Origin of the sequence: Dactylosporangium sp. NPDC005572, from assembly GCF_040605515.1 — a bacterium.
Lineage (GTDB): Bacteria > Actinomycetota > Actinomycetes > Mycobacteriales > Micromonosporaceae > Dactylosporangium.
In genome coordinates this window covers 113,508-155,525 of sequence record NZ_JBEXCY010000006.1, presented here as the reverse complement: position 1 = coordinate 155,525, position 42,018 = coordinate 113,508, and the positions used below count along the sequence as shown (strand labels likewise).

General features: G+C 70.8%; 34 protein-coding genes. 20 read left to right on the top strand and 14 right to left on the bottom strand.

What is annotated here, in order from left to right; translation table 11 throughout:
- From ABZS66_RS05420 to ABZS66_RS05385, 8 genes are all read right to left on the bottom strand, one after another.
- A partial coding sequence (locus ABZS66_RS05420) for a hypothetical protein (RefSeq protein ID WP_354755397.1) occupies positions 1-360 on the bottom strand: 360 nt, incomplete at its 3' end.
- Positions 361-387: 27 nt separating this feature from the next.
- On the bottom strand, positions 388-717 hold the full coding sequence (locus ABZS66_RS05415) for a PadR family transcriptional regulator (protein ID WP_354755395.1): 330 nt from the start codon (positions 715-717) through the stop codon (positions 388-390).
- Positions 718-789: 72 nt separating this feature from the next.
- Positions 790-2,844, bottom strand: a complete 2,055-nt coding sequence (gene tkt / locus ABZS66_RS05410) for a transketolase (RefSeq protein ID WP_354755393.1) — start codon at positions 2,842-2,844, stop codon at positions 790-792.
- Between the two features lie 151 nt (positions 2,845-2,995).
- Entirely contained in the window at positions 2,996-3,604 is a 609-nt protein-coding gene (locus ABZS66_RS05405; protein ID WP_354755391.1) for a hypothetical protein, read from the bottom strand.
- A gap of 114 nt (positions 3,605-3,718) precedes the next feature.
- A complete protein-coding gene (locus tag ABZS66_RS05400) occupies positions 3,719-4,906 on the bottom strand; it encodes an ABC transporter permease (RefSeq protein WP_354755390.1) in 1,188 nt (395 codons plus the stop codon).
- Positions 4,903-5,601, bottom strand: a complete 699-nt coding sequence (locus ABZS66_RS05395) for an ABC transporter ATP-binding protein (RefSeq protein ID WP_354755389.1) — start codon at positions 5,599-5,601, stop codon at positions 4,903-4,905. The genes ABZS66_RS05400 and ABZS66_RS05395 overlap by 4 nt, the downstream gene beginning before the upstream one ends.
- On the bottom strand, positions 5,598-6,680 hold the full coding sequence (locus ABZS66_RS05390; protein WP_354755387.1) for a peptidoglycan-binding domain-containing protein: 1,083 nt from the start codon (positions 6,678-6,680) through the stop codon (positions 5,598-5,600). The genes ABZS66_RS05395 and ABZS66_RS05390 overlap by 4 nt, the downstream gene beginning before the upstream one ends.
- Entirely contained in the window at positions 6,677-7,222 is a 546-nt protein-coding gene (locus tag ABZS66_RS05385; protein ID WP_354755386.1) for a hypothetical protein, read from the bottom strand. The genes ABZS66_RS05390 and ABZS66_RS05385 overlap by 4 nt, the downstream gene beginning before the upstream one ends.
- A gap of 109 nt (positions 7,223-7,331) precedes the next feature.
- On the opposite strand from ABZS66_RS05385, the gene ABZS66_RS05380 reads away from it, so the two are divergent.
- Both ABZS66_RS05380 and ABZS66_RS05375 read left to right on the top strand, forming a co-directional pair.
- On the top strand, positions 7,332-8,639 hold the full coding sequence (locus ABZS66_RS05380; protein WP_354755384.1) for a histidine kinase: 1,308 nt from the start codon (positions 7,332-7,334) through the stop codon (positions 8,637-8,639).
- Positions 8,636-9,286, top strand: coding sequence for a response regulator transcription factor (locus ABZS66_RS05375; protein WP_354755382.1), 651 nt, complete (start codon positions 8,636-8,638; stop codon positions 9,284-9,286). The genes ABZS66_RS05380 and ABZS66_RS05375 overlap by 4 nt, the downstream gene beginning before the upstream one ends.
- Here the strand turns inward: ABZS66_RS05375 and ABZS66_RS05370 are convergent, their stop codons facing one another.
- Entirely contained in the window at positions 9,287-9,868 is a 582-nt protein-coding gene (locus tag ABZS66_RS05370; protein WP_354755380.1) for a cadmium resistance transporter, read from the bottom strand.
- Positions 9,869-9,977: 109 nt separating this feature from the next.
- On the opposite strand from ABZS66_RS05370, the gene ABZS66_RS05365 reads away from it, so the two are divergent.
- The 17 genes from ABZS66_RS05365 (at position 9,978) to ABZS66_RS05285 (ending at position 33,221) form a co-directional block, all read left to right on the top strand.
- Complete coding sequence (locus tag ABZS66_RS05365) at positions 9,978-10,757, top strand: DUF899 domain-containing protein (protein WP_354755379.1); 780 nt, start codon at positions 9,978-9,980, stop codon at positions 10,755-10,757.
- A gap of 58 nt (positions 10,758-10,815) precedes the next feature.
- A complete protein-coding gene (locus tag ABZS66_RS05360; RefSeq protein ID WP_354755377.1) occupies positions 10,816-11,526 on the top strand; it encodes a VOC family protein in 711 nt (236 codons plus the stop codon).
- Positions 11,527-11,634: 108 nt separating this feature from the next.
- The gene (locus ABZS66_RS05355) at positions 11,635-12,030 is read left to right on the top strand and encodes a hypothetical protein (protein ID WP_354755376.1); all 396 of its coding nucleotides are present in this window, start codon (positions 11,635-11,637) and stop codon (positions 12,028-12,030) included.
- Positions 12,031-12,214: 184 nt separating this feature from the next.
- Positions 12,215-13,324 carry a glycosyl hydrolase 53 family protein gene (locus ABZS66_RS05350; RefSeq protein WP_354755375.1) on the top strand — a complete coding sequence of 370 codons (1,110 nt, stop codon included), beginning with the start codon at positions 12,215-12,217 and terminating at the stop codon, positions 13,322-13,324.
- Positions 13,325-13,500: 176 nt separating this feature from the next.
- Positions 13,501-14,517: an alcohol dehydrogenase catalytic domain-containing protein gene (locus ABZS66_RS05345; RefSeq protein ID WP_354755373.1), complete on the top strand. Its 1,017-nt coding sequence runs from the start codon at positions 13,501-13,503 to the stop codon at positions 14,515-14,517.
- A gap of 192 nt (positions 14,518-14,709) precedes the next feature.
- Positions 14,710-15,630: a helix-turn-helix transcriptional regulator gene (locus tag ABZS66_RS05340; protein ID WP_354755371.1), complete on the top strand. Its 921-nt coding sequence runs from the start codon at positions 14,710-14,712 to the stop codon at positions 15,628-15,630.
- A gap of 135 nt (positions 15,631-15,765) precedes the next feature.
- Positions 15,766-16,590 carry a class I SAM-dependent methyltransferase gene (locus ABZS66_RS05335; protein ID WP_354755369.1) on the top strand — a complete coding sequence of 275 codons (825 nt, stop codon included), beginning with the start codon at positions 15,766-15,768 and terminating at the stop codon, positions 16,588-16,590.
- Positions 16,591-17,158: 568 nt separating this feature from the next.
- On the top strand, positions 17,159-18,184 hold the full coding sequence (locus tag ABZS66_RS05330; RefSeq protein ID WP_354755367.1) for a LacI family DNA-binding transcriptional regulator: 1,026 nt from the start codon (positions 17,159-17,161) through the stop codon (positions 18,182-18,184).
- Positions 18,185-18,452: 268 nt separating this feature from the next.
- Positions 18,453-20,018, top strand: a complete 1,566-nt coding sequence (locus tag ABZS66_RS05325) for a sigma-70 family RNA polymerase sigma factor (protein ID WP_354755365.1) — start codon at positions 18,453-18,455, stop codon at positions 20,016-20,018.
- 424 nt (positions 20,019-20,442) lie between these two features.
- Positions 20,443-22,521 carry a family 43 glycosylhydrolase gene (locus ABZS66_RS05320; protein WP_354755363.1) on the top strand — a complete coding sequence of 693 codons (2,079 nt, stop codon included), beginning with the start codon at positions 20,443-20,445 and terminating at the stop codon, positions 22,519-22,521.
- Positions 22,522-22,537: 16 nt separating this feature from the next.
- Complete coding sequence (locus tag ABZS66_RS05315) at positions 22,538-23,992, top strand: endo-1,4-beta-xylanase (protein WP_354755361.1); 1,455 nt, start codon at positions 22,538-22,540, stop codon at positions 23,990-23,992.
- 17 nt (positions 23,993-24,009) lie between these two features.
- The gene (locus ABZS66_RS05310; RefSeq protein ID WP_354755359.1) at positions 24,010-25,485 is read left to right on the top strand and encodes a non-reducing end alpha-L-arabinofuranosidase family hydrolase; all 1,476 of its coding nucleotides are present in this window, start codon (positions 24,010-24,012) and stop codon (positions 25,483-25,485) included.
- A gap of 70 nt (positions 25,486-25,555) precedes the next feature.
- Positions 25,556-26,644, top strand: coding sequence for an RICIN domain-containing protein (locus ABZS66_RS05305; RefSeq protein WP_354755357.1), 1,089 nt, complete (start codon positions 25,556-25,558; stop codon positions 26,642-26,644).
- Positions 26,641-28,272 carry a ricin-type beta-trefoil lectin domain protein gene (locus ABZS66_RS05300; RefSeq protein ID WP_354755355.1) on the top strand — a complete coding sequence of 544 codons (1,632 nt, stop codon included), beginning with the start codon at positions 26,641-26,643 and terminating at the stop codon, positions 28,270-28,272. The genes ABZS66_RS05305 and ABZS66_RS05300 overlap by 4 nt, the downstream gene beginning before the upstream one ends.
- A gap of 11 nt (positions 28,273-28,283) precedes the next feature.
- Complete coding sequence (locus ABZS66_RS05295; RefSeq protein ID WP_354755403.1) at positions 28,284-30,074, top strand: family 43 glycosylhydrolase; 1,791 nt, start codon at positions 28,284-28,286, stop codon at positions 30,072-30,074.
- 12 nt (positions 30,075-30,086) lie between these two features.
- Complete coding sequence (locus ABZS66_RS05290; RefSeq protein WP_354755353.1) at positions 30,087-32,936, top strand: glycoside hydrolase N-terminal domain-containing protein; 2,850 nt, start codon at positions 30,087-30,089, stop codon at positions 32,934-32,936.
- 30 nt (positions 32,937-32,966) lie between these two features.
- The gene (locus ABZS66_RS05285) at positions 32,967-33,221 is read left to right on the top strand and encodes a hypothetical protein (RefSeq protein WP_354755351.1); all 255 of its coding nucleotides are present in this window, start codon (positions 32,967-32,969) and stop codon (positions 33,219-33,221) included.
- A 292-nt stretch (positions 33,222-33,513) separates the two neighbouring features.
- Here the strand turns inward: ABZS66_RS05285 and ABZS66_RS05280 are convergent, their stop codons facing one another.
- The 4 genes from ABZS66_RS05280 to ABZS66_RS05265 all read right to left on the bottom strand — a co-directional run bounded on the left by ABZS66_RS05280 (position 33,514) and on the right by ABZS66_RS05265 (position 38,398).
- Entirely contained in the window at positions 33,514-35,262 is a 1,749-nt protein-coding gene (locus tag ABZS66_RS05280; protein WP_354755349.1) for a trehalase family glycosidase, read from the bottom strand.
- Positions 35,263-35,330: 68 nt separating this feature from the next.
- The gene (locus ABZS66_RS05275) at positions 35,331-36,149 is read right to left on the bottom strand and encodes a carbohydrate ABC transporter permease (protein WP_354755347.1); all 819 of its coding nucleotides are present in this window, start codon (positions 36,147-36,149) and stop codon (positions 35,331-35,333) included.
- Positions 36,146-37,009 carry a sugar ABC transporter permease gene (locus ABZS66_RS05270; protein ID WP_354755402.1) on the bottom strand — a complete coding sequence of 288 codons (864 nt, stop codon included), beginning with the start codon at positions 37,007-37,009 and terminating at the stop codon, positions 36,146-36,148. Before ABZS66_RS05270 ends, ABZS66_RS05275 begins: the two co-directional genes overlap by 4 nt.
- Before the next feature lie 138 nt (positions 37,010-37,147).
- Positions 37,148-38,398: an extracellular solute-binding protein gene (locus ABZS66_RS05265; protein ID WP_354755346.1), complete on the bottom strand. Its 1,251-nt coding sequence runs from the start codon at positions 38,396-38,398 to the stop codon at positions 37,148-37,150.
- 427 nt (positions 38,399-38,825) lie between these two features.
- On the opposite strand from ABZS66_RS05265, the gene ABZS66_RS05260 reads away from it, so the two are divergent.
- Positions 38,826-39,839: a LacI family DNA-binding transcriptional regulator gene (locus ABZS66_RS05260; RefSeq protein ID WP_354755345.1), complete on the top strand. Its 1,014-nt coding sequence runs from the start codon at positions 38,826-38,828 to the stop codon at positions 39,837-39,839.
- A 78-nt stretch (positions 39,840-39,917) separates the two neighbouring features.
- Here the strand turns inward: ABZS66_RS05260 and ABZS66_RS05255 are convergent, their stop codons facing one another.
- On the bottom strand, positions 39,918-41,738 hold the full coding sequence (locus ABZS66_RS05255) for an RICIN domain-containing protein (protein ID WP_354755343.1): 1,821 nt from the start codon (positions 41,736-41,738) through the stop codon (positions 39,918-39,920).
- Positions 41,739-42,018: the final 280 nt, after the last annotated feature.

The window sequence follows — 42,018 nt, the reverse complement described above, 5'->3', positions numbered from 1 at the left end:
CACGGTGCCGGCGCCGAACCCGCGCACGCGGGCCACCGCGGCCGCGGCCAGCCCGGCGAGCACGGCGCACCCGACCGACACGAGCAGCCCGAGGGTGAGGGCCAGCAGTACCACGTCGAACTCCCACCGCGGCCCGCTCGTGACCATGGCGAGGTACAGGCGCTCCAGCGCGAACGTGACCGCCGCCGTGCCGACGGCGACGGCGACCAGCCCCTGCCGGATCGGGCGTCGGCTGCCGTCCCGCAGCGAGGCCCGCAGCCGGGTCGCGAACCGGCCGGCGCGCAGCCGGACCGCCAGCACCGCGATCGCGATGATGGGCGCGGGTGCGAGCACCATCGGGATGATGAGCGTGTAGAGCATCGGGGCCTCCGGTTGCGGCAGCGGCGGTCAGACGATCCGAGGCGCAAGCCGGGTCACGCCCGGCGTGGGTGCGGGTTGGTCGGCGTGGGTCGATGCTTCCGCGGTACTGGCGAGCGCCGCCCCCGAGCTGGTGAGCCGGTACAGGTGGCGCGCCGGCCGCCCGCGCGGCGGGTCGCTCTCCCAGGCGGTCTCCACCTGCCCGCGCTCGGTGAGGCGGATGAGGATCGGGTACACCGTGCCGGCCTTCAGCCCCAGCGTGCGGCACAGGTCGTACCCGTGACTCCACTGCGCACCGGCCCGCGCGAGGGCGACGAGCACAGCCGCGGTCTGCGCCGACGGACGTCGTTCACGTGCCATGCCGCTAATATCTACCTAGATAGAGTTAGTGCGCAAGCCCCGGGCACGTGCCGATTTTTTCGCGGACGGCGGTCAGGTGTTCGCGGCCACCTGCTCCCGGGCGACCTGCGACACCCGCTCCGGCGTGAACCCGAACTTCGTCAACAGGTGCTTGAGCGGCGCCGACGCCCCGAACGTGTGCATGCCGACGACGGCGCCGGCGTCCCCGACGTACCGTTCCCAGCCGAGCGTCGACGCCTGCTCGACGGCGACCCGGGCCCGTACCGCCGGGGGCAGCACCTGCTCGCGGTACTGGCGCGGCTGCCGGTCGAACAGCTCCCAGCACGGCATGCTCACCACCCGCGCCGCGACACCGCCGGCGGCGAGCTCGTCGCGGGCCGCGAGCGCCAGCGCCACCTCCGAACCGGTGGCCAGCAGGATCACGTCCGGATCGCCGGACGGCGCGTCGGCCAGCACGTACCCGCCCATCGCGAGCCCGGACGCCGCGGCCAGCCGGCTGCGGTCGAGGGTGGGCAGCGGCTGCCGGGACAGCACCAGTGCCGCCGGCTCGCGCCGCAGCCCGGCGACCACCCGCCAGGTCTCGACCACCTCGTTCGCGTCGGCCGGCCGGAACACCAGCAACCCCGGCATCGCCCGCAGCGAGGCAAGCTGCTCGACCGGCTGGTGGGTCGGTCCGTCCTCGCCCACACCGATCGAGTCGTGACTGAAGATGTGCAGGGTCGGGATCTCCATCAGGGCCGACAGCCGGATCGCGGCGCGGGCATAGTCGGAGAAGATCAGGAAACCCGACCAGTACGGGCGGAGCTTGGACAGCGCCATTCCGTTGGCGATCGCTGCCGCCGCGTGCTCGCGGACACCGAGGTGGAAGTTGCGCCCGGACCGGTCGTCGGCCTGGAAGTCACCGGCGCCGGGGAACGTGAGCCGGGTCTTGGTGGACGGTGCGAGGTCGGCCGAGCCGCCCAGCAGCCACGGCACCGCCTGCGCGAGCGCGTTGAGCACCCGGCCCGAGGAGTCGCGGGTGGCGATGCCCTTCGCGTCGGCGGGGAAGGTGGGCAGCGCGTCCTGCCAGCCGGCCGGAAGGTCCCGTCGCTGCATCCGCTCGATCTCGTCGGCCAGCTGCGGATGCCGCGCGCGGTACGACTCGAAGGTCGACCGCCATGCGTCACGCGCCGCGCTGCCGTGCGCGCCGATGCCCCGGGCGAACCAGTCGTGGACCTGGTCGGGAACGTAGAAGTCGGTGTCCTCGGGCATGCCGAGGAACCGTTTGGTCTCCCGGACGGCCTCCGGGCCGAGGGGCTCGCCGTGGGCCTTCGCGGTGCCTTCCACCGGGGAGCCGTATCCGATGTGGCTGTGCACCAGGACCAGCGTGGGCCGCTCGTGTTCGGCGCGGAAGGTGTGCAGTGCGCGCGCCACCGCGTCGAGGTCGTTGGCGTCCGCGACGGTCGTCACGTTCCAGCCGTACGCCAGGAAGCGCTCGGCCAGGTCCTCGGTGAAGGTGATGTCGGTGTGGCCCTCGATGGTCGTGCGGTTCGAGTCGTAGATCCAGCACAGGTTGGACAGTCTCTGGTGGCCGGCGAACGAGGCCGCCTCCGCGGAGACGCCTTCCATCATGTCGCCGTCGCCGGCGAGCGCGTACACGTCGAAGTCGAAGAGCGTGAAGCCGTCCCGGTTGTACCGGGCCGCCAGCCACTGGCTGGCCACGGCCATCCCGACCGACGTCGCGACGCCCTGACCGAGCGGTCCGGTGGTGGTCTCGACGCCGCTGGTCCACCGGTACTCGGGGTGGCCCGGACAGCGGGAGTCGAGCTGGCGGAAACTCTTGAGGTCGTCGAGGGTGACCGAGGGACGCCCCAGTACCTCGTAGTCCGGGTCGACCGCGCGTACCCCGGTCAGGTGCAGCAGTGACCAGAGGAGGACCGAGGCGTGGCCCTCGGACAGGACGAACCGGTCCCGGTTGGGCCAGATCGGATCGGCCGGGTCGAACCGCAGGAACCGCTGCCAGAGCGTGTACGCGACCGGAGCGATGCCCATCGGGGTACCCGGGTGCCCGGACTCGGCTCGCTGGACCGCGTCCATGCACAGGCCGCGAATGGTGTTGACGGACAACGTGTCGAGATCGGTCGTCATGGTGGTCAACGTGGCCTCCGTGGATGCGCGTCGGGGTTGGTCGCACCAGATCGAACCTGTCGTGGGCGCGAGCCTCACAGGTCTTTCGTACCAAGCAAGCTCCGCCGGGTCCCGGCACACTCACCCGGATCGGGCGATGTTCGGCCGTCCGTCAGAGGATGCGACTGATCGTGGTCGCGAGGTCGACCAGGGCCCAGCCGGCGAACAGGGTCAAGGCGACCCTGGCGGTCCAGGCGACCGCCGCCGGCATCCGCTGCCAGACGGTCCGGTCGCTGCCGATCCAGCGGTCGCCGAGCCAGGCGACGACCACGGTCGCGAGCAGCGGGACGCCGAGCGTGAGGGCAACGGCGACGAGTGGCGGGTCGAGCAGCGTGAAGTCGACACCGTCGCTGTGCACCATCATCGCCCCGATGACGAGGGTGGCCCCGAGCGGCACGCTGACCCGCCGCCACCACCGCGGACCGAAGCGCAGCCCCCGCACGGCGACCCACACCAGCCCGCCGATCACGCCGAAGACGGTGCTGACCAGCAGGAGGTTGATCGTGCCGGCGAGGGTGAACCGGCCGATGACGAAGCCGTCGTCGCTGAGCACCCCGGTTGCCCGGGGGTCGTTGAGGCGGGCCAGGACGAGCATGAACAGCCGCCCGCCGACGCCGCCGGCGACCAGCCCGGCAATGCCGCCGGCCAGGGCGGCGACTCCCAGCCGCCGGGCCCACTCGACGCCACTCGACAGTGTCGATGCTTGCACTTGCCCGGTCATGTCAACGCCCTCCGGCTGTCAGGGCCAGTGATCGTAGCTTCCGGATCTCGGCCCACGGAGTCGGCTTTTACGCGGCAGGATCGTCCGCTGCCTGACATCTGCGTCGGTGGGCGCTCAGGACGTCCGCAGCGCGTCGGTGGGGTTGAGGCGGGCGGCTCGGGTGGCCGGGTACAGCCCCGCCGCCACGCCGATGACGAGCGCCGCCGCGAGGCCCGCCCAGACGCCGGTGGCCGGGATCAGCGGCTGCCAGCCGCGGTACGCGGCGACGGCGTACGTGATCGCCGTGGCCAGCAGGGTGCCGGCCGCGCCGCCGAGCGCGGACAGCAGCAGCGACTCGGTGAGGAACTGCGCCGCGATGTGGCGGCGGGCGGCGCCCAGGGCGCGGCGCAAGCCGATCTCGGTGCGGCGTTCGAGGACCGCGATGACCATCATGTTGGCGATGCCGACGCCGCCGACGAGCAGCGCCACGGCGCCGAGGCCGAGCAGCAGTGACGTGGTCGAGCCGGCGACGATCAGCCGGGAGGCGAGGGCGTCGGACGGGCGGCTGACGGTGACGCTGCTCGGCTCGACCGGGTTCGTCGCCCGGCCCAGCAGGCCGGCGACCGCCGCGGTCCGGGCGGTGTCGGTGCGGACGTAGAGGCGGGTCGGGTGGCCGTCGTAGGCGAAGTACTCCGCCGCGACCGGCAGGCCGATCAGGACGGCCCGGTCGACCTCCGGTGCGAGTTCGAGGGGGCGCAGGACGCCGGCGACGGTGAACCAGTGCTCGCCCACCCGGATCCGGGTGCCGGGGTCGACGCGGATGATGCCGAGCGCCGACGCCGCGTCGTGGCCGAGCACCGCCACCGGGTACCGGCCGGTGGCCTCGTTGAGGAAGACGCCGGTGGCGAGCTGCCCGTCGAGGGTGTCCAGCAGTGCCGGTTCGGTGGCGCGGACCTCGATGCCGCCGCCGCGGTACGCCGGTATCCGGTCGGTCCGGAAGACCTGGACGTGTGGCACGCCCGCGGTCGCGGTGACCTTCCGCACCCCCGGGGTCCGGGCGACGCCGACGGCCGCGTGTTCGGGCAGCCTGGCCTCGTCGCCGCCGACGCGGGTGCCGTTGGCCACGGTGAGCAGATCCGTGCCCAGCCGATCGATCCGGGACAGCAGGTCGGCCTGGCTCGATCGGGTGATGCCGAGGACGGCGACGATGGCGGCGATGCCGATCGCGATGCCGAGCGTGGACAGGGCGGCCCGCAGCGGGCGGCTGCGGATGCCGACGGTGGCCAGGGGGAGCAGGTCGGCGGCGCGTACCTGAGATCTCATGGGGTCCGTTCCGAGTCGGCGAAGTCGGCGACGACGCGGCCGTCGCGCAGTTCGACCCGTCGCGGGCAAGCGGCGGCGACGGTGGGGTCGTGGGTGATGACGAGCAGGGTCACGCCGTCGGCGTTGAGCTCGCGCAGCAGGGCGAGGATCTGCGCGCCACCGGCACTGTCGAGGTTGCCGGTCGGCTCGTCGGCGAGGACGAGTGCCGGTCGGCCGACGATCGCGCGGGCGATCGCGACGCGCTGGCGTTCGCCGCCGGAAAGCCTGCCGGCCGGGTGGCCGGCGCGGTGCGCGAGGCCGACGCGGTCGAGGGCCTCGGCGGCCGCGCGGCGGCGCCGGGCGGCGGGGACGCCGCGGTACAGCAGGCCATTGGCCACGTTGTCCAGCGAGGACAGGTGCTCCATCAGGAAGAACTGCTGGAACACCACACCGAGCGAGTGTGCCCGCAGGCCGGACAGCTGCCGGTCGGTCAGCTCCTCGACGGCCCGGCCGGCCAGCCGCACCGAGCCGGACGTCGGCCGGTCCAGGCCGGCGGCCAGGTTGAGCAACGTGGTCTTGCCCGATCCGGACGGGCCGACCACGGCCACCAGCTCGCCGGCGCGGACGGTCAGGTCGACCCCGCGCAGCGACTCGACGGGTGGCGTGCCGGGGTACGTCCGGCCGGCGTCGTGCAGGCGCAGGACGGCATCGCTCACGTGACCGGCACCTCGACCTGGACGCCTTCGACCAGCCGGTCGCCGGTGACCTCGACCGTGCCGGCCTGCTCGTCGAACAGGCCGGTCGTCACGGTGACCAGGCGCCGACCGGCACCGTCGACGACGGCGACCCGGTAGCCGCCGCCCTCGCCGGCGAGCAGGGCGGTCACCGGTACGAGCAGGACGTTCTCATGCCGCGCACCGGTGATCGCGACCTGGACGGGCGCCTGGTCGAGGGCCGGGGCGCCGGCCGGCAGCGTCACGGTGATGACCATCGGCACGGTGGCCGGTCCGGGCGGGCCGTCGCCTTGGGCGACCACGGTCGCCACGGTGCCGACCTCGCGGACGGTCCCGTCGACCGGCGTGTTCAGCCCGGGAACGGTGACCTTCACCGGGTCGCCGGCGTGGACGGTGGCCTGCCGGGCGGCGGTGAGCGCGACGCGCACCACGCGGGCGGTCGACGTCGCCGACAGGACCTGCACCCCCGGCCCCGCGGTCTGGCCGGGCTGCACGGACGCCGAGCTGACGCGCAGCGCGCCGGGCAGGAACACGACCTGCCCGAGCGGCAGGTCCCCGGTCCGCTGGGCCGTCGACAGGCCGCGAGCCTTCTGCCAGCGGCGGATCGCGGCCGCCGTGGCGTCGGTGAAGTGCCGGTCGACCGTGCCGGGAGGCACGCCGAGCGCGGCCAGGTTCTGCTCCAGCTGCAGCACGTCGGCGCCGTCGGTCATCCCGGGCGCGAAGTCCCGGTAGGCGGGCGCGGCGCCGTACAGCAGCACCGCGGGTACACCGGCGACCGCGAAGAGGTCCGCGCCGCGCACGACCGCCGTGCCGGGCGCCGCGACGGCGGTGACCACGCCGCCGGGCAGCTGGTTGACGACGGTGTACGCCCCGTCGAACCCGAGCGTCCCGGCCACCTGCACCCGCGCGGCCACGTCGCCCCGCGTCACCGGCGCCGTCGTCGTGCGCAGCTGCGGCCCGGCCACCGGCTCGGCGTCCGGCGCCCGGGTCACCGCCCACCCGACCACCCCCGCCACCGCGGCGAGCACCGCGCTGACCGCCGTCCACGAGCGGCCCCTCACGAGATCGCGATCTTCTTGTCGTACAGGTGCTTGCACGCGTCGATCGCCGTCAGCACCCGCTCCGACGCGCCCTCATGCTCCAGCGGCGTGCCGACCAGCGGGAACGTGCCGTCCGGCTTCGGGTCGGGGAAGCCGTCGATGCCCTGCTCCCGCATGCACTTCGCGAACGCCCGCAGCTTCTCCAGGTCCTCGGCGCTGGGCGTCGGGTCGCGGCGGTCGTCGGGCAGCGACATGGACTCGTCCATGATCGCCTTGCACTCGGGATGCTGCTCCATGATCGTGCGGATCTGCTCCTTGAGATCGGGTCCCGCAGCCGGATAGACGAGCTGGCCGTCCTGTATGTCGGGGTCCGGGAAGCTCGGGTACCCGTGGTCGCGGGCGCACTGCGCGAAGCGGCGCCCGATGCTCAGCGCCCGCTCCTCGTCGAGGCCACCGCTCGCGGACGCACCCGGCCCGCTCGGGCCGCTCGGCCCGGACGAGCAGCCGGCCAGCACGAACACCGTGGTCAGGGCGGCGATCACCGCGACAGGTCTGCGTGTCATGCCGTCCACGATTACCGTCGTGCCGGGGTGCCGCGTCTGGCGACCGGCCGATGCCGGCATCTGTCGTCCGACGGATGTCAGGCCCCGGCAACCCCCGTACGCTGGGCCGATGCAGCCCACGACGCGCCGCTGGCTGGACGCGGCGCTGATCCTCGTGCTCGCCGCCGCCACCGCGCTGTGGAGCAACGCCCCGCTCTGGTTCGTCCACCCGGACGAGAAGCTTCTTGACGTATTCGGATCGGTCGAGGCATGGCGTGCCCATGTGATCTGGTGGTGCCTGATCGGCGTGCCCGCGGCGGTCGCGATCCCGCTGCGGCACCGCCGGCCGCTGACCGCGATGGTCCTGGCGGCCGGCTCGGTGGCCGGTCACCTCCTCGACCCGATCATGAAGGCGCCGCCGATGGACGTCGCCGTGCTTCTGACGATGTACACCCTGGCCGGCTCGGCCCACGCCCGCCGGACCGTCGTCGGGGTGCTGATCGCCGCCGAGGCGCTGCTGTTCGCCGGCGGACTGGCCAACGGGGTCGGCCTGCTCCCCGGCACGGGTGGCAGGTCACCGGCCGCCGGCTATGACCGGGTGGCCAGGACCGCGACCGCGATCCTGCGCGGCGACGCCCTGCCGATCGGGCTGGACGTCATCCGGAGCGTCAGCGTGCCCGCGCTGCTGCTCGCCGCCACCTGGGCGGTCGCCGACAGCGCCCGGACCCGCCGCGCGCACCTGGCCACCCTGCAGGCCCGCGCCGACGACCTCGAACGCGAACATGAGCAGCGCACCGCCCTCGCCGTCGCCGCCGAGCGCGGGCGCATCACCCGCGAGCTGCACGACGTGGTCGCGCACGGCCTGTCGGTCATGGTCGTGCAGGCCCAGGGCGCCAAGGCCATGCTCACCCGCGAACCGGACCGCACCGGGGCCGCCCTGGCCAACATCGTCGTGACCGGCCGCGCGTCGCTCGCCGAGATGCGCCGGCTGCTCGGCCTGGTCCGGACCGGCCCCGGCACCGACCTGACGCCGCAGCCGAGCCTCGCCATGCTGCCGAGCCTGGTCGACGGAGTCCGGGACAGCGGCACCCCGATCGACTTCCGGATGACCGGCGAACCACCGACGCTGCCCGCCGTCGTCGAGCTGGCCGCGTACCGGATCGTGCAGGAAGCGCTCACGAACGCGCTCAAACACGCCACACCCGGCGCCGGCTGCACGGTCGGCCTCGACTTCGACCCGGCGGGCCTGACCATCCGCGTGGCCGACACCGGTGATCCGGTGCCACCACCCGCGCCGGGCAACGGCCTGCGCGGCATCACCGAGCGGGTCCACGCCCTCGGCGGCGAGCTGCGGGCCGGCCCGGCCCCGGGCGGCGGCTTCGAGGTGTGGGCCCGCCTGCCGGTCGCCGCCACCCAGCCGCGGGAGCTGGTCGCGTGATCCGCGTCGTGATCGCCGACGACCAGGTCCTGGTCCGTGCCGGCTTCCACATGATCCTCGACGGTACCGAGGACATGACCGTCGTCGGTGAGGCCGCCGACGGCCTGCAGGCCCTGACGGTGGTCGCCGGCACCGGCCCCGACGTGGTCCTGATGGACGTGCGGATGCCCGGCATCGACGGCATCGAGGCGACCCGCCGCATCCGCGCCGCGCACGCACCGGACGAGCCGCCACATGTGATCATCCTGACCACGTTCGACCTCGACGAGTACGTCTACGCCGGCCTGCACGCCGGCGCCGCCGGGTTCCTGCTCAAGGACACCCTCGACGGCGACCTGCTGCAGGCCGTGCGCGCGGTCGCCGGCGGCCACAACGTCGCCGCACCGGCCGTCACCCGCCGTCTGGTCCAGCACTTCGTGGCGACCGGCCCGCGGATCGTCGACACCGCACCGCTCGGCACGCTCACCGCCCGGGAGCGCGACGTCCTCGAACGCATCGCCGAGGGCCTGTCCAACCAGGAGATCGCCGACCGCCTGGCGATCTCCGAGGGTACCGTGAAAACCCACGTCAGCCGCGTGCTGGCCAAGCTGGGCCTGCGGGACCGCATCCACGCGGTCATCTACGCCCACCGCAGCGGCGTCGCGTAGCTACAAGCCCTCGACGAGGATGAGCACGCCGATCCCGATCAGCACGAGGGGGAGCAGGACGTGTCCCCAGCGGCTGAGCGCCCGGGCGATCACCGGGCGGGTGGCGAAGTACCGGCCCGCCGCGACCCACCCGGCGACCAGCACCAGGAAGACGACCGCGTAGACGGTCATGCCGCCGAGGCCGGCGGTGGCGAAGACGGGGACGTAGACGCCGATGTTGTCGCCGCCGTTGGCGAACGTGACGGTGGCGACCTCGAGGATCCGCACCGGCCGGGACGGCGGCGCCTCCCCGTTGTCCCGGCCGCGGTCGCGCCAGGCCTGGACCGCGGCCTTGACGCCGAGGGCGAGCGGGAGCAGGCCGAGGTAGGGAACGGCCGCCTCGGGCAGGAAGGTGGCGCCGAACGCGGCCGCCGCCGCCGCGGCGAGGATGCCGGCGAAGCCGAGGTACTGCCCGAGTGTGATGTTGCGGGTCGTGCCGCGGTGGCCGGCGCCCTGCGCGAAGAACAGCGCGAGGATGACGATGTCGTCGACGTTGGTGACGGCGAACAGTCCCACCGCCTGCCAGAGGATGCCCAGGCTCACGGGCCGCCACGGTACTACACGTGATCATCCGGCGCCCGCAGCGACGAGTTTCGGCCCTCCCGCGAGTCTGACCTGGTGAGCGAACGGCACGAGACATGACGGAGGACCCATGACCACGCCGAGCAACACGACCAGCGCACTGACCGGACGGCCGCCCGTGGCCGACCTCGCCACCTGGCAGGCCGCCCGGGACGAGCTGCTGGTCCGCGAGAAGGCCCACACCCGCGAGGGTGACGCCATCGCCGCGGCCCGGCGGCGGCTGCCGATGGTGGAGTTCGACGGTACCGTCGAGGTCGTCGGGCCCGACGGGCCGGTCCCGTTCCTGGACCTGTTCCAGGGCCGCGACGAGCTCGTGGTCTACAAGCACATGTGGTGGGACGGCGCGCCGCACCAGGGGCAGTGCGAGGGCTGCACCACCGCGGCCTGGCACATGCGGGACGCTTCCTACCTCAACGCCCGTGGCGTCTCGTTCGCCGTCGTGACCACCGGCCGCTGGGCCGAGGTCGCCGCCTTCGTCGAGTTCATGGGCTACACCCAGCCCTGGTACTCGGTACGCGGCCTGGACGGGCCCGCCGGCGGCGACATGGGGTACATCACCTGCTACCTGCGCGACGGCGACCGGGTGTTCCTCACCTACTCCACGACGGGCCGCGGCAACGAGCGGATCAACGACTCCATCGGCCTGCTCGACATGACGCCGTACGGCCGCGGCGAGGCGTGGGAGGACAAGCCCGAGGGCTGGCCCGAGGGGCACGAAGCGTGCTGGTCCTGGCGCTCGGACGCGGACGGGAACCCCGGCTGGGGCGAGACGAGCCGCCCCGTGCCGCAGTGGACCCGCCCCGGCGCGACCCCTGTGGAGACCCTCGGCCGCGGAACGATGGCAATGTGATCCTGTGCAAGGAAGTACGACGGGCTGAGCGGGGCCGTACGTCAGGAGGGAGTGTCCGATGATCGGCACGTTGCGGGCGGTGGCGCTCGACGCACCCGACACCCGGCGGCTCGCGGCGTTCTACGCCGCCCTCGGCGGGTGGGCGGTGCGGGACGCCGACGAGGACTGGGTCACGATGGAGGCCGGGGACGGGTGGCGCATCGCCTTCCAGCGCAGCCCCGACCATGTGCCGCCGCGCTGGCCCGATCCGGCGTACCCGCAGCAGGCCCACCTCGACCTGCGCGTGCCGGACCTCGCCGCCGGCGCCGCGAAGGCGGTCGGGCTGGGCGCCGAGCTGCTGCGCGAGAACGAGCACTGGTATACCCTGGCCGACCCGGCCGGGCACCCGTTCGACCTGTGCCGGTACCCGGAGCGGCAGGAGACCACGCTCATGGGCGTGATGCTCGACTGCCCGGACGCCAGGGAGCTCAGCGCGTTCTACGCGGAGCTGCTCGGCAAGCCCGTCACGTACGAGGGCGACGGCATGGCGATGATCGGCGAGGACGGGGCGCAGCCGGTGCTGTTCCAGCAGGTCGCCGACTACCGCGCGCCGCGGTGGCCCGACCCCGGGTCTCCGCAGCAGTTCCACCTCGACGTCACGGTCGACGACGTCGACACGGCCGAGTCGGCGGTCCTGAAACTCGGCGCCACGACGCTGTCCTCGGGCGGCGTGAACTGGCGGGTCTACGCCGACCCGGCCGGCAAGCCGTTCTGCCTCTGCTGGGACTGAGGGCCACGGCCGGGCGGCCACGCGCTTGGGTTGCCCCGCGCGGACTGGAACCGGCCGCCTATCGTTCAGCGGGAACACCCACCGCGACATTTCCGAGGGACGGACAGCATGAGCGACTACGACGACGGCGGCCAGCTCGACCCCGGCTACACCGGCGACGAGCAGCCGGAGACGCTCGACCCGGGGTACACCGGCAGCGACCAGCCCGACGTCTTCGGCCACTTCGAGGCGGCGCAGGAGCACGGCGAACTGGAGGAGCTGCAGTCGGGCCACGGCTCGGAGTCGGACACCGACCAGCAGTTCGGCGTCTTCGAGCAGCACTACGAGCAGGGGGAGACGACCTCGCTCGTGCAGGGGCAGCACATCGAGTACAGCTCCGGCTACGACGAGGGCGAGCAGCCGTCGTTCACCGGTGGTGACGTCGACGACCTGCGCGACCGCCTGAGCGGCCTCGGCGGCGATGAGCACGGCGGCGAGGCCCAGCTGGGCGTCGCCTCCAACTGACGCACACCTTCAACCCCGGCCGGGGCACCGAACCCGGCCGGGGTTTTCCGTGGCCAGGTGTGACTCGTCCAACTGTGAGCGCTCCCGGATCCACTGCCCAGATCCTGCGGGTTGACTTGTGTCTATGTGGGGTTCGAGACTGGGAGCGCTCACGGGGGATCCGCCAACACCCCAGGGAGACCTCATGTCACGAACGACCCTGGCCGCCCTCGCCGGCGCGGTCCTGCTCGGCACGTTCGCCGCCGTCGTCCCCGGCGCGCCGGCCGCCGCCGCGACCTTGACGATGCGCGGTGCCGACGTGTCGTCGCTGCGGCGCAGCCTCGACCTGGGCGCCACCTACTACAACGCGGCCGGCGCCGCCGCCGACCCGCTCGACGTGCTCAAGTCCGCCGGCGTCAACTACGCCCGGCTGCGGCTCTGGAACAACCCGGCCAGCGGCTACAACAACCTGTCGAAGGTCCTGCTCGACGCGAAGGCGGTCAAGGCCAAGGGTCTCGCGCTGATGATCGACTTCCACTACTCCGACACGTGGGCCGACCCGGGCAAGCAGTACAAGCCGGCCGCGTGGGCCGGTCACACCATCGGCGCGCTGCAGAGCGACGTCTACAACCACACCTACCAGGTCTGCACCGCGCTCAAGGCGCAGGGCACCACCCCGGACAGTGTGCAGATCGGCAACGAGATCAACGTCGGCATGCTGTGGAACGAGGGCAAGGTCGTCAACAACGACTTCACCAACCTGAGCCTGCTGCTCAAGGCCGGGTACAACGCCACCAAGGCCTGCAACAGCGGCACGAAGGTCATCATCCACACCGCCAACGCCGACAGCGACGCCCACGCACGCTGGTTCTACGACGGCATCACCGCCAAGGGCGTCACGTGGGACATCACCGGCCTGTCCTACTACTGCATGTGGCACGGCGACCTGGCCAACCTGTACTCCGTGATCAGCGACGTGAAGTCCCGCTACGGCAAGCCCGTCGTCCTGGCCGAGACCGCCTACCCGTTCACCGCGGCGAACGCCGACCGGGAGGCCAACTCGGTCAACGGCTCCGCACCGTGCTCCGGCTACCCCGCGACGTGGGCCGGCCAGGCGACCAACTTCACCCACGTGCAGAACACGGCCCGCAACGCCGGCGCGGCGGGGGTCTTCTACTGGGAGCCCACCTGGTACGCGGTCCCGGGCAACGGCTGGGACCCGGCGAACATCAACGGCACCGGCAACCAGTGGGACAACATGGCCGTCTTCGACTGGACCGGCCACGTCAACCCGAACGTGGTCTGGACACCCTGACGGTCCGCCCAGAACCTGCGTTCCGTCGTTGCTGCCTGGCCCTGCCGTACCCAGGAAGAGCTGGGCCAGTTCCACGGCCTCACACACCCCTGCTCGGTGATGTCGTTGTCCGGGACGGACGCGCTCCAGCGGAGCGAGGTCCAGCAGCGGTCAACGACTCACCAGGAGGATCGACCATGTCACAGATGAAGGCGGCCGTCATCGCCGCGGCGAACGCGCCGTGGGCGCTGGAGGATCGGGCCGTTCCCGAGATCGGTCCGAACGAGGTACTGGTGCGAATCCACGCGTGTGGGATCTGCGGCACCGACGTCTGGATGGCCGACGGAACCCTGTCCTTCCACGACTTCCCGCTCGTCCTCGGGCACGAGGGCGTGGGCGAGGTTGTCGCCGTGGGGGCGGGAGTGACCAGGCGCAAGGTCGGTGACCGGGTCGGCATCCCGATGGCCCAGAAGGTCTGCGGCGTCTGCGACTTCTGCCACGAGGAGCACCCGGTCAGCTTCGTCAGCGGCGTCAACTGCGCCAACCCCACGCTGACCGGTGTCACCGTCGACGGCGCCTTCGCCGAGTACATCGCCGCCGACGCCGCCGGCACCGTGCTGCTACCCGACGGGATCCCGTACGAGGACGCGGCCCCGACCCTGTGCGCGGGCTACACCGTCTGGGCCGCGCTGCGCAAGGTCGACCCGAAGCCCGGCGCGAGGATCGCCGTCGTCGGCATCGGTGGCCTCGGCCACCTGGCCATCCAGTACGCCAAGGCCGCCGGCTACCACGTCACCGCGGTGACCCGTACCCCGGACAAGCAGGACCTCGCCCGGGAGCTCGGTGCCGACACCGTCGTCGCCGACGGCGCCGCGCTGCGGGCGGCCGGCGGCGCCGACGTCCTCATGCACACCAGCAGCTCGCATGCCGCGATCGTGGACGCCATGAACGGCCTGAAGCCCTGGGGCAAGGTCGTGCTGATGGGCGTCGCCACCGACGAGCTCCCGCTGCCGGCCGGGCCGGTGGCCTTCCAGGGCTACGAGGTCATCGGTTCCGCGCACAACGGCATGGAGTACCTCGTCGAGGCGCTCGACCTCGTCGCTCGGGGAGCGGTCAAGCCGATGGTGAACGTCTTCCCCAAGGAGCGGGTCGGCGAGGCGTTCGAGGTGGCCAGGAGCGGCAAGGCCCGTTTCAAGGCCGTGGTCACGTTCTGACCTGACGCCCGAGCGGCATCGCCGAACGCACGCAACCGTGGGTGTCCGGCCCCTGTGGGGCCGGGCTCCCGCGAGCGTTCGAGTCATCCCGCGACAACGCGCAAACGACCGGCCGGCGGCCCTGCCCTGACTGGGTACGGCATGCCCACCCAGCTCCTGGGCGTAGCACCGGGGGACGGCAATCATGGAGTGATGACCGCACGCACAGATCTCGGCGAGTTCCTGCGCAGATGCCGGGCGGACACCAGCCCGGAGGCGGCGGGCCTCTCCAGCTACGCCGCCGACCCCGGCCGGCGGGTGCGTGGCCTTCGCCGGGAAGAGGTGGCCCGGCTCGCCGGGGTGAGTGTCGACTACTACACCCGGCTGGAGCAGGGCCGGCACACCAGCCCCTCGGAAGCCGTCCTCGACGCCCTGGCACGGGTCTTCCAACTCGACGCCGCGGCCCGCGCGCACCTCGCCGACCTGACGCGCCCGGCGCGTCACCGTCCCGAAGTCCTGCCGGCCCAGCGGGTGCGCCCGGCTGTACAGCAGCTGATCGCCTCGATGACCGAACATCCGGCGTTCATCGTCGGCCGCCGCACCGACGTCCTGGCCTCGAACGCCCTGGCCCGCGCCCTGCTCACCGACTGGACCCGGCTGCCGCCCCGGCACCGCAACTACACCCGCTGGGTCTTCCTCGACCCGGCCGCGCGCGAGGCCTTCCTCAACTGGCAGACCGTCGCCTCCGAGGTGGTCGGCACGCTGCGCCTGTACGCCGGACGGTACCCAGACGACCCTCAGCTGAGCGAGCTGGTCGGCGAACTGACCATCAAGAGCCCGGAGTTCTCCGCCTGGTGGAACGGTCACCTGGTACACGAGCGCACACACGGCACCAAACACATGACGCACCCCGCGGTCGGGCCCATCACCATCCGATACGAGGCGCTGGCCCTGCCCGGTGATCCCGACCAGACGCTGTTCATCTACACCACCGACCCGGGCAGCCAGTCGCACGACAATCTGCGCCTGCTCGCCCTGCTGGCAACCCAGGAACGCTCCGACGCCACGCTGCCGGGCGGCTCCCGGGCGTCCGAGGACGCCGGCCGGGGGGATCGTGCCGACATGAAGACATGATAACTTGAAGAAGTCTTCAAGTACCCCGCCGTCAGCGCGTCGAACTGAACCGGCGTCGAGGCCGGGCGACGTGCGCGCTAGCATCTCGCAGCTGCCCGAACCGGCACGAACCCCACCCGACGAAGGAACACCCACGTGGCCCACGATCATGATCTCGCCGCGGCCTACGAGCTCATCTACACCGTCGCCGCGGGCAAGGACTATCGACGTGAGGCCCACGACATCACCGCCCTGATCCGGCAACGGAATCCCACGGCGGACAGCCTCCTCGACGTCGCCTGCGGCACGGGACTTCACCTGTCCCACTTCCGCCACAGCTTCAGACACGTCGAGGGACTGGAGCTCGCCGAGCCGATGCGGAAGGCGGCCGTCAACCGCCTCGCCGGGATCGCGGTGCACGCCGGTGACATGCGTGACTTCCGGCTCGGCCGCCGGTTCAGCGCCGTCACCTGTCTCTTCTCCTCGATCGGCTATGCACGGTCGGTTGACGAGCTGAACGACGTCCTGGACTGCCTGGCCGCACACCTGGAACCAGGTGGTGTGCTGCTGCTCGAGCCCTGGTTCACCCCGAAGCAATGGATCTCCGGACCCGTTGACACCGGGACGGCCGCCGACGGCCGGCGGCACCTCACCAGAATGTGCGTCTCCCATCACGCCGGCACGACCTCGACGCTGACCATGCACTACCTGCTCGGCGAAGCCGACACCGGAATCCGGCACTGGAGCGAGGAACACAACCTGACCCTGTTCACCGACGAGCAGTACCACCACGCGATCCGGCAAGCAGGACTGCGTGACGTCGAATGGCATCCCGGCTGGCGTGACCAGCGACCACGGATCACCGCCATCAAGCCTCCACTCGCGGGTTCCCCGGATCCGGTGCCCACATCGCGTCGGAACGGCACAGCTCGGCGGCTCGGCCCGGGGTTCGGGCTGAGTGGCCGATGGCGGCGGACGTGAGTGTCACGACCCGGACCCCCGCCGCTGCCTGCCGGTGCGAGTCACGGCGGTGTTGTGGACAGGGCGGCGAGGGCCGGCAGGGACGCTGGGCCGGCTCGGCCGGCGGCGAGCGCGGCCAGGGTCAGGATGCCCTGGCCCGACGATCGCCGCCACGCAGGCCGTCACGCCGTGCGGCGTGCTCACGGGCTGACCGGGGCGCCGCTGATGCCGAGCCCTGGTGCGGGTGACCGACGACGTGGTGAGCGCGGTAAGGGAGTGTCATGGCGGTGTCTCTTTTCGTGAACGGCGGGTTTGTTAGCTCGGTGATGTGAGCGTTAACAGATTCACACTGGCGAGCGCGCGGGCGGCATGGGTGGTGGCTGCCGACAATGTCACGTCGGCGGGATATATTCAAGGCCGTCTGTTCGACTCGCTCGTTCCGTGATGTGCGAGCGCGACCTGCGGGGTGGTCCGCGCATAACGGTTTCTTCGCCGTGACTTATGTTCCGTCGCTGATTGACATATTGGCGTGGAGTGCCAACGCTCAGGTGTTCATGTCGGCGGAAATCGGTGCTCGGAGATGCTTTGCATGGTGATGAGGGGTCGGGCCGCGGTCATCGGTGACGTCGCGCGGCTGGCTGGCGTGTCGCATCAGACCGTGTCGCGGGTGCTCAACGACCACCGGGCGGTCAGCGGTCCCACTCGCGAGAGGGTCCTCGCGGCCATCCGTGAGCTCGGCTACCGGCCCAACGCGATGGCCCGCGGTCTGGTGCGCGGGTCGCGGGTGATCGGGGTCGTCGCGTCCGACACGATCCTGTATGGGCCGGCCTCCACGCTGCTCGGCATCGAGCGGGCGGCGCGCGCGGAGGGGTACGGGGTCAGCATCGTGACAGTCGCCCGGGCCGACGACGTCGGCGTCCTGGCCGCGCTGGAGACCCTCGCGGGCCAGTCGGTCGCCGGGGCCGTGGTGGTCGCACCCCACGCCGCCGCGGCGACCGCTCTGTTCGACGAGCGGCGCGGGATGGCGACCGTGACGGTCGAGGGCGACGTCGACGGCACGGGGCCTTCGGTCGGCGTGGACCATGTCGCGGGTGCCCGGCTCGCGGTCGAACACCTCCTCGGCCTCGGTCACCGCAGTGTGTGGCACGTGTCCGGGCCGCTCGGCTGGCCCGAGAGCCGCGACCGGATCGCCGGATGGCGGGCGGCCCTCGAGCGTGCCGGCATCGCCGCGCCTCGGCCGTTCACCGGGGACTGGAGCGCCAGGTCGGGCTACGCGGCCGGGTTGGCGTTGGCGGAGCGGCCCGGGATCACCGCCGTGTTCGCCGGCAACGACCAGATGGCCCTCGGCGTGATCAGGGCCCTGCGGGAGCGCGGGTTTCGCATCCCCACTGACGTCAGCGTGGTCGGCTTCGACGACATCCCCGAGGCGGAGTACCTCTGGCCGCCGTTGACCACCGTCCGGCAGGACTTCGACGAGGTGGGCCGGCGGTGCATCGCGGCGTTGCTCCGGCAGGTCGAGGCCGTCCGGCAGGGAGGTCGGGCCGAGGCGCGTCCCGAGCCGAAGGTCACCCCGACGCTCGTGGTGCGCGCCAGCGCGGCGTCCGTCCGGCGATGACGTCGCGGAATTCGCGCCGGCAGTGATGCCTGCTCAATTTGTGTTATGCGGAGCGGGGTCGCCGGGTCGCACGTTCGCGGACGCAGGCGCGTATTGACAGCCGCGGCGGCCGGACTGTTTCATGTGGATTGCGCGACGATGTGATCGTTAACAAGTGAGCGTCGGCTCGGCACCGGCCGTGCCGGTCCGGCGAGGCGTGGTGCTGCCGGGCGGGTCCTGGCATGCTGATCGCCTGGTGGGACGGCAAGTCCCTGGATCGGTGATGCACATGGGCAGCACGGGCACGAGGAAGACGACACTGGTCGCCGCGGCGAAGGCCGGCGACGGACGGGCGATCGACGAACTCATGGCGGCCTACCTGCCGCTGGTGTATACGATCGTGCGTCGCGCGCTCGCTGGGCACCCGGCCGCGGTCGACGACGTCGTCCAGGACACCATGGTGCGCGCGCTGCGTCAGCTGCCGTCGCTGCGCGAGCCGGACAGCTTCCGGGCCTGGATCGCCGCGATCGCCGTCCGCCAGGCCGCGACCCACCTGCAGAGCGAGCGCCTCACCGCGGGGCGCACCGCCGCGCTGGACAACGTAGCCGGCGCATCGCACGCCGTCGACTTCGAGGATCTCACCCTGCTGCGCCTGGAACTGGCTGGGCAGCGCCGACAGGTCGGGCAGGCGGTCGCCTGGCTCGATCCGGACGACCGGGTGCTGTGGTCGCTGTGGTGGCTGGAGGTCGGCGAGGAGCTCAGCCGCATCGAACTCGCCGCCGCGCTCGGGGTGAGCGTCCCGCACGCGGGTGTGCGGGTCCAGCGCATGCGTAACCGGCTGGACCAGGCTCGTGCCCTGGTCGCGGCGCTTGAGGCCCGGCCGCGCTGCCCATGGCTGGACACTGTCGTCGCGGACTGGGACGGCATCCCGAGCCCGCTGTGGCGCAAGCGGATCGCCCGGCACACCCGCTCCTGCGCCACCTGCGCCGCAGCCGCCGAGGAGATGGTCGACACCGAGCGGCTGCTGACCGGGTTCGCGCTGCTGCCGGTGCCCGCGGTGCTCACCGCCGCCCTGGTCGGCCACGGCCCGTCCGCAGCGTCCTCCAGCACCGCCGGCGGCCTCGCCGCGGCCACCGGCTACGCCCCGCTCGCCGGGTCCGCCAGCGCCGCGGTCTCCGGTCACGGTCCACTCGCCGCGTCCGCTGTCACCGCAGCGGGCGGCGCGGCCGCGACGACCGGCTGGCTGGCCGGCATCCCCGTCGCGAAGGCGGCCATCGCCGCGACGATCGTCGCCGGGATCGCCGTCGCAGCCCTGACCTGGCCGAGCGGCGAGGGTGCGCCTCCCACGGCGGCCACGCCGTCGGGCCGGACTTCGCCGGCCGCGTCGTTCGGCCCGCCGTCGTCAGCCGCGTCGTCCGGCCTGCCGTCGGCGTTGCACCTGGGGCCGGTGTCGTTCGAGTCGGGCGCTGTCCCCGGGCTGTACCTGGGCACCGACGGGCAGTTCGGCATTCTGGTCGCCGCAAGCAGTTCCACGCAGCGTGGCCGGGCGACGTTCCAGGTCGTGCCCGGCCTGTCGAATGCCGGTTGTTACTCGTTTCGGGCGGCCAACGGGCAGTATCTGCGGCACTCGATGTGGCGACTCAGGCTGAGCGCCGACGAGGGAAGCTTCGTGTTCCGCGGTGACGCCACCTTCTGCGCGACGGTGACGGACGGCGGCGAGGTGTTCCTGGAGTCGGCGAACTATCGAGGTCACTTCATCCACCGGCAGAAGGACCAGCTGTGGGTGGACAAGGCTGACGGCTCAGCCGCGTTCCGCGCCGACAGCGCCTTCCGGCTCCGTCCACCGCTGGCCTGACCGCCGGCGACCGTCCGACAGCCTCGTACATAACCGCGAGCCGCTCGCCAAACTGGCACCGAAAAAAGCGTTACGAGTCTTCGGGAAAAGGGTCGCAGATCGGCAAGCGTGAAAATCTCAACGCATTCGTCAAAGTGCTGCGGTGCTCGGCGGCGGTACCGTGAACTGGGAAAACGACGAGATCGAGTCCGCGGTAATGGGCCACCGGACCGGACTGGCCGGCGTTCGGCCTTGCGTCTTCCGAAACGTTCTGGCAATCTCGCGGTCCTAGATGTGAGCGTTCTCGCCATTCGCTCTTCCGCCGCTCAGCACGCGTAAAGCGCTGCCCCGCCGCAGTCTGTTAGCGCTAACACGTGCGGTCCACCGCCACCGGGCCCAGCGGCTGGTCGACCGGCACGCGAGCCCTCAGCCGGAAGGAAGCCCCATGCAAACCGGTACCAAAGCCTCGCCCGCCCGGGCCCGCACAGCCCTGCTCGCCGCCGTTGCCACCACGCTCGCCGCCGGGGTGGTGGTCGCGATCAACGTGACGACCGCCTCGGCGGCGACGGTGGATACCAGCGCCTGGTACGAGCTGGTGAATCGCAACAGTGGTAAGGCCCTTGATGTGTGCGGTGTGTCCACCGCGGACGGGGCGTGTGTGCAGCAGTACAGCCGCAATGGTGGGCAGAACCAGCAGTGGCAGTTCGTGGATTCGGGCGGCGGCTGGTACCGGCTGAAGGCCCGCCACTCGGCGAAGGTCCTCGACGTCTACAACCGCTCCACCGCCGACGGAGCCAAGGTCGTGCAGTGGAGCGACGGCAACGGTACCAACCAGCAGTGGAAGCTCGCCGATTCGAGTGGCGGCTACGTCCGCCTGATCAACCGCAACAGCAACAAGGCCATGGAGGTCCAGAACGCCTCGACCGCCGACGGCGGGGCGGTCGTGCAGTACGCCGACTGGGGCGGCAACAACCAGCAGTGGCAGCTCGTCCGCGTCGGCACCACACCGACGTCGAACCCGCCGAGCGGCACGTTCACCAACCCGATCGTGTGGCAGGACTTCGCCGACGGCGACATCATCCGGGTCGGGGACGCGTACTACTACTCGGCCTCGACCATGCACTACTCGCCGGGCGCGCCGATCCTGCGCTCCTACGACCTGGTCCACTGGGAGTACGCCGGACACTCGGTGCCGAGCCTCGACTTCGACTCCAGCGCCTACAACCTCAGCGGCGGCCGTGCCTACGTCAAGGGCATCTGGGCGTCGGCGCTGAACTACCGGGCCAGCAACAGCACCTTCTACTGGCTCGGCTGCGTCGAGTTCAACCGGACGTACGTCTACACCGCCTCGTCGGTCGACGGCACCTGGCAGCAGCGGGCCCGGATCAACAACTGCTACTACGACGCCGGGCTGCTCGTCGACGACAACGACACGATGTACGTCGCCTACGGCAACTCCACGCTCAGCGTCGCGCAGCTGTCCGCCGACGGCCTCAGCGAGGTCCGCCACCAGCAGGTGTTCAGCACCCCGTCGAGCGTGGGGACGCTCGAAGGCTCCCGCTTCTACAAGCGGGGTGGCTACTACTACATCTGGGTCACCAAGCCCGCCAACGGCCAGTACGTGCTGCGCTCGACCAGCCCGTGGGGGCCGTACGAGATGCGGCAGGTGCTGCTGAACATGCCCACGCCCGTCAGCGGCGCCGGCATCCCGCACCAGGGCGGCCTCGTCCAGACCCAGAACGGCGCCTGGTACTACGCCGCCTTCGTCGACGCCTACCCGGGCGGGCGGATCCCGGTCCTCGCACCGGTCACCTGGAGTACCGATGGATGGCCGAGCGTCCAGACCGTGAACGGCGGCTGGGGCGCGTCGTATCCCACGCCGAACATCCAGACGTCCAAGACTGTCAAGCCGATGATCGGCGCGGACACCTTCACCACGGCCGCGCTCGGTCCGCAGTGGGAGTGGAACCACAACCCCGACAACACCAGGTGGTCGGCCGGCAACGGGCTGCGGCTGCAGACCGCCACCGTCACCAGCGATCTGTACTCGGCCCGCAACACCCTCACCCAGCGCATCCAGGGGCCGGCGTCCACCGCCACCGTCCAGCTCGACTACTCGGCGATGGCCGACGGCGACCGCGCCGGCCTCGCGATGCTGCGCGACGCCTCGGCCTGGATCGGCGTGCGGCGCGACGGCTCCACGACCCGCGTCTCGATGGTCACCGGCCTGGCCATGGACGGCAGCTGGAACACCACCAGCACCGGCACCGAGGCGGCGAGCGCGGTCGTGTCCGGCGGCCGGATCTGGCTGCGGGCCACCGCCGACGTCCGGCCCGGATCCGGCCGGCAGGCCCGGTTCTCCTACAGCACCGACGGCGTCACCTTCACCCCGCTCGGCTCCGCGCTGACGTTGAACAACGCCTGGCAGTTCTTCATGGGCTACCGCTACGGCGTCTTCAACTACGCCACCAGGTCGCTGGGCGGCACCGTCACCGTCCAGCGCTTCGAACAGACCGCCTCCTAGTCAGAAAGGCAGACGCATGCACAGAAGACGTTGGCGGACCGTCCTGCCCATCGCTGTCGCCACCCTGCTCGCCGCCGGCCTCACCGCCTGGTTCGCCGGCACCGCCGCGGCCGGCACCACCCTCGGTGCCTCAGCGGCCGAGAAGGGCCGGTACTTCGGCGCGGCCGTCGCCGCCGGCAAGCTGTCGAACAGCACGTACACCGGCATCCTCGACCGGGAGTTCAACTCGGTCACGCCGGAGAACGAGATGAAGTGGGACGCCACCGAGCCGTCCCAGGGCCAGTTCCGCTACACCGGCGCCGACCAGATCGTCGCCCACGCCCAGGCCCACGGCCAGAAGGTCCGCGGGCACACCCTCGCCTGGCACTCTCAGCAGCCCGGCTGGGCCCAGGGCCTGTCCGGCAGCGCCCTGCGCACCGCGATGGTCAACCACGTCACGCAGGTCGCCACCCATTTCAAGGGCAAGATCTATGCCTGGGACGTGGTCAACGAGGCATACTCCGACGGCGGCTCCGGCGCCCGGCGCGACTCGAACCTGCAGCGCACCGGCAACGACTGGATCGAGGTCGCGTTCCGCGCCGCGCGGGCGGCCGACCCGGCCGCGAAGCTCTGCTACAACGACTACAACACCGACGGGATCAACGCCAAGAGCACCGGCGTCTACACCATGGTCCGCGACTTCAGGTCGCGGGGCGTGCCGATCGACTGCGTCGGGTTCCAGTCCCACCTCGGCGGCCTGCCCCCGTCGGACTACCAGGCCAACCTGCAGCGCTTCGCCGACCTCGGCGTCGACGTGCAGATCACCGAGCTCGACATCTCCGGGTCCAGCCAGGCCACCGCCTACGCCAACGTCGTCAAGGCCTGCCTGGCCGTGTCGCGCTGCACCGGCATAACGGTGTGGGGCATCCGTGACAGCGACTCGTGGCGTACCGGCGAGAACCCGCTGCTGTTCGACGGCAACGGCAACAAGAAGGCCGCGTACACCAGCACCCTCAGCGCGCTCAACGCCGGCGGCAGCAACCCGACGCCGACCTCGACCGGCGTCGACACCGGTGCGTGGTACACCCTCGTCAACCGCAACAGTGGCAAGGCGCTCGACGTGTGTGGTGTGTCCACTGCGGACGGTGCGTGCGTCCAGCAGTACGGCCGCTCGGGTGGCCAGAACCAGCAGTGGCAGTTCGTGGACTCGGGCGGCGGCTGGTACCGGCTGAAGGCGCGCCACTCCGGCAAGGTCCTCGACGTCTACAACTTCTCCACCGCGGACGGTGCGGCGGTCGTGCAGTGGGGCGACCACAACGGCACCAACCAGCAGTGGCGGCTCGCCGACTCCGGCGGCTGGTACCGGCTGGTCAACCGCAACTCCGGCAAGGCCCTGGAAGTGCAGAACGCCTCCACCGCCGACGGCGGCGCCGTCGTGCAGTACGCCGACTGGGGCGGCAACAACCAGCAGTGGCAACTCGTCCGAATCTGACGAAGGAGATACCCGGAATGAGACTCATCGGCGTCGCGCTCGCGGCGACGGCCGTGGCCGCCGGGGTGGTGGTCGCGATCAACGTGACGACCGCGTCGGCGGCGACGGTGGACACCAGCGCGTGGTACGAGCTGGTGAACCGCAACAGCGGCAAGGCCCTCGACGTGTGTGGCGTGTCCACCGCCGACGGTGCGTGCATCCAGCAGTACACCCGCTCGGGTGGCCAGAACCAGCAGTGGCAGTTCGTCGACTCCGGCGGCGGCTACTACCGGCTCAAGGCCCGCCACTCCGGCAAAGTCCTTGACGTCTACAACTTCTCCACCGCAGACAGCGCCGCCGTCGTGCAGTGGTCCGACCACAACGGCACCAACCAGCAGTTCCGCCTCGCCGACTCGTCGGGCGGCTACGTGCGGCTGATCAACCGCAACAGCAACAAGGCCGTCGAGGTGCAGAACGCCTCGACCGCCGACGGCGGCGCGGTCGTGCAGTACAGCGACTGGGGCGGCAACAACCAGCAGTGGCAGCTCGTCCGCGTCGGCTCGACGCCCACCAGCACACCCCCGACCTCGAGCCCGCCGAGCGGCACCTGCACGCTGCCGTCGACGTACCGGTGGACGTCGACCGGTTCGCTGGCGAACCCGAAGTCGGGGTGGGTGTCGCTCAAGGACTTCACGAACGTCGTCTACAACGGCAGGCATCTCGTCTACGCGACGACGCACGACACGGGATCGACGTGGGGCTCGATGAACTTCGGCCTCTTCACCAACTGGTCCGACATGGCCTCGGCCAGCCAGAACGGCATGTCGTTCGGTGCGGTCGCGCCCACCCTGTTCTACTTCGCCCCGAAGAACATCTGGGTGCTCACCTACCAGTGGGGCGGGGCCGCGTTCAACTACCGCACGTCGAGCGACCCCACCAACGCCAACGGCTGGTCGTCGCCGCAGACACTGTTCTCCGGCAGCATCTCCGGCTCCGGCACCGGCCCGATCGACCAGACCATCATCGGTGACGGCACCAACATGTACCTGTTCTTCGCCGGCGACAACGGCAAGATCTACCGGGCCAGCATGCCGATCGGCAACTTCCCCGGCAGCTTCGGCTCCAGCTACACCCAGATCATGAGCGACACGACGAACAACCTGTTCGAAGGCGTCGAGGTCTACAAGGTCCAGGGCCAGAACCAGTACCTCATGCTCGTCGAGGCGATCGGCGCGAACGGCCGCTACTTCCGCTCGTTCACGTCCTCCAGTCTGGGCGGCTCGTGGACACCGCAGGCCGCGACCGAGAGCAACCCCTTCGCCGGCAAGGCGAACAGCGGCGCGACCTGGACCAACGACATCAGCCACGGCGACCTGGTCCGCAGCAACCCCGACCAGACCAAGACCGTCGACCCGTGCAACCTCCAGCTGCTGTACCAGGGACGTTCCCCCAGCTCCGGCGGCGACTACGGCCTCCTGCCGTACCGGCCGGGCGTGCTGACCCTGCAGCGCTAGCCAACCGACTCGTCCTGCCGCTCCCGCCGCCGACGCGGGAGCGGCAGGCAGACCCCGAGGAGGGGCTGTCATGCGTACGAGGAAGCGATGGATCGTCACCGCGGCGCTGGCCGCGGTCGCCCTGGCCACCTGGAGCGGCGTCGCGGCGGCGGAGTCCAACGGGGGCGTACGGGTGATGCCGCTGGGCGACTCCATCACCGAGGGCACCCAGGTCCCCGGCGGCTATCGGATCGGCCTGTGGCAGCGGACGACGGCCGGCGGCTACCGCGTCGACCTCGTCGGCTCGCAGTTCAACGGGCCGGCCGCGCTGGGCGATCACGACCACGAGGGTCATCCAGGATGGCGGATCGACCAGATCGACGCCAACGTCACCGGGTGGCTGCGGACCACGACCCCGCGCACGGTGCTGCTGCACATCGGCACCAACGACATCCTGCAGAACTTCAACGTCGCCGGCGCGCCGGGCCGGCTCTCCGCCCTGATCGACCACATCACCGCGGCCGTGCCGTCCGCGGACGTGTTCGTCGCCAGCATCATCCCGCTGAGCAACAGCGGCCAGGAAGCGGCCGCCCGCACCTTCAACGCCACCATCCCGGGCATCGTGCAGAGCAAGGTCAATGCAGGCAAGCGGGTCCATTTCGTCGACATGCACGCGGCCCTCACCACCGCCGACCTGATCGACGGCATCCACCCCACCGCGACCGGCTACGACAAGATGGCTACCGCCTGGTACGCGGCGCTGCGCTCCGTGCCCGGCAGCATCGGCGACCCCGCCACCCCCACCGGGTCCGCCCTGGTCAGCGCCGCCTCCGGCCGCTGCCTGGACGTGCCCGGCGGCAGCACCGCCAACGGTGTCCAGCCGATGATCTGGGACTGCAGCGGCGCCGCGAACCAGCGCTGGACGGCCGACGGGCAGACCCTGCGGTCGCTCGGCAAGTGCCTCGACTCGCCCACCGGCGCCACCGCCGGGGCGAAGGTCCAGCTGTGGGACTGCCACGGCGGCGCCAACCAGCGCTGGAACCGGAACGCCAACGGAACGATCAGCAACGTCCAGTCCGGGCTGTGCCTGGACGTCAGCGGCAACGCCACCGCGAACGGCACCGCGGTCATCCTGTGGACCTGCACCGCCGCCGCCAACCAGCGCTGGACGCTGCGATGAAGCGCCTCGGAAGCGTGCTCGCCGCCGTACTGCTGCTCCTGTCGGTCCTCGGTACCCGGCCCGCGGACGCCCTCGACAACGGCGTGGCCCGCACTCCGCCGATGGGCTGGAACAGCTGGAACAGTTTCGGCTGCAACATCAGCGAGTCCCTGATCCGGCAGATGGCCGACGCGATCGTCAGCAGCGGCCTGCGTGACCTCGGCTACCAGTACGTCGTCGTCGACGACTGCTGGTTCAACCCCAACCGGGACAGCGCCGGCAACCTGCAGGGCGACCCGTCGCGCTTCCCCAGCGGCATGAAGGCTCTGGGGGACTACCTGCACGGCAAGGGGCTGAAGTTCGGCATATACCAGGTGCCCGTCGACAAGACCTGCGCCCAGTACTTCGGCTCCTACCCGGGAGCCACCGGCAGCCAGGGCCACGAGGCCCAGGACGCCCGGCAGTTCGCCGCGTGGGGCGTCGACTACCTGAAGTACGACTGGTGCTCGCCGAACGGCACCATCAACGACCAGGTCGCCACGTTCGCCAAGATGCGCGACGCCCTCGCCGCCACCGGCCGCCCGATCGTGTACAGCATCAACCCCAACAGCATCCACGCCAAGACCGGACCCCAGCGCAACTGGGGCGACGTGGCCAACCTCTGGCGTACCACCGAGGACATCACCAACGCGTGGAACACCGGGCAGACCAACGGCTACCCGATGGGCATCCAGAACATCGTCAACGTCACCGTGCCGCTCGCCGGCTACGCCGCACCGGGCCGCTTCAACGACCCCGACATGCTCGAGGTCGGGCGCGGCGGCATGACCGACACCGAGATGCGCAGCCACTTCGCCCTGTGGGCGGTCATGGCCGCGCCGCTCATCGCCGGCAACGACATCCGCTCGATGAGCTCGGCCACCCAGGCCATCCTGAAGAACCAGGACCTCATCGCCATCAACCAGGACTCCCTGGGTCTGCAGGCCACCCAGGTGTCGAACGACGGCACGCGGCGGGTCCTCGCGAAGCGCCTGGCCAACGGCGATGTCGCGGTCGCGCTGTTCAACCAGGGCAGTGCGACGACCACGGTCTCCACCACCGCCGCGGCGATCGGCAAGACCGGGAGCACCTTCACGCTGCGCGACGCATGGACCGGCGCCACCAGCACGACCGGTGGCGCCATCGCCGCGAGCGTGCCCGGGCACGGCACGGTCGTCTACCGGGTGAGCGGCGGCGGTACCGGCACGACGGCGACCGCGTTCGTCAGCGCCGCATCCAGCCGCTGCCTCGACGTGCCCAACAGCGCCACCGCCAACGGCACCCAACCCGTCATCTGGGACTGCAACGGCGGAACCAACCAGCGCTGGACGGTCAACGGCCAGACGATCCAGGCGCTCGGCAAGTGCCTCGACGCGCCGCTCAACGCGACTGCCGGGGCGAAGGCCCAGCTCTGGGACTGCAACAACGGCACCAACCAGCGCTGGAACCTCAACGCCAACGGCACCGTCAGCAATGCCCAGTCCGGCCTGTGCCTCGACGTCAACGGCAACAACACCGCCAACGGCACCACCGTGATCCTGTGGTCCTGCACCGCTGCCGCCAACCAGCGCTGGACCCGGGACCTAGCCTTGCCGAGGAGACTCCTGTGAAGTTCCGCCGAATGGCCTGGGCGACCGGCCTGCTCTGCGTGCTGGCCCTGGTGCCAGGGGTGGCCCGGGCCGACAACCCGATCGTCCAGACCATCTACACCGCCGACCCCGCCCCGCTGGTGTACAACGGGCGCGTCTACCTCTACACCGGCCACGACGAGGACGCCTCCACCAACTTCACGATGAAGGAGTGGCGGGCGTACTCGACCACCGACATGGTGAACTGGACCGACCACGGCTCCCCGATGAGCCTCGCCACCTTCAGCTGGGCCGATTCCAACGCCTGGGCGGGGCAGGTCGTCAACCGTAACGGCAAGTTCTACTGGTACGTGCCGGTGCACCGCCGCGGCGGCGGGATGGCGATCGGGATCGGCGTGTCGACCAGCCCGACCGGGCCGTTCACCGACGCGATCGGCCGTCCACTCGTCGAGAACGGCGAGATCGACCCCACCGTCTTCATCGACGACAACGGCCAGGGGTACCTCTACTGGGGCAACCCCAACCTGTGGTACGTCCGGCTCAACACCGACATGATCTCGTACTCCGGCAACCCGACGCAGATCCCGCTCACCAGCGCCGGGTTCGGCACCCGCAGCGGGAACGCGAGCCGCCCGACCCTCTACGAGGAGGGGCCCTGGGTCTACAAGCGCAACGGCCTGTACTACAACGTCTTCGCCGCCGAGTGCTGCTCCGAGTTCATCGGCTACTCGACGGCGCCCGGCCCGACCGGCCCGTGGACCTACCGCGGCACGGTCATGCCCCGGCAGGGCGGCAGCTTCACCAACCACGCCGGCGTCATCGACTACAACGGCGGCTCGTACTTCTTCTACCACAACGGCGCGCTGCCGGGCGGCGGCGGCTTCACCCGCTCGGTCGCCGTCGAGAAGTTCATCTACAACGCCGACGGCACGATACCGACGATCAACATGACCGCCGCGGGCGCGCCCCAGGTCGGCACGCTGAATCCCTACACCCGCCAGGAGGCGGAGACGATCGCCTGGGAGTCCGGCGTGGAGACCGAGCCGGCCGGTGAGGGCGGCATGAACGTCGGCTGGATCGACAACGGCGACTACATCAAGGTGAAGGGCGCCGCGTTCGGCGCCGGAGCAACGTCGTTCACCGCCCGGGTGGCGTCCGCCGCGTCCGGAGGACGCATCGAGCTGCGCCTCGACGGGGTGAACGGCACGCTCGTCGGCACCTGCACGGTGCCCGGTACCGGCGGCTGGCAGACCTGGACGACCATCACCTGCCCCGTCACCGGCGCCACCGGCACCCACGACCTGTACCTGCGGTTCACCGGCGGCAGCGGCTCGCTGTTCAACGTGAACTGGTGGCAGTTCGCCGGTGCCGCCACTGGTGGTGACCTGCTGACGAACGGGAACACGGAGAACGGCACGACCGGCTGGGGCGTGTTCGGCAGCGGCACGCTGGCGTCCACCACGGCCGTCGCGCACGGCGGCACCCGATCCCTGTCGCTCACCGGGCGCACCGCCTCGTGGAACGGCCCCAGCCAGGACGTGACCTCGAAGCTCACCAACGGCCGCACCTACACGACGAGCGTCTGGGTCCGCAGCCAGAGCGGCACCCCGTCGGCGAAGGCGACCCTGGCCGTGACCGCCGGCGGCACGACCGGCTACGTCTCGCTGACCCCGGCGACGGCCGTGAACCCGAACGGCTGGACGCTGCTGACCGGCACCGCCACTGTCTCGTGGACCGGCACGCTCACCGGCGCGACGTTCTACGTCGAGACCGCGGCGGGCACCGACTCCCTGTACGTCGACGACGTCTCGTTCCAGGCCTGAGGAGGCACGAAAATGGCTGAGGTGACCCGCCGGCAGGTGCTGAAGGCCGGCGCCGCCGGCGCCGGCGCGGCGGTCGCGCCGCTGGCCTGGTCCGCGTCGCCCTCCTCGGCGGCGGCCCCGCCGGAGGTACGGGCCGCCGGTGACCTGGCGCTGTGGTACGAGCAGAGCGCCGGCACCGACTGGCTGCGCGCGCTGCCGATCGGCAACGGGCGTCTTGGCGCCATGGTCTTCGGCAATGCCGACGTGGAGCGGCTGCAGCTCAACGAGGACACCATCTGGGCGGGCGGGCCGTACGACCAGAGCAACCCGCGGGGCGCCGCCGCGCTGGCCCAGATCCGGCAGCTGGTCTTCACCAACCAGTGGAGCCAGGCGCAGAGCCTGGTCGACCAGAACCTCCTCGGCATCCCGTCGGCCCAGCTGGCGTACCAGATCATGGGCAATCTCCGGCTCACGTTCGCCGGCGGCACGGCCGGGGTGTCGGAGTACTCGCGGTTCCTGGACCTGACAACGGCCGTCGCGGGCGTGTCGTACCTGCAGAACGGCACCCGGTTCCGCCGGGAGGTGCTCGCGAGCGCGCCGGACCAGGTGATCGCAGTGCGGCTGACCGCAGACCGGTCGGGCGCGATCACGTTCTCCGCGAGGTTCGACAGCCCGCAGCGCACGACGGTCTCCAGCCCGGATGCGGCGACGGTCGCCGTCGACGGCGTCTCCGGCGACCAGCGGGGCCTGGCCGGCAAGGTCCGGTTCCACGCACTGGCGCGCGCGTTCGCCGAGGGCGGCACCGTCAGCAGTTCCGGGGGAACGCTGCAGGTCAGCGGGGCCACCAGCGTGACGGTGCTGATCTCCATCGGGTCCAGCTACGTCAACTACCGCGACGTCAGCGGCGACTACCAGGGCCGGGCCCGCACCTTCCTCAGCGCCGCCGCGACCCGGACCTGGGACCAGTTGCGCGCCCGGCACGTGGCCGACTACCAGCAGCTGTTCAACCGCACCACGCTCGACCTCGGCCGCACCGCCGCGGCCGACCAGCCCACCGACGTGCGCATCACCCGGTACGCGACCACCGGCGACCCGCAGTTCGCCGCCCTGCTGTTCCAGTTCGGCCGGTACCTGCTGATCTCCTCGTCACGGCCGGGTACCCAGCCGGCCAACCTCCAGGGCATCTGGAACGACTCGCTCAGCCCGTCGTGGGACTCGAAGTACACCATCAACGCCAACCTGCCGATGAACTACTGGCCCGCTGACACCACCAACCTGGCGGAGTGCTACGAGCCGGTGTTCCGGATGATCGGCGAGCTGGCCGTGACCGGGGCGCGCACCGCACAGGTGCAGTACGGCGCCGGTGGCTGGGTCACCCACCACAACACCGACGCCTGGCGAGGCTCGTCCGTCGTCGACGGCGCGCTGTGGGGCATGTGGCAGACCGGGGGAGCGTGGCTGGCCACGATGATCTGGGATCACTACCAGTTCACGGGCGACGTCACGTTCCTCCGCGCGAACTACCCGGCGATGAAGGGGGCCGCGCAGTTCTTCCTCGACACGCTGGTCGAGGAGCCGGCCCTGCGCTACCTGGTCACCAATCCGTCCAACTCCCCGGAGCTCGCCCACCACTCCGGCGTCAGCGTCTGCGCCGGCCCCACCATGGACAACCAGATCCTGCGGGACCTCTTCACCGGCGTCGCCCAGGCCGGCCAGGTCCTCGGCGTCGACACCGACTTCCGGACACGGGTCCTGGCCGCCCGCGACCGGCTCCCGCCGATGAAGATCGGCTCCCGCGGCAACATCCAGGAGTGGCTGTACGACTGGGTCGAGACCGAGCAGTACCACCGGCACATCTCCCATCTGTACGGCCTGCATCCCAGCAACCAGGTGACCAGGCGCGGCACCCCGGCGCTGTACACCGCGGCCCGGCGGACCCTCGAACTGCGCGGCGACGACGGCACCGGCTGGTCCCTCGCCTGGAAAATCAACTACTGGGCCCGACTGGAGGAGGGCAACCGCGCCAACGACCTGATCCGCCTGCTCGTGACACCGGCCCGGCTCGCGCCGAACATGTTCGACCTGCACCCGCCGTTCCAGATCGACGGCAACTTCGGCGCTACCTCCGGCATCGCCGAGATGCTGCTGCACAGCCACGCGGGGGAGGTGCACGTGCTGCCGGCCCTGCCGTCCGCCTGGCCCGCCGGGCAGGTGCAGGGCCTGCGCGGCCGCGGCGGCTACACCGTCGGCGCCAGGTGGAGCAGCGGTCAGGCCGACGAGATCACGATCAGGTTCGGCCGGGACGGCACCGCCAAGGTGCGCAGCCGGATGTTCACCGGCACGTACACGGTCACCGACACCACCAGCGGTGGCGCCGTCACCGTCACCAGGCCCGAGGCCGACGTCGTCCAGCTGCCGGGGCTGGCCGGACGCACCTATCGCCTGACCGCTCAGCAGAAGCCGTCCACACCGGGGTACGTCCGGATCGCGAACGTGACCACCGGGCTCGTGCTCGACAGCGGCGGCAACGTCGCCTCGGGGGCCAACCTCAAGCAGTGGACCTGGGACGGCAGCACCAACCTGCAGTGGCAACTCGTCGACCTCGGCGGGGGCTGGTGCCGCATCGTCAACCGCACCAACGGCATGGTTCTCGACAGCTGGGGCAGCACCGCCAACGGCGCCGCCTGCCGGCAGGCGGCGTGGAACGGCGGCAACAACCAGCAGTGGCGACTCGCCGATGTCGGCAACGGCCGCTGCCAGATCGTCAACCGCGGCACGGGGACGGCGCTCGACGGCATGGGCAACAGCACGACCGGCTCGACCGTCGCGCTGTGGGCACCTAACACCAGCACGAACAACCACTGGACGGTGACGGCGCTCTGACGATCCCGGCAACCGACAGAGGAGGACCCGATGCACCGACTGCTTCGCACCCTCCTGGCGGTCGGCACGGCGCTCGCCGCCGTGTTCCTGGTCAGCCCGCCGGCACTGGCCGCCGGGCTGACCCAGGTCACGAACTTTGGCAACAACCCCACCAACCTGAGCATGTACCTCTACGTGCCGCCCCGACCGGCGGCGCGACCGGCGCTGCTGGTCCTCGTGCACTACTGCGGAGGCTCGGCGAGCGGCATCTTCAACGGCCCGCACCCGCTACGGCGGCACCGGTGACCAGCCTCGCCCTCGACGGCCTGCCGTAGTGGAACCAGGTTCGATTGACCCGGTGGAAGGCGGGGCAAGGGGGAAGAACGGCTCTTTTCCGCGAGTCGGACCTCCGGCTGCCGAGCACGGCGCCGGGACGGATCAGGACAAGAGCCCGCACGTTGGCGGCGGTCCCGACCCACGCGGCGAATTTCCGGTACGGGACTCGAGCGTGCCCAGCCGCGACCAATCTCGTGGCCGTGAACGCCACCATCGAGGCCGCCCGCGCTGCGGTGTCGCGCAGAGGCGTCGCGGAGGGCGCCTACAGCGTTGCCGCTGGCTGGTCGGATCGTTGAGCGGCTCGGCTGCGTTCGACGTGGGCGGCGGCGAGGATCAGGTAGGCGCTGGCGGTCCAGGTGTAGGCGCGGTCGCGCAGGCCGGCGCCGGTGAGGGCGTCGAAGTTCTCGGCGAAGCCGGACCGTTCGCACAGTGTGCGAAAGCGGGCGCTGATGTCGTCGGCGAGCTCGGTGTGGCCGGCGCGGCGCAGGCCGTCCTCGATGAGCACAGTGGACGGTGCCCAGATCGGGCCGCGCCAGTACCCGTCGGCCTCGTACTGTGCCGACGTGGGCAGTTCGGTCGCCGGCCCGAAGGCGGTGAGATGGGAGGCGATCCGTTCGGCCAGGACGGCCCGGACCGGGGCCGGGAGGTCGTCGCCGAGGCTGATCGCCATCAGGTCGAGGAGGCTGTCGCTGGTCCAGGTGGCGCCGGTCGCCGCGCTGCGGGCGACGAACCGTTCACCGGTCCACAGCTGGGTGAGCATCGTGGCACGGAGCTGGCCGGCGATGGTGGTCCATCGTGCGGCGTCGTCGGCGCGGCCCAGAACGGCGGCGAGGTCGGTGAGTTCGCGCAGCTGCAGCAGGAGGAAGGCGGCGAGGTCGGCGCTCTGCACGACCCGTTCGGGGTCGAAGGTGGTGGCGTTGTCCCAGCCGCTGTCGTTGCCGTGCTGGTAGTGCGGCAGCTGCTCGCCGGGGCCGCGCCGGTGGGAGAGCCAGAACGCCGTCCAGCGGGCGAGCGCCTCGTACGTCTCGGTCAGCTCGGTGCGGTCCAGCCCGTGGAGCCGTCGCCGCAGTTGCCGGAGGGCCCAGCCGTGGATGGGTGGCTTGACGAAGTTGTAGAGCACCTCGGAATGGGTGATGGAGTCGGGGAGAGCACCGGCGGCGTCCTGGTGGTCGAACACGATGCGGAACTGGTGCCAGGCGAGCTCTGGCAGCCCGTCGGCGAGGGCGAGGGCGTTGAAGCAGTGGTCCCAGCTCCAGACCTTGTCCATCCAATGCTTCGACATGAGCACGGCGGGCCGGGTGACGAAGCCGGCCGGCCGGACTGTGGCTGACCACAGCACGTAGGCGGCGAGTTCGGCGGCCGGTGTCTCCGCTGTGCGCCATGGTGCCACGGCGTCGGTGAACGTGGTGAACTCGGCTTCGGCCGCCTTGACGATCTGGTCGAAGGTGAGGTCGCTGCGGTATGGCGCGCGGGCGCTGTCGAACTCCTCGATGGCCAGCTCCCATGGTCCGTCCCGACCGACCGCGACGCTTCGTGTACCCGTGCCGAGTGCCTGATCGCCGGTGGCGGTGGCGGTGCCGGCGAGGAGGGTGAGCCGGTACCGGCGGCCGGTGCCATAGTCGGTGTAGACGTGGGATCCGTCGACCGGGTCGCGGTAGAGGTACGTGCCGCTGAATGGACTCAGCGTGGAGTGGGCCGCATGGATCGCCATGCCGAGGCCCTGCCCGCGCAGCCGGATTGTGTCCACGGTTTCGTAGGCGAGCTCCACGCGGTCGGGTCCGTCGGCCCAGATCAGCACCGAGGGCGACGCGGACACGATCGCCTGCACCTCGCTGTCGGCGCGGGTCGGCACCAGTCGCAGGACGGCGTGCAGGCCGGACTGGTGCGACACCAGATGCAGGTGTTCGGCGTAGGTCTTGTCGGCGACGACCGGGGAGATGCCGAACCATGATCCCGAGTGGCTGAACGGGATGTCCTGCACGGAGAAGTGGGGACCCGATGGGCTGGTCATGCGTGCTCACTTTCTGGTGACGCTCGGCCCCCGCGCGGGCGGGTTGGCGTCGGCTGGAGACTTCGGTGTCAGTCCTTGACCGCGCCGGCGGTGACGCCGGCGGCGACGTAGCGCTGCGCGACGACGAGCAGCACAGCGGCTGGGATCGAGGCCACCACGGCGGTGGCCATGATGGCGTTCCACTGCTGGTTGTTATTGCCGATGTACTGGTAGATGCCGAGCGTGATGGGGCGCAGCCTCCCCCCGCCGTCGAGCGTGCTGGCGAAGATGAAGTCGGACCACGCCCACAGGAACGCGAAGAGGGAGACGGTGACGACGGCGTTGCGGCTGACTGGAAGAACGACCGACCAGAAGGTGCGCAGCGCGCCCGCGCCGTCGGTGCGTGCCGCCTGCAGCAGGTCGTCGGGGATACCGGACATGAAGGCGGTGAAGACGAGCACCGCGAAGGGCACGGCGATCGTCGAGTCGGCCAGGATGAGGCCGGGCCAGCTGTTGAGCACGCCGAGGTTGAGGTAGATGGCGTAGAACCCCATCGCCATGATGATCCCGGGAATCATCTGGGCGATCAGGAAGGCGAAGTGGAGCAGGCCGCCGCCGCGGGGTCGCAGCTTCGCCAGGGCGTAGCCGGCCGGGGCGGCCAGCACGACGGTGAACGCCACCGTGCCGGCGCCGACGAGCAGGCTGGTGCCGAGGTACGGCAGCTGGTGCGTTAGCACGGCCCGGTATCCGTCGAAGGTGGGGTCGGCCGGGAACAGGTTCGGCGGGCTCTTGCGCATGTCGTGCTCGCGGGTCAGCGACACGTTGACCATCCAGTACACCGGGAAGAGCATGACCGCGGTGAACAGGAGCCCGAGCAGGGTCTGCCATCGGTGCGTTGCGCGGTTCATCCGCGCACCTGCTTGCGCTGGATCCGGACGTACAGCAGGCCGAAGGCGAGGGCCGTGAGGATGAGTAGATTGCCCACCGCGGCGCCCGGGCCGAACTCGGGGAGCATGTTGCCGAATCCGAGCCGGTAAGACCAGGTGGCGAAGGTGGTCGAGGAGTCCACCGGGCCGCCCTTCGTCATGATCCAGATGATGTCGAACACCTTCAGCGTGTAGACCAGACCGAGCAGGAGGGTGATCGCCGACACCGGCCGCAGCAGGGGGAAGGTGATCTGCCAGAACTGCTGCCAGCCGCTGGCGCCGTCGAGGGCGGCTGCCTCGTACAACTGCGCTGGTATCACCTGGAGGCCGCTGTAGAGCACGACGAGGTTGAACGGGATGCCGATCCAGATGTTCACGATGATGACCGAGGCGAGGGACCAGTCCGGCGAGGTGAGCCAGTTGACCGGATCGACGCCGATCCAGCCGAGGATGCTGTTGACGATGCCGGAGTCGCTGTTGAGCATCCATGACCACGTCGAGGCCGACACGATGAGCGGCAGCAGCCAGGGCACGAGGAACAGCGCCCGCAGCAGTCCCGACAGCGGGAAGTGCCGGTTGAAGAACACGGCCAGTGCCAGGCCGGCGGCGAACTGCACGGCCAGGGAGGCCGCGGTGAAGACGACGGTGTGGGTCAGCGCCGGCGCGAAGGTCGGGTCGTCCAGCACCGTCCGGTAGTTGTCGAGGCCACTGAACGGTGCGCCGCCCTGCACGAACGAGCGCACCGTGTAGTGGCGCACGCTCAGGTCGACGTTGCGGTACAGCGGGTAGGCGTAGAAGGCGGCAAGGTAGGCGAGGACCGGGGCGAGGAACGCCCACGGCATCCAGCCGCCGTTGCGTGCCTGGCCCGGGCCACCCCTCGCCCGGGCCGGAGGCGGGACGACCTGGGCCGTCCCGCCCGCGACACGCACAGCCACCCGTGCGCTCGTGGTCTGTGTCGTATGGTTCATGGCGTGCACGGCCTACTTCGTCGCCGCCGCGGCCGCCGCTTGCCCGGCGGCCAGGGCATCAGCCGGCGACTTCGACCCGCTGAGCGCCGCCTGCACCGCCGTCCACAGCGGCTGCGAGATCTTCGGGTACTTCGTGCCGAGGTCGTCGCTGGTGCGGCCCTTGGCTGCCTTCACTGCCTCGACCCACACCTTCAGGTCGGCGTTGCCCTGCACCTGCTTGTCCTGCACGGCCGTAGTGGGTGCGATGTAGGACAACGTCGTGACGGTGGCGTACGAGTTGTCGGCGTTGGTGAGGCACTGCACGAGTTTGCCGCTGGTGGTGTAGCGGCCCGCGTCCTTCTGCACTGGGATGCTGACGAACTCGCCGCCGGTGGGTGCGGGTGCGGTGCCACCGGCCTTCGATGGGATCGGGATGATGCCGTACTCGAACCCGGCCTGCTTGGCGTTGGCCAACTGCCAGGTGCCGTTCTCGGCGAAGGCGTAGTCGCCGGTGGCGAACTCCTGCCAGCTGGTGGTCTGCGTGTTGTTGATGACGGAGTTGGGCGCGTAGCCCCGCTGTAGCCAGTCGGTCCACAACGTCACCGCCGAGACCGCCTCCGGTGAGTCGAGCTTACGCAGGTTCGCACCGGATCCCCAGTACCACGGCAGGAACTGGAAGCTGCCCTCCTCGGTGCCGATCGCGGAGAACGTGATGCCCTTCTTGCCGGCGGCCTTCACCTTGCCCAGCGCCGCGGTCAGCGATGCCCAGTCCTTGACGGTGGCGATGTCGACGCCGGCCGCCTGCAGGACCGCCTTGTTGTAGTACAGGGCCAGGGTGTTGGCGCCGATCGGCACGCCGTAGGCCTTGCCCCCGATGGTTCCGGCGGCGATGAGGTTCGGCTCGATCCTGCTGGTGTCGAGTTTGTTCTCCGCGGTGGTCGTCAGCACGCCGGCCTCCGCCAGGGTGGACACGACCGGGTTGTCGACGACGAGCACGTCGGGGGAGTTGCCTTGCTGGGCGGCCAGCAGTGCCTTGTTGGTCAGGTCGGTCGTGTCGTACCCCGTGCGCTTGACGGTCACGCCCACGTCGGTGCCGCACTTGCTCAGCAGTTGGACCCAGGCGGAGCTGTCGTCGTACTGCGGGTATGGATCCCAGATGGTGTAGGTGTTGCCTGTGGCCGAGCCGTCACCGGCGTCGTTCGATGAAGAGCAGGCGGTCGTGGAGGCAGCGACGGCAATGGCGAGGAGTGCGGCGCCGACGACGCGGCGCCTGGTGGCGAACATTGGCATGATACCCCTCTGCGAGTGGGTGTCCGGCTGTGGCCAGCCGTGGGCGGTAGGCATTCGGTCGGCCATGCGATGCGCGGGCCGCAATGGGATGTCGAGCCGGGGGTGTGGCTGAGCCGCGCGAAGCTGACCGGTTTGTTGTGCCGAGACGAGCCGGTGGGTCGGATCGTTACGCGAATCGGTTCGACTGAAACATAGGTGTCCCCGGCCGCCGGGTCAAGCGGCCGTTTGTGATGCCGAAGCTGCCGTCCTAACAGTTTTCTGCACCCGCGCCCTGTGCTCAGCGTTGACGCGTCTCACGGGCTTGCCTAGAGTGGTATGAACCGATTCGACATGCTCGGATGATCTGTTCGGTGCCTTCGCGGTAGTGTCTGCTCCGTTGTGGTGGTGCGTGGGACAGCTCGCACGGTTGACAAGGAGCGCGATGAATATCGGAGAGATCGCCCGCCGGGCAGGCGTGTCCCGCAGCACCGTGTCCTACGCGCTCACCGGCAAGCGGCCCGTGTCCGACGCGACGCGCAGGCGCATCCAGGCGGTCATCGACGAGCTGGACTACCGTCCCAACGCCAGCGCCCGTGCCCTGAAGGAAGGCCGCACCCGCACGCTCGGCCTGGTCATCCCACCGGCCAGCCAGCGGCTCACCGACATGCAGCTGGGCTTCGTCGCCAGTGTCGTGGAGGCTGCCGCCCGGGCCGACTACGACGTGCTGCTCTCACCGTCCGGCGGGGACCACGAGCGCTCCTTCGAGCGGGTGGTCACCGGCCGCCGGGTTGACGGGGTCATTCTGATGGAGATTCGGCTCGAGGACGACCGGGTGACGCGGTTGCAGCAGGTCGGCCTGCCCTTCGTCACCATCGGCCGCACGGGTCAGGCGCAGGACATGTGGTGGGTCGACGTCGACTACGCGGCGCTGGTGTGGCGGTGCGTGCACCACCTGGCCGATCTGGGGCACCGCAACGTCGCCCTGGTCAACCGTTCCACCGAGCTCGTCGCCGCCGGTTACGGTCCCGGCTTCCGGGCGCTGGCGGGCTTCACCGACGCCGTCGCTGAACGGGGTATGGCCGGGCTCGACGTTTGCTGCGCTGACGACGCGCCGGCCGGGGAGGCGTGCGTCGAGCGGCTGCGCTCGGACCATCCCGAGGTCACCGCGCTGGTCACCGTCAACGAGGCCGCCCTGCCGGGCATCCAGCGCGGCCTGGAGCGGGCGGGCGTGCGGGTGCCGCGTGACTTCTCCGTCACCGGCGTGGCTGCCCGGCACTGGGCGGAGGACTTCCGCCCGCCGTTGACCGCCGCCCACGTCCCCACCCACGACATGGGCGCCGAAGCCGTTGAGCTGCTGCTCGAGCGTCTCGCCGGCCCGGCCGCCGCACCACGCCATCGGCTGCACGCCCCGCCCGTCTCCCTGCGCGCCAGCACCGGGCCGGTGCCGACCGGTTGATGCCGTGCGACACGTGCCCCAGGCGGGATCGGGCCCGGCCGTGGTGTGCCGGGCCCGATCGTCGTCGAGGTCGGAGGGCTAACGACTCCAGAGCCGCCAGGTCTGGTTGAGCGGGCTGCCCTGGCCGACCGGGTTGCACGTCCACTGGTGGACGAGCGCGCGCGGCGCGGTGGAGATCGTGGAGACGTCGACGCACTTGCCGCTGTGCCGGGCGACGAGCTGGTAGTCGTGCGCGTCGTTGCCGGAGTACGTCACCTTCCGCAGGGCGAACTGCTGGTTCTGGCCGCTGTTGCACGTCCACTGCTGGACGGCGGCGCCGTCCGCGGTGGAGACTCCGCTGATGTCGAGGCACTTGCCGCTCTGCTGGTTCACCACGGTGTAGGTGTTGGCGACGCCGGCCACTGGGCGGAAGTTCCACAGCTGCTGGTCGCCGCCTTCGCAGTAGAACTGCTGCTGTTGCGTGCCGTTCGCGGTCGACAGGTTCGTGTTGTCCAGGCAGAGCTGCGAATGCTGCGCCACGGCGACCGACTGGAAGCTGCCGTCCGACGGTGGCAGCAGCGTGATGGTGTAGGTGTCGTCGACGGTCGTATGCGGGACGTTGACCGTCGTGGCATTGCCGGACAGCGTCACCACGCTGTTCTGCACGGTGATCGGGCTCTGCACTGCCGCGCCGCCGTTGTACGGGATGCGCTGGACGACCACGCGGACCTGGTTGTTCTGCACGATGCCACTGGTGGTGTCGAGCCTCTGAAGGGCGACCGCGACGTTCCCGGTGGTGCGTCCGCCGCCGACGAGTACCTTGGCGGTACCGGTCGCCTTGGTGGCGAACGCGTCGTACGACACGCTCGGGGTCACCGCGACGACCTGGCCTGTCTGTGAGGCGTAGAACCGGTACGCCCACCATTCGCCCCTGGGCAGGTATTGGCCGGCGGAGTTGCGGGTTAGCAGGTTCGCCAGGTCGTTGTGCAGGTTCTGGCCGCCGGCCCAGTTCGCCCGCAGGCCGTCGGCACCGGCCCGCTCCAGGCGGGCGATGTACCACGTGCCGTCGCCCGGGTTCTGTTCGTCGGGCGCGCCGTACTCGTTGATCTGATACGGCCGCGAGTGCGGGATGCCGCGCGCGTCGAGGGTCGCGTTTGCCGTCGCGACGTTGGCGACCGGGTCGCCTGGCAGCGAGTGCCAGCTGACGATGTCCGGCACGACGTTGTTGGCGCGGACGTAGTCGAGGTACTGCGTCCACCAGCCGCTCGTCGAGGGTACACAGGCGCAGCTCGGCCCGACGATGAGATGGTTGGGGAACTCAGCGCGGATACGTTGGTAGGTGCGCCGCCACAGCTCGAAGTACTGCGACTGCGGCCGGTTCCAGAACAGGGTGATGTTCGGCTCGTTCCAGATGTCCCATTCGACGGTGAGGCCGGCGGCTCGCACGTCGTTGAACAGGCGGGTGAGGTAGTTGTCGTAGTCGGTCCAGCTGCCGTTGTCGCCCGGGAACCGGCTGATCGCGGCGCCGTCCGCGCCCCACAGGTCGTGGTTGAGCAGGACGAACGTGCCGCCGAGGGCGGCCGTGCGCCGGGCCTGGGCCAGGGTGGAGTTCCAGCGGCGGTCGTAGCCGCCGCTGACCCAGCCGCCGCCCGGCAGCTGGGCACCGCCGGCCCGCGTGAAGCGGAACTTGACGTCGCGGAAGAAGTGGTCGGGCGGGTTCGTGGCGTCCTCGGTCATGCCGTAGATCCAGCCGGAGGCGCGGTTCATCGGCGTGCCGGTCGTCGTGGCGAAGTTGACGCTGATCGACTCGTCGGCCGCGGCGGCCGGCTGGGCTGCCGAGACCACCAGTCCGGCGGCGAGGGACAGCGCGGCGGCGGCGACACCGTGTCGGCGCCATCGATGGCGGGTCAGGACGTGCATTGACATCTCCTCTGTCACTGGGCGGGGAACGGGCGGACGACAGCCGCCGACGGCTGCGGCCAGGTCGGTGACGAGCAGGGGTGGAGTTGGCGGGCTGTTGTCCGGGATCGATCGCGCATGAGCGCGCCGCCGCGTCCGTGGCGGCACGGCGCGCCGCGGCCCCAGATCACCGGTCGGCGCAGCCCGACGATCGCCGGACGGCCCCTACTGGCGGGCAGGGAACTCACGGTGCAGACGGTGGGATCCGTGGTCGAATCGATTCGTTCGAACGGTAGGCCAG

Bases quoted from the DNA above. Each gene is read 5' to 3' on its own strand.
- ABZS66_RS05415 (WP_354755395.1), bottom strand. From the start codon at position 717: ATGGCACGTGAACGACGTCCGTCGGCGCAGACCGCGGCTGTGCTCGTC.
- tkt (WP_354755393.1), bottom strand. From the start codon at position 2,844: ATGACGACCGATCTCGACACGTTGTCCGTCAACACCATTCGCGGCCTG.
- ABZS66_RS05405 (WP_354755391.1), bottom strand. From the start codon at position 3,604: ATGACCGGGCAAGTGCAAGCATCGACACTGTCGAGTGGCGTCGAGTGG.
- ABZS66_RS05400 (WP_354755390.1), bottom strand. From the start codon at position 4,906: ATGAGATCTCAGGTACGCGCCGCCGACCTGCTCCCCCTGGCCACCGTC.
- ABZS66_RS05385 (WP_354755386.1), bottom strand. From the start codon at position 7,222: ATGACACGCAGACCTGTCGCGGTGATCGCCGCCCTGACCACGGTGTTC.
- ABZS66_RS05380 (WP_354755384.1), top strand. From the start codon at position 7,332: ATGCAGCCCACGACGCGCCGCTGGCTGGACGCGGCGCTGATCCTCGTG.
- ABZS66_RS05365 (WP_354755379.1), top strand. From the start codon at position 9,978: ATGACCACGCCGAGCAACACGACCAGCGCACTGACCGGACGGCCGCCC.
- ABZS66_RS05360 (WP_354755377.1), top strand. From the start codon at position 10,816: ATGATCGGCACGTTGCGGGCGGTGGCGCTCGACGCACCCGACACCCGG.
- ABZS66_RS05355 (WP_354755376.1), top strand. From the start codon at position 11,635: ATGAGCGACTACGACGACGGCGGCCAGCTCGACCCCGGCTACACCGGC.
- ABZS66_RS05350 (WP_354755375.1), top strand. From the start codon at position 12,215: ATGTCACGAACGACCCTGGCCGCCCTCGCCGGCGCGGTCCTGCTCGGC.
- ABZS66_RS05345 (WP_354755373.1), top strand. From the start codon at position 13,501: ATGTCACAGATGAAGGCGGCCGTCATCGCCGCGGCGAACGCGCCGTGG.
- ABZS66_RS05340 (WP_354755371.1), top strand. From the start codon at position 14,710: ATGACCGCACGCACAGATCTCGGCGAGTTCCTGCGCAGATGCCGGGCG.
- ABZS66_RS05330 (WP_354755367.1), top strand. From the start codon at position 17,159: ATGGTGATGAGGGGTCGGGCCGCGGTCATCGGTGACGTCGCGCGGCTG.
- ABZS66_RS05325 (WP_354755365.1), top strand. From the start codon at position 18,453: ATGGGCAGCACGGGCACGAGGAAGACGACACTGGTCGCCGCGGCGAAG.
- ABZS66_RS05320 (WP_354755363.1), top strand. From the start codon at position 20,443: ATGCAAACCGGTACCAAAGCCTCGCCCGCCCGGGCCCGCACAGCCCTG.
- ABZS66_RS05315 (WP_354755361.1), top strand. From the start codon at position 22,538: ATGCACAGAAGACGTTGGCGGACCGTCCTGCCCATCGCTGTCGCCACC.
- ABZS66_RS05310 (WP_354755359.1), top strand. From the start codon at position 24,010: ATGAGACTCATCGGCGTCGCGCTCGCGGCGACGGCCGTGGCCGCCGGG.
- ABZS66_RS05305 (WP_354755357.1), top strand. From the start codon at position 25,556: ATGCGTACGAGGAAGCGATGGATCGTCACCGCGGCGCTGGCCGCGGTC.
- ABZS66_RS05300 (WP_354755355.1), top strand. From the start codon at position 26,641: ATGAAGCGCCTCGGAAGCGTGCTCGCCGCCGTACTGCTGCTCCTGTCG.
- ABZS66_RS05295 (WP_354755403.1), top strand. From the start codon at position 28,284: ATGGCCTGGGCGACCGGCCTGCTCTGCGTGCTGGCCCTGGTGCCAGGG.
- ABZS66_RS05290 (WP_354755353.1), top strand. From the start codon at position 30,087: ATGGCTGAGGTGACCCGCCGGCAGGTGCTGAAGGCCGGCGCCGCCGGC.
- ABZS66_RS05285 (WP_354755351.1), top strand. From the start codon at position 32,967: ATGCACCGACTGCTTCGCACCCTCCTGGCGGTCGGCACGGCGCTCGCC.
- ABZS66_RS05280 (WP_354755349.1), bottom strand. From the start codon at position 35,262: ATGACCAGCCCATCGGGTCCCCACTTCTCCGTGCAGGACATCCCGTTC.
- ABZS66_RS05275 (WP_354755347.1), bottom strand. From the start codon at position 36,149: ATGAACCGCGCAACGCACCGATGGCAGACCCTGCTCGGGCTCCTGTTC.
- ABZS66_RS05270 (WP_354755402.1), bottom strand. From the start codon at position 37,009: ATGCCGTGGGCGTTCCTCGCCCCGGTCCTCGCCTACCTTGCCGCCTTC.
- ABZS66_RS05265 (WP_354755346.1), bottom strand. From the start codon at position 38,398: ATGTTCGCCACCAGGCGCCGCGTCGTCGGCGCCGCACTCCTCGCCATT.
- ABZS66_RS05260 (WP_354755345.1), top strand. From the start codon at position 38,826: ATGAATATCGGAGAGATCGCCCGCCGGGCAGGCGTGTCCCGCAGCACC.
- ABZS66_RS05255 (WP_354755343.1), bottom strand. From the start codon at position 41,738: ATGCACGTCCTGACCCGCCATCGATGGCGCCGACACGGTGTCGCCGCC.